This window comes from Pseudarthrobacter sulfonivorans, assembly GCF_024391045.1.
GTDB lineage: Bacteria > Actinomycetota > Actinomycetes > Actinomycetales > Micrococcaceae > Arthrobacter > Arthrobacter sulfonivorans_B.
In genome coordinates this window covers 1-56,774 of the sequence record NZ_JANFCZ010000025.1, presented here as the reverse complement: position 1 = coordinate 56,774, position 56,774 = coordinate 1, and the positions used below count along the sequence as shown (strand labels likewise).

Here is a 56,774-nt window from a genome sequence, read left to right as displayed (position 1 = left end):
CGCTTGGGCCTCAGTCGTCCACTCTCCGCAGGCTCCCGGGCCCGGGATGCGTCGCTCATGTCCTCCACGGTCCATCCGGTTACAGCCGCGTGTCGCGGCGTCGGACGTGGTCGGATCGATTGACCATGACGCCGTTCCAAACGGTACTTGGTGGTGCATCGCAAAGGCATTGAAGCAGCTCCCCAATTTCTGCTGAGCCTTTGAGTATCGAGTGAACCACTGGGCGCGTTATCCGGGCGTTACTGGATTCCTTAAACTTTCGCGCCCGCTACGCCGTGAACGGCAGCCGGGGGTCGATGTCCTGCCCGTCCCAGCTCTGCCGCACCCAGCCATGGTGGGGGTCGTCGCTGATCAGCCATTCGCGCACGGGTCCCGGTCCGGCCATCACATTGAGGTAGTACAAGTCGTAGCCGGGTGCCGCCATCGCGGGGCCGTGCCAACCGTAGGGGACCAGAACTACGTCGCCGGTGCGGACCTCGGCGGCCACATCGATGGGGCGGTCATCGGAGGCGTAGACGCGCTGGTAGCCAATGGCGTCGGCGTCCGCGGGTGCCCCGGAGCCGGCGGTCACCTGAGTCTCGAAGTAGTAGATCTCCTCAAGGCTGGTTTCGCCGTCCTTTTCCTCGTCGTGCTTGTGCGGCGGATACGAGGACCAGTTGCCCGCGGGCGTGAGGACCTCGCAGACGATAAAGCGGTCTGCCTCCAGCGCTGCCGGGGTGCCGAAGTTGTGCACCTGGCGGGAGCAGTTGCCGGCGCCGCGTAGTTCCACGGGTGTCTCGGCGGCCGTGACGAGGCGGGTGGGGTATGTGGAATGGGCCGGGGCAGTGGCGACCGCGACGCGGCCGCCATCAGCTGAGCTGATGCTTATGGTCTTGCCGATGCCCGAATAGAGGACGTCGCTGGGGCCGTGGAACACTGAGCGCCGCCCGGCAAGGGGGTAATCCACGCCGTCCACGGTGACCGTGAAGGAGCCGTTGAGCGGAACCACGATGCGTTCCTCGCCGGCCGCGGGAAGTTCGACGGCGGCGCCCGCGGCAAGGGTGGCGACCTTCAGCCCGGTGTGAGCCCAGCCGTCCACGGCGGTGGCGGAATCCGACGTTCCGAGCGAGATGTCCCAGTTGCCGTCGGCGGCGGAGCCCAGGGGGTAGACCCAGTTGGTCATGGCAGAAGTCCTTGCGTTAGCGCTGTACGAGAGTCATTTCAAAGCTGTAGGAATCGGCCCGGTACACGTGGTGGCCGGTCTCCACGCGGCGGCCGGTATCGTCCACGGCAGTGCGTTCCATGGTCACCAGCGCGGAGTTGACCTCCGCCTCGAGCAGCGGGGCCTGATAGTCGTTGGCGATCATCGCGCCGATCCGCTGGGTGGCCAGGCGGAAGTTGACGCCGCCCCGGCGCAGGATGGAGTAGAGGCCTTCGGCGGCAAGCATGGCCTCGTCCATGGTGGCGATGTCATCGCGGACCCAGTTCTCCATCAGGGCCAGCGGCTTGCCGCCCACCTTGCGCAGGCGGGTGAAGTGGTAGACCTTCGAGCCGGGCGGCAGCTGCAGGGCGGCCAGGGTAGCGGCGTCGGCTTCCATGTGGGAAAAGCTGAGCACCTCGGTGGTGGGCTTCTTTCCGTTGTTCGTGAGGTCGTCGAACAGGCTGGACAGTTCCAGCGGGCGGCGGACCTGGCTGGAAACCACCTGCGTGCCCACGCCGCGCTTACGGACCAGCAGGCCGGATCGGACCAGTTCGTCCATGGCCTTGCGCATGGTGGGCCGGGACAGGTTGAGCTGTGCCGCGAGGTCGATTTCATTGTCCAGCCGGCTCCCCGGCTCCAGGACTCCGCTGTGGATGGCAGCCTCGATGCCTTGCACCACCTGGTGGTACAGGGGCACAGGAGAGGATCGGTCGATGGTGAGACCAAGCTGATTCGCCACTGGAGGTTCCCCGCGTTCCAGGCTCAACCCGGCACCCTCCGTCAGCTGGCGGCGCCGAGTATGTCACCCTTTGTTCTTTTGATAGGACATGCTTCCTTTTGTTGATATTAGCAGGCGTCCAGTGAAGGTCAAGGGTGCGTAATCGGCTAATCGGTGGCGAGACCGCGGCGGATCAATGTCCTGACGTCAGACCAGGGATCTGGGGGCCTTTGGCTGCCGCATTTACCGCGTACGACGACGGACGGTGACCTTCCCCGGGAAGGTGACCGTCCGTCGTCGTACTTTTGAGGCTTCAGACCTTTGCGCCGCTCAGCAGTTCGTCGAGCCGTTCGTAGCCTTCGGTCATGCCGCCCTCCATGCCCGACTGTGCCATGCCGTCCCGGGCTTCCAGGCTTGGATAGACGGAGTGGCCACGCAGGCGCGTGCGCCCGTTGCCGAGGTCCTCGAACGTCATGAATTCGAGGCTGACAATGTCCGGGTATCCACCGAATTCGAACGTCTGGATGGCGAACTCGTTTTCCCGGACCGTGTGGAAGACGCCGCTGAACTCGTACGCCACGCCGTCGGGCCCGGTGTGCAGGTAGCTGTAGGTTCCGCCGGTCCGGAAGTCGTAGTGGTCGATTTCCATCTTCAGGCCGCGCGGACCGAGCCATTGGGTGATCAGGGCGGGGTCCTTGTGGGCGCGGAATACGTCCGCCACCGGGAATTCGAACTCGCGCTCGTAGTCGATAAAGGGGAGTCCCTCAGGAACGGTGAGGTTCAGTGGATTGCTCATGATGATTCCTTGGGGTGTGCGCTGCCGGTGGCGGCAGTTGAACGGAGCACGGCTTCCAGGCTGCGGAACTGCTCTTCGCGGACCAGCCGGTACTGGTCGATCCACGCTGTGAGTGCCTCCAGCCGTGCAGGATTCAGGTGTACCGGCCGGCGCTGGGCGTCACGCGTGCGGGTGACGAGCCCTGCCTGCTCGAGGACCTGGATGTGCTTCGAGACCGCCTGTTTGGTGATCGCGAAGGGTTCCGCCAATTCGTTGACCGTGGCCTGCCCCCGGCTGAGCCGGGCAATGATCTGCCGCCGCACGGGATCGGCCAGGGCCATAAAGGCCGAGTCCAGGGTGCCGTCGTCGGAGTTCATGGTGGCGGACCTTTCTGCTCAATCAACCGTACCTAATCAACAACTTCATTGATCAACTGATTGATTGATTAAAACTTACGCCCGCCCCGCCCGGCGGTCAAGAGTTTTTGTCCGCCAATCTCCGTTCGCACCTGTTTTCCAAGCATTATCTGGACCAAAACTCCGGGGGTGGGGGATGGCTAGGCTGGGGGAATGATTAACCGCTACCTGGTATCCCGTGAGAGATTTATCCCCGCAGCACCGGTGACCATCTTCGAGGTGCTGGCCACGCCGGCTCTGCATAGCGTGATCGATGGCTCCGGCACCGTGAAGGGTGCCCAGCCCCGCGGACCCGGGCGCTTGGCCCTGGGAGCCCGGTTCGGCATGGAAATGAACATGAAAGTGGACTACAAGATCCTCAACACCGTCTGCGAGTTTGAGGAAGGGCGGCGCATCGCCTGGCGCCATTTTTACGGCCACATTTGGCGCTACATCCTCGAACCGGCCGTCGACGCCGATGGTAGGGCCGGGACGCTTGTTACGGAGCAGTGGGACGCCAGGGCAGTCCGGGGCAAGTTCTTCCTCCGGCTGGCAGGCTACCTGCGACGCCATCCGGCCAGTATCGAGAAGACCCTGCTCCGGCTGGACCAGTACGCGGCGGGCACGTCCGGGCTGGCACGCTAGGACCGCCGGCGTGAACCCCGCAGGCGGCCTGGTCCCCAGCCCGCGGACCATTGAAGTCGAGAGCCTGGAGAGCTTCGACCGCTTGGTCGGCTCCGGCGCCGTGGCCATGCGCGGCTGGCACGCCCAGTCCCTGGATCTGCGGGGCCGGACGGCAGCGCTGGAAAGGCTGGACGTGGAAGGCGCAATCTTCCTCGGCTGCACCTTCAGCCAGGACGTGGAGGAAGGACTCCGCCGCCGCGGTGCGCTGATATTTCCCCGGCTGCAGGGCGTCCCGTTCGATCCGTACCGGGCAGCGCTCTACACGCCGCAGGAACTGTATGCCGGGCTGGACCACGCGCCCTACGAGGAACTGCCTGACGCCCTCGTGTACCACTGGAGCATCCGCCCGGGGCAGCGGCACCGACTGGACGCCACTCTGGCCTCGGCGCTGCACGATCACGCCATCGGCGACGCACTGGATGAGTTCATGGGCTCGGATCTCCATGCCGGCCAGACCACCGTGGGGGTAATGGGCGGGCACACGGCCCGGCGAGGCACCCCGGAATTCACCCAGGCCGCCGAGCTGGGCAGGCATCTGGCCCGGGCCGGCCGGCTGGTGGCAACGGGCGGCGGTCCCGGCGCCATGGAGGCCGCCAACCTGGGCGCTTACCTCAGCCAGCTTCCGCCGGCGGAGTTCGAGGACGTGCTGGCCGGATTTGTCAGCGTCCCCGGCTTCCGGCCTTCGGTGTCCGCGTGGGCACGCGAGGCAGCCGCCGTCGTCGAACGTTATCCGGACGGAACTCCGTCGCTGGGTGTCCCCACCTGGTTCTACGGGCATGAACCGCCCAACTACTTCGCCACGCACATCGCCAAGTACTTTGCCAATTCAATCCGCGAGGCGATCCTGCTGGAACTCTGCGACGGCGGCGTTATCTTCCTGCCGGGAGCGGCGGGGACGGTGCAGGAAATCTTCCAGGACGCCTGCGAAAATTTCTACAGCGCCCGGGAAGCCGTCACCCCCATGGTGCTGGTCGGCAGGCGGCATTGGGAGCAGGAACTGCCCGCCTGGCCAATGCTGCAGAAACTGGCCGCAGGCCGGCCCATGGCGGACCGGATTTTCCTGGTGGACAGCGTGGCTGACGCGCTCGCGGTGCTGGGGATTTAGCCCACCACGACTGCGTTAGCCCACCACGGTGCCGAAGGCGAGGCCCAGCACATAGGTCACCGCGGCGGCCCCAAGGCCAATGGCAAGCTGGCGCAGGCCGCGGCTCAGCGGCGAGGTCCCGGACAGCAGGCCAACGATTCCGCCGGTCACCAGCAGCGCCAGCCCCACGAGCACGCCGGCCACCACCAGCGCGAGCACGCCGGTCAGGCCGAACAGGAACGGCAGGATGGGAACGATGGCGCCGGAGGCGAAGAAGCAGAAGCTGGACAGCGCGGCGCCCCACGCCGTACCCACCGCTTCGTGTTCGTCCGGCGATTCGGGCAGTTCGGGCTGGAGGGACAGGCTGGGATCGCAGTCGCAGCTGAGCAGGCCCATGCGTTCGGCAACGCGGTGCTCGGCTGCTTCGCGGGACATGCCGCGCGCCAAATAGACAAGCAGCAGCTCATTGTGTTCGAGGTCCAGCTTGGGTGCCGCGGCGAGGGTGATCTGGGTGGGCCTGGTGGCTGCCAGCAGCTCGCGTTGGGAGCGCACGGAAACGAACTCACCGGCCGCCATGGACATGGCACCGGCCAGGAGTCCGGCTATGCCGCTGAGGAGCACCACACTGCTGGCGACGCCGGAGGCGGCCATGCCCACCACGAGTGAGAGGTTGCTGACCAGTCCGTCGTTGGCGCCAAAGACGGCGGCGCGGAAGGTTCCGGCGAGCCGGTTGCGGCCCCGGGTGGCCAGGCCGCGGACCACTTCCTCATGGATCTGCTCGTCTGCGGCCATGGCGTCAGTGGCGTTGGGATCCTTGGCGTACGGGGAGCGGCCTTCGGCACGCTGGGCAAGGGCCAGCACAAAGACGGAGCCGAAATGCCGGGCCAAAAAGCCGAGGAACTGGCTGCGCAGGGATGCCGGCCGTGGCTTGTGCGCTTGGTCGCCCAGGAGCTGGAGCCAGTGGGCCTCGTGCCGGCCTTCGGCTTCGGCCAGGGCCAGCAGGATGTCGCGCTCTTCACCTTCGCGGTTCTGTGCCAGATCGCGGTATACGGCGGCCTCGGCGCGTTCGTCCGCCAGGTACTGGCGCCACCGCCGGAGGTCTGCAGGGGAGGGTTTGCCGGGCTCCGGGGACGCGTCGGTGGACGGCTGTGCCTGGCTTGAATTGGCGTGGTGGGACATGGGGGCTCCTGTGGTGGATCGGGCATGGTTCGGCCCCATTGCAGAGCCAGCTTACCGCGTAAATCCGCGGATTTTCGGCTGGCTGACCTCACTGCAGAGTTTCGGTTTGCCTTAAAGTTCGCCCCTTATAGGCTGCAGCTGGGGTGGCCCTCGGAGTGGCTCCGGTGGCCCTTGACCCGGCTGGCATGCGGTGCTCTGATGAAGGTGTGTGGAGCCCGCGGGCGCCACCGGAATGAGCACGTCAGGCGAACAAACGGAGGTTGAATCATGAACACCGCCGGACACCAACCGGACATGCCGCACCTCGAGGCTGTCGAAGCGGATCCCGCGTACGACTACGCCGAGGATGTCCCCGTCAGCGAGGACGACTGGGACGCCGAGGACGAATTCCTGGACTCCGAAGAAGCGGTGGTCCCGACGCCCCCGGTGGAAGTGGACGCCGAGGAGCGCGTCGTTCCCATGGATGATGACGAATTCCGCGGAACTGAATAAGGCACTGAAGCGAACGGACGACGGCGGCACTTGCGTTTCGTTGACACGGAACCGAAAGTGCCGCCGTCGTGCGCCTAAGGTAGTTCTCTAGGATTGCTCCAGGGATGGGGCCGGACCGCCGGCCACGAAAGGTCCGCACATGAAGGCACTGCCAGTTGAGCCGAGCAACATTCCGGTGGCCATCGGGTCCCGGATTCGTGCTGCCCGGCAGTCGCAGCGGCTGACCATCGAACAGGTTGCGGACGCCACCGGCCTGACCAAAGGCTTCCTCAGCCGTGTGGAGCGGGACCTGACTTCTCCGTCCGTGGCCTCGCTGGTGACCTTGTGCCAGGTCCTGTCCATCTCCATCGGTGACCTGTTCGCCGCCCCCGAAACGCACCTGACGAAGCGGGATGAAGGCCCCCGGATCTCCCTGGGCGGCGAAGGCATAGTGGAGCGGCTGCTGACTGCCCGGTCCGAGCGGCGGATCCAAATTATCCAGGCGGTCATCAGTCCGCGCGGCCGGGGCGAAGCCGAACTGTATGCCGTGGACTGCGACGTCGATGTGCTGTATGTGATCAAGGGCCGCATCCGCCTGATCATGACGAACGAGGAGTTCGATCTGGCCACGGGAGATACGGTGACCTTCCCCGGGCGCGAACCCCACACCTGGGTCAACCCGACGGATGAGCCGGTGGAGGTCCTCTGGGTCCTGGTCCCGGCGGCGAGCCGATAGGGGTTAAGCCCGGGGGAACCCGCGGGGCCGGCGGAAGGGTTTGTAAACAGTTGATGCGCAGAGGGCAACACGGGTCTATGATGGCTGTCACAGACCAATCCCTGAAGGAGAGTCGCGCCGTGAAAGAGCTCCGCATCGAAGCCAACGGGAACCTCGGCCCTATCGATTCCGCCCGCATCCCGCGCTACGCCGGAGCCGCCACCTATGCCCGCCTGCCCCGCCTGGACCAGGTGGCCAAGGCTGACGTCACGGTGGTGGGTGTGCCCTTCGACTCGGGCGTTTCGTACCGGCCCGGCGCACGGTTTGGCGCCAACCATGTCCGCGAGGCAAGCCGCCTGCTGCGGCCCTACAACCCGGCCTGGGATGTCAGCCCGTTCGAGAACGTGCAGGTAGCTGATGCCGGCGACATGGCGGTCAACCCGTTCAACATCAACGAAGCCATCGAAACCATCCAACAGGATGCCCTGGACCTCACCGCCGGCGGCAGCAGGCTGGTCACGCTTGGCGGTGACCACACCATCGCCCTGCCCCTGCTCCGGGCGGCAGCCGAACGTGCCGGCGGTCCGGTCGCGATGCTGCACTTCGACGCCCACCTGGACACCTGGGACACCTACTTCGGCGCCGAATACACGCACGGCACCCCGTTCCGCCGGGCCGTTGAAGAGGGCATCCTGGACACCGAAGCCATCAGCCACATCGGCACACGCGGGCCGCTCTACGGCAAAAAGGATCTCGACGACGACCACCGCTTTGGGTTCGGCATTGTCACCTCGGCCGACGTCTACTACCAGGGCGTCCTGGAGACCGTGGCCAAGGTCCGCGACCGGATCGGCACCCGCCCGCTGTACATTTCCGTGGACATCGACGTCCTGGATCCCGCGCACGCCCCCGGCACCGGAACCCCCGAAGCCGGCGGCATCACCAGCCGCGAGCTCCTGGAAATCATCCGCGGGCTGCGCGGCCTGAACGTGGTGGGCGCCGACGTCGTCGAAGTGGCCCCGGCCTACGACCACGCCGAAATCACGGGGGTGGCGGCGAGCCACGCCGCCTACGAACTCATCACCCTCATGGCGGACAAGGCGGTGGACGGGGAGCGTTTCGGCGCCGCCACTGGCTACGCCGCCCAGGCCCTGGGCCAGGAAAGACGCCAACCCGCCGGTTTCACGGCCACGAAGGAGTCCTGAGCATGACCGAATCCGACGCCACCGCAGGCCAGCGCAACGGCGGGGACCTCGTCGTCGAAACCCTCGAAGCGCTTGGCGCCAAAACGGTCTTCGGCATTCCCGGCCAGCACGCACTGGGCCTGTTCGACGCCATGGGCCGCGGCAACCTGCACTTTGTCTCCTCCCGCGTAGAGAACAACTCGGCCTTCGCCGCCGACGGCTATTCCCGTGCCACGGGGGAGGTGGGCGTGCTGTTCCTCTCCACCGGACCCGGCGCGCTGACATCCCTGGCCGGGTTGCAGGAGGCCTACGCCACCGGTGTGCCCATGGTGGTGGTGGCCAGCCAGATCCCCCTCGAAGGCCTCGGTGCGCGGCGCAAAGGCATGCTCCACCAGCTCGATGACCAGAAGGCCTCGGCTGCGAACGTCACCAAGAGCCAGCGCCTCATCCAGCACGCCTCCGGTATCCCGTCGGCCATCCAGGATGCCTGGACCGAAGCGATCTCCTCGCCCCAGGGGCCGGTGTGGCTGGAGATCCCGCAGAACGTCCTCCTGGATCCCATCATGGTCCCGCCGGTGGAGGACGCCCTGGCCGAGGCCGCGGACAACCCGCCGCGGGTGGAACTGATCCGGGAGGCCGTGAGATGGCTGTCGACGGCGGAACGTCCGGCCATCATCGCCGGCGGAGGCACGCGGCGGGGCCGGGCCGAAAAATCCCTGCTGTCGATCGCGGAAAAGCTGCGGGCGCCGGTCATCTGCACGCCGGGCGGCAACGGCGCGTTCCCCTGGAACCACGAACTGTCACTGCAGTCCTGGATCGAGGACCGGTACATGACGGACGTCCTGGAGGACGCCGACGTGCTGGTGGTGATCGGCTCCTCCCTGGGCGAGGTCACGTCCAACTACTTCACCTTCGAACCCCGCGGCCGGATCATCCAGATCGACGCCGAACCGCGCGTGCTCGAGTCCAACCGCCCGGGTCTTGGCATCCGGGCCGACGCCGGCCAGGCGCTCGCCGCCCTCGATGAAGCCCTGGTGGCTTCGGCCCAAAACGGTGCGGTGCAATCAAGCCGCGGCTGGCATGGCGTGACACCTGAGGCTCTGGTCACGGAGACCCTTGCCAAAGTGCGCGCCCGGCTGGAATCGCAGGACCTGGCCAAGGAACTGAAGTTCATGGCCGACATTCGCGAGGCCGTCCCGGCGGATATGCAGACCTTCTGGGACATGACCATTTCCGCGTACTGGGGCTGGAGCTGCTGGGATGCACGGGAGGGCCAGTTCCACTCGGCCCAGGGCGCCGGCGGGCTCGGCTATGGCTTCCCGGCAGCCATCGGCGGTGCCGTCGGCCTGGAAACGCTCGGCCGGTCCGGAAGAGTGCTCGCCGTCTCCGGAGACGGCTCCGCCATGTATTCCATCTCCGAACTCGCCACCGCCCGGCAGCACAACATCCCGGTTACGTGGCTGATTGTGGACGACGGCGGCTACGGCATCCTGCGCGAATACATGGTGGGTGCCTTTGGGAAGGCCACGGCCACCGAGCTTGCCCGCCCGGACTTCGTTAAGCTCGCCGAAGCGTTCGGTGTGCCGGCGACGCGGGTGGCCCCCGGCGATGTGGGGGACGCACTCAGGGCCGGCTTCGCGGCGGACGGACCCAACGTCGTCGTCGTCGAAACCCTGCTGAAAATGTTCGCCCCCACCCACCTGGACGGCTAGCACCACGCGCGGCAGCGCACCCTCCTTTGCGGTTAGTTTCCCAAAGCAACCATTTAACGATATAGTTGCTTCAGGCAAACAACCGAGGAGATATGCACCATGGCAGTCGCGCCGGACACCGCAGCGGATCTGGTCTACCGCATTTTTGACCTGCAGAGGGTAGTCCGCTGCGTCGCCGCCGCGAGTTTCCGTGGCCAGGAGACCGGGGTGGCGCTGCAGGGGGTGCTCCGCTTCGTGGGGGAGGGGGAGTCCCGCGCCACGCACCTGGCCGAACGGCTGGGCGTCAGCGCTCCCGTCCTGAGCCGCCACATAGCGGACCTTGAGGAACAGGGCTACGTCATCCGTCGGCAGGACCCCAACGACGGCCGCGCCCAACTGGTGGCGCTGTCGCCGGCGGGTGTGGAAAAACTTGGCCAGATCGAAGAGCACCGCACGGAAACCCTGCAGCAATACCTCAGCGACTGGAGCCAGGAGGACGCCGAAGACACGGCGCGGATCCTCACCCGGCTCTCCGAGTCGCTCAAACAATCAGCCCGGGCAACGGCGGCCGGAACCATCACCACGTCGACCCTTTAGGAAACCCGTATATGTCGAGCCAACCGCCCGCCGCCCCGCCCGTGGCCATGACCCACCGGCAAATCATGGAGGCCCTCACCGGCCTCCTCGCCGCGTTTTTCACCGCCATCCTCAGCAGCACCATCGTGGCGAACGCGCTGCCCACCATCATGTCCGACCTGCACGGCACCCAGACCGACTTCGCCTGGGTCATCACAGCCGCGCTGCTGGCCAACGCCGTCACCACACCCATCTGGGGCAAACTGGCTGACCTCTTCAACAAGAAGATCCTGGTCCAGCTGAGCATCGTCATCTTCGTGGCCGGCTCGGTGATGGCCGGACTTTCCGAAACCATCCCGCTGCTCCTGACCGCCCGCGTCATCCAGGGCGTCGCCATGGGCGGCCTCACCGCTCTGGCACAGGCCATCATCGGGACCATGATCCCGCCCCGTGACCGCGGCAAGTACTCCGGCTACATGGGCGGTGTCATGGCCGTCGGAACCGCCGGCGGCCCCCTCCTCGGCGGATTCATCGTGGACAGCCCGCTCGGCTGGCGCTGGACCTTCTTCGTCTGCGTGCCGCTGGCCGTCATCGCGCTCATCCTGCTCCAGCTCACCCTGAAGATCCAGCACGTCCGGCGCCCCGCCAAGATCGACTGGCTCGGGTCCATCCTGCTCACCTCAGGCGTCAGCCTCCTGCTGATCTGGGTCTCCTTCGCCGGCAACCCCGCCTACTACGACTGGGTCTCCTGGCAGTCCGCCGCCATGGTGGGCGGTGGCCTGGTGCTGCTGGCCCTGCTGGTGCTGGTGGAATCCAAAGTGGAGCAGCCCATCATCCCGCTCAAGATCATCTCCGAACGCACCACGGCGCTGGCCATCCTCGCCTCCGTGGCTGTGGGCATTGCGATGTTCGGCTCCACTACGTTCCTGGGCCAGTACTTCCAGGTGGCACGCGGCGCCACGCCCACCGAGGCCGGGCTCCTGACCCTGCCCATGATTGCCGGCAACCTGACAGGCTCTGTCGTTTCGGGTCTGCTGATCAGCCGGACCGGCAAATGGAAGGTCTACCTGATCGGCGGTTCCGTCCTGCTGATCGGCGGCCTGGGCCTCGCGGGCACCATGGACCACACCACCGAACTGTGGCAGGCCGGGCTCTTCACCGCCGTCCTGGGCGTGGGCCTGGGCATGCTGATGCAGAACCTGGTGCTGGCGGTCCAGAACACGGTCCGCGCCTCGGACATCGGCACGGCCAGCGCGTCCGTAGCCTTCTTCCGGTCGGTGGGCGGGGCCATCGGCGTCGCCGTGCTGGGTGCCGTGCTGAGCAACCGGGTCACCCAACTCGCCACGGAGGGCCTGGCCGCGGCCGGGCTCCCCGTGACCGGCGGTTCGGCCGGTGCCTCCATGGACCTTGTGGACATGCCGGCACCTGTCCGCGAAATCATGCGTGCCGCCTACGGTGACGCCACTGCCGAGGTCTTCCTGATCTCAGCAGCTGTGGCCGTGGTTGCCCTGATCTCCGTCCTGTTCATCAAGGAACGTCCGCTGCGGCGCACCGTGGACATCCAGCCGGCGTCGGATGCTGAACGCGCGACGCCGGAACTCACCTCCGTGGGCAGCTGACCCCGGCGCCACGCCGATCTCCTGCACCCCGTGGGCCTCGCCCGCGGGGTGCAGCTGTCACTGCACCGGCACTTCCGGCAGCTGAACCGGAGCGGGCGGAAATCCGGGCGGATACGCCGATCGGATGATCTTTGGCCCAAATGTTTCCCCAAGTCAACGGATTTCGTAAAGTGGGAAGGCTAAGAATGTCAGCCCCCGCTGCTACTACTTAAACTCCAATTCACGCTCTCTTCCCTTAAGGACCCGTGGGCATGCTCCTCACCCTGATACGGCGCTACTCCAAGCCGTATACGCCGTACATCGTGGCCGTGATCTTTTTCCAGCTGGCCTCCACCATCGCTGCCCTGTACCTGCCCAGCCTCAACGCCCAGATCATCGATGAAGGCGTCTCCCGCGGCGACACTGACTTCATTTGGCGGACCGGCGCCGTGATGCTCCTCGTCGCCCTGGTCCAGGTGGGCGCGGCCATCGCCGGGGTGTACTTCGGTTCCAAGACGGCCATGGCCGTGGGGCGCGACCTCCGCCGCGGGGTGTTCCGCAAGGTCACCAGTTTCTCCGCGAAGGACGTGAACGCGTTCGGCGCCCCCACCCTCATCACCCGCGGCACCAACGATGTCCAGCAGGTTCAGATGCTGGTGCTGATGGGCCTGAACTTCATGGTGGCTACCCCCATCATGTGCATCGGCGGCATCATCATGGCCCTGCGCGAGGACCTCAGCCTGTCCTGGCTGGTCTGGGTCTCCGTGCCTGTACTGATTGTCGTGGTGGGCTACCTGGTGGTCCGGCTGATGCCACTCTTCCGAGCGATGCAAAAGAAAATCGACCGCATCAACGCCGTGCTGCGTGAACAGATCATTGGCATCAGGGTGGTCCGCGCCTTCGTCCGCGAACCCTACGAGACGGACCGGTTCGGTGTCGCCAACAAGGACCTGACGGACGTTTCCCTCAAGATCGGCGCCCTGTTTGTCCTGATGTTCCCGGCCATCGGCATGATCCTGCACCTGTCCACCGCCGCCGTGCTGTGGTTCGGCGGCCAGCGCGTGGACTCCGGCGACATGCAGGTGGGCGCCCTGACTGCCTTCCTGCAGTACCTGCTGCAGATCCTGATGGCCGTCATGATGGGCACGTTCATGGCCATGATGATCCCGCGCGCCTCCGTCTGCGCGGACCGCATTGGTGAAGTGCTCGACGTCGAACCCTCCATCCACGATCCTGAACGTCCCGAAACACCCGCCACCCTCGCCGGTGTTGTTGAATACCGGAACGTCACCTTCGCCTACCCCGGTGCCGAGTCGCCGGTGCTGAGCAACATCAGCTTCACCGCCCGGCCGGGGGAGACCGTGGCCATCATCGGTTCCACCGGTGCCGGCAAGACTTCGCTGCTCTCCCTGCTGCCACGCCTGTATGACATCGCCGAGGGGGAGGTCCTCCTGGACGGCGTCTCCGTCAGCAAGCTGGACCGGGCCGAGATCACCAAACGCGTTGCCCTGGTCCCGCAGCGGCCCTACCTTTTCTCCGGCACCATCGGGCACAACCTGCGGTTCGGCAAGACCGAAGCCACGGACCAGGAACTCTGGGACGCGCTGCACATCGCCCAGGGCGCGGACTTCGTCCGGGAGAAGAAGAACGGCCTGGATTCCCGCATCTCGCAGGGCGGCACCAACGTCTCCGGCGGCCAGCGGCAACGGCTCTGCATCGCCCGCGCCCTGGTCACCCAGCCGAAGGTGTACCTTTTTGACGACTCGTTCTCGGCCCTGGACGTGGCCACCGATGCCAGGCTCCGCGCCGCGCTGAAACGGACCACCGCCGACGCCACCGTGATCATTGTGGCCCAGCGCATCTCCACCATCACCGAGGCGGACCAGATCCTGGTCCTGGACAACGGCAGGATCGTTGACCGCGGAACGCATGAGGAACTCCTGGAAACCTCGCCCACCTATCAGGAAATTGTTGAATCCCAGCTGAGCGTGGAGGAAATGGCATGAGCGCCGCCAAGAAGGACGCAACAAGCCCGGCAACCGAAACCACCCAGCCGGACGCCGACCTGCTCGAGGACGACGACTTCTTCGAGGAGGAGTTCAAGCCCTCCGAAGCCGACGGCGACATGTTCGGCGGCATGCCGGCGAAGAAGGCCCAGCACTTCTTCCCCTCGGCCAAGCGCCTGATGGGGCTCCTGAAGCCGGAAGCCGTGGGCATCTACGCCGTGGTGGCCCTGGTGGTGGTCTCGGTGGTCCTGAACGTCATCGCCCCCAAGATCCTGGGCCAGGCCATGGACGTGATCTTCGGCGGCGTCGTGGGCAAGCAACTGCCCGCCGGGGCGAGCAAGGAACAGTTTGTTGAGGGCCTTCGCCAGCAGGGCCAGGACAACTTCGCGGACATGATCGCAAAGATGGAACTGGTGCCCGGCACCGGGATCAACTTCCAGAAACTCTCAGTGCTGATCGCCATCGTCCTGCTGATGTATTTTGTGGCCAACATCTTCCTGTGGCTGCAGGGCTACGTGCTGAACCGCATCGTCATGAAAGTGATCCGCAGGCTCCGCGACGATACCGAAAAGAAGCTGAACCGGCTCCCGCTGAACTACTTCGACACCCGCCAGCGGGGCGACGTGCTCTCCCGCGTGACGAACGACGTGGACAACGTCCAGCAGGCGCTGCAGCAGGCCTTCGCACAGCTGATCAGCTCGCTCCTGACGGTCATCGGCATTGTCATCATGATGTTCATCGTGTCCTGGCAGCTCGCCCTGATTGCCCTCATCGCGCTGCCGCTGTCCGGCGTTGCGGCCGGCCTGATCGGTTCGCGGAGCCAGAAGCTCTTCGCCGCGCAGTGGAAGAACACCGGTTCCCTGAACGGCCAGATTGAGGAGTCCTTCTCCGGCCACGATCTGGTCCGGGTGTTCGGCCGGGACGCGGACATGCTGGAACGCTTCGAAGAACGCAACGAGGCACTGTACAAGGCCAGCTTCGGGGCCCAGTTCGTTTCCGGCATGATCTTCCCGGTCATGCAGTTCGTCTCATACCTCAGCTACGTGGGCATCGCCGTGGTGGGCGGCCTCCGGGTTGCCTCCGGGTCGATGTCCCTGGGCGATGCGACGGCATTCATCCAGTACTCGCGCGAATTCACCCAGCCGCTGGGGCAGATGGCCGGCATGGCCAACATGCTGCAGTCCGGTGTGGCCTCCGCCGAGCGGGTGTTCGAATTCCTGGATGCGGACGAACAGGACGCCGAGACCGCCACGGACCACCTGCCGGCCAAAACCGACGGGCACGTGGAGTTCCAGGACGTCACGTTCAGCTACACGCCGGACAAGCCCCTGATCGAAAACCTGTCCTTCACGGCCGAGCCGGGGCACACGGTGGCCATCGTCGGCCCCACCGGCGCGGGCAAAACCACGCTCGTCAACCTCGTGATGCGCTTCTACGAGCTCAACTCCGGGGCCATCACCCTGGACGGCGTGGATGTCACCAAGCTGAGCCGCTCCGAACTGCGGTCCAAGGTGGGCATGGTGCTCCAGGATGCGTGGCTGTTCGGCGGCTCCATCTACGACAACATCCGCTACGGCAACCTGGACGCCGCCGAGGAGCAGGTCATGGCGGCCGCGAAGGCCACCTTCGTGGACCGCTTTGTCCGGGCCCTGCCCGACGGCTATGACACCGTGATCGATGAGGAGGGCAACAACGTCAGCGCCGGTGAGAAGCAGCTGATCACCATCGCCCGCGCGTTCGTGGCCAACCCGTCGCTGCTCATCCTGGATGAGGCCACCAGCTCCGTGGACACGCGTACCGAGCTGCTGGTGCAGAAGGCCATGGCGGCGCTGCGGACGGACCGTACCAGCTTTGTGATCGCCCACCGGCTTTCCACCATCCGCGATGCCGACACCATCCTGGTCATGGAGAAGGGCAAGATCGTGGAGCAGGGCAACCACAAGGCCCTGCTGGCAGCCGAAGGCGCGTACTACCGCCTGTACATGTCCCAGTTTGCCGGCTCCGACGTTGAAGAAACGGTTGTGGACGACTCGACGGCGGTCCACAGCTGAGCGCGGCGGCCACGGCCCCCGGGCCCCGGCGCATCGAGGTCCTGGTCCCGATGCGCTGGGGCGACATGGACGCCTACGGGCACATCAACAACGTCCAGATCGTTCGGATGCTGGAGGAGGCCCGGATCGCCGCATTCGGGCCGCCCCATGGCACCGGCATGCCCGGCATCGAGCCCGAAGTCGCCCTCTTCAACGCGGTCCCCGACGGCACCTTGGCGCTCGTGGTGGACCACAAAATCCGCTACGTCAAGACATTGGAGTACCGCAATGTCCCGGCCGTGGTCCACGTGTGGATCGGGGCCGTCAAGGGTGCCAGCTTCGACATTCACTACGTGGTGCAGGACCCTGTCACGCGGGAGGACTGCGTCCGGGCGTGCAGCCACCTGGCGTTTGTGGACGAAGCAACCGGCCGGATCCTGCGCCTGACGCCGGAGCAGAAAGAGCGGATGGCGCCGTTCACCTTCTGAGCTGCCCGTCCGGCGTGGCTCGTCCACTACCCGAAACTCCCGCCACCCGTTGCACGGTGGCGGTGCACACCTGAAACTGTGTATATCCACCTAAGGAGCGTTGACCATGGCCAAGAAGAACAAAAAGACCTGGAAAGAGATGTCACCGGCGGCACGCGCGGGAGTGGTGGCGGCGGGCATTGTGCAGGTGTCGCTGATGCTGGCTGCCCAGCGGGACATCAGCAGGCGGCCGGCTGCCCAGATCAACGGGCCAAAGGCGGCCTGGCGGGCCGCGGCCCTCATTAATTTCATCGGACCGATCGGATACTTCATTCTTGGGCGCAAGCGGCCCGATGCGGTCAGCTAAGGCATTCCGCCGGATCCATGAGGACACGGGGCTAGGAGCAGGCACCCAGCTTGAGCCTGTAAATTTGAACACATGACCCCGCCTCCCAAGACTGCAATGCACCGTGCCCTCGGCGTCTCCAAGGAGATCGAGGAGGCGGCGTGGTTTGTCCTCGGCCCGGGGCTGCAGGGCAAGCCCTCAGCCCTGGACGGCAAGACCCTCACGTGGACGGCAGACGCTGCGGCAGAGCTGCTGGACCGCCTGGAACGGGGAGTGGCGGACGCCAAGGCGCCCATGATGACCAATCTCCGGCAGAACCTCGAGGGCGCGTCCCGCGAGGCGAAGCAGCTCGCCGTCGAACTGCTTTTCCTGCAGTCGCTGCCGCTGGCCCACGAGGTGAAGTCGCTCAAGGTCAAGCGCGCCCGAGTGGCGGAAGCCGCGTCGTGGCTGGAGCCTGCGCTGGAGCTGCCCGAGGAACTGTACAAGGACATGACGGACCACGGTGTGATCAGGGACCGCACCGCCGAATTCAACTGGACCATCTGGGACCACCTGAAATGGCTGTGCCGCTTTGTGCAGCACGTGGACCACCAGGTTCCGGCGGCCATCACCAAGGCTCTGAAGGATCCGCTGAAGTTCCACGAACTGGCTGCGGGCGCGCCCGAGGACCAGCCTGCCATCCGCCGCAGCATTGAGTACCTGGCCTGGCCCAGCTACTTCGAACCGGTGGTGGCAGACGTTGAACGCCGCGAAATCCGGGACGCGTTCGCTTCCCTGGTGGGCGGCTCCAACGGCGACTCCGACGAGGACATCACCGCGGACATCCACCGCATCCGCCTGCACCTGGACGAACAAGCCGGGCAGCGCATCGACTGGTACGCCCGCCAGCTGGTGAGCCAGTGGCGCAAGGTCGGGGACCCCGGCCGCCGCGCCTGGCTGCTGCGCACCCACAGCGACAACGCCGAGCTCCTCGCCGCCTGGCACGAGGAGGAGAAGGTGACGCTCGACGTCGAACATCTCCGCCATCTCAACCCCGGCGTGACTGCCGGGCTGGTGCAGCACGCGGTGGACGAGGACTACAAGCACCTGGGCTACGTGGAGCGGGAGGACACCAAGACGGCCGTCTTCGCGTTCCTGACGGTCATGAAGCCGGGCGACCTTGTCCTGTACCAGAACTCGGGCACGGTGCGGCTCGGTGTGGTGCTGGGCGAACCGGAACACAACGAGGACAACCGCCAGATGCGGCGCAAGGTCCGCTGGCTCGACGACGAAGGCCACGCCACGGGCGACCTTCCCCGCCACGTTCAGCGCCAGCTGGCAACCGCCGGCATCATCGTGGACGTCACCAAGGTGGTGCAGGCGCTGCAGGCGCTCGTCCCCGGCGAAGCGGAACCGGACGACGACGACCCCGCAACAGCCGCCGTCGAAGTCGTCCCCGTGCCGGAGGGCTTCCGCCCGCTGAGCCGCGACTTCGCGGATTCGCTCCACATGGACCTCGAGCCGCTGCAGGAGATCGCGGAACTCCTGGAGGAAAACCGCCAGCTGGTTCTGTACGGCCCGCCGGGCACCGGCAAGACATACCTGGCCAAGCACCTCGCCGCGGAACTCGCGCAGGACAGCACGGACGAACGGGTGAAGCTGGTGCAGTTCCACCCGTCATACGCGTACGAGGACTTTTTCGAAGGTTACCGGCCGGACAAAACCGATGAGGGCCAGGTCTCGTTCAAGCTGGTGGCGGGGCCGCTGCGCCGGCTGGCCGAGGAAGCCGCGAAGCCGGGAAACGAAAAGAAACCCTACTTCCTGATCATCGACGAGATGAACCGCGCCAACCTGGCCAAGGTCTTTGGCGAGCTGTACTTCCTGCTGGAGTACCGCGACGACCGGATCTACCTGCAGTACAGCCCCAACGAGCCGTTCACGCTGCCGGACAACCTGTACATCATCGGCACCATGAACACTGCCGACCGGTCCATCGCCATGATGGATGCTGCCATCCGCCGCCGGTTCGCGTTCATCGAACTGCACCCGCAGACCGAACCCGTCAAGGGCTCGCTGCTGCGTTTCCTGCAGGCCCGGAAACTGGACACCACGCCGGCGCTGCTCCTGGATGCGCTCAACGCGGCCATTGACGAGTGGGACCGGGACCTGATGATTGGCCCGTCCTACTTCATGAAACCGGCAGCGCAAAGCCCGGCCGGGCTCCGCAGGATCTGGAAGTACGAGCTCATGCCGCTGCTGGAAGAGCACTACCACGGCCAGCTGACCCGGGCGCAGCTGGAGGAGCGCTTCGGGCTGGAGCCGCTGCTGGGACGCCTTGCGGCCAGTTAAGGGGCTGCAGGCCGGGTCTGCGCCGCGCAAGTCTGCTGCAGCGAAGCCACTGCCGCCCAAGCCCCCGCAGGCGCCGGCGCACGGAGGTCCCGTAAAGGGCAGCAAGCACCTGGTCCTGGACGAGCTGTCCGGCGGCGTGGTGGACCGGCTCGACGCCGCGAGTGCCACGTTCCTGAACTCGAGCGGTCTGGCCAAGGCGTCGCCGATGGGCATGGGCCTCTACCGGATCGAACCGGTGGGAAAGGTGGGGTCTGTCCGCACGGCCACCATGCAGCTGGATGTCCGGCCCAAGGACCGACTGAGGCTGAGCCGGCTGCTTTTCCTCCTCAGCTATGCCGGTAATCAGGGCTTCCGGGCCGATTCGGTGTCCGCTGTGGAGGACCGCGAATTGTGGAGCGCGCTGGCAGAATCGCTGGCGCAGTTGGCGGAGCGGGCTTTGGGCCGCGGGGTGCTGCAGGGTTACCGGACCGTGGATGAGTCCCTCCGCACGGTCAAAGGCCGCATCAGGATTTCGGACCAGATTTCCCGCCGGCCGGGCATGCTGGTGCCGCTGGAGGTGTCCTACGACGAATTCACCGAGGACATCGCCGAAAACCGGATCCTGCGCGCGGCATTGGACCGCATGGGCCAGGTCCCGCGGGTCCGGCCCGAGGTCCTCAGCCGCTTGCGCCAGCTCAAGGGAAAGCTCGACGCCGTCACCCGCCTTCCAGCCGGCGCTCCGCTGCCGCCGTGGACGCCGAACAGGATGAACGTCCGCTACCACTCGGTGCTGCGCCTCGCCGGGCTCATCCTCCGCAACGCCTCCGCGGAGGCGGGCGAGGGCAACCAGCAGACGGCATCGTTCGTGGTGGACATGGCGCAGGTGTTCGAGGACTTCGTGGGCGCGGCGCTCCGCGAAGCCATGGCGGCCTATCCGGGGGAAACCCGGCTGCAGTACAACGCATTGCTGAGCGAAGCCGTCCGGGATGCTGACAGGCTCTCCGTCCGGCCCGATGCCGTGCACGTGCTGGACGGTCGCCCCGTGGTGGTCTACAACGCCAAGTACAAAGCCGCTGCGGATCTCGGCGCCTCTCTGACGGCCGACCACTATCAGATGCTGGCCCACTGCACCGCCCTGGGTGTGCCGACGGCCTGGCTTGTCTACGCTGGGGCTGGCGAGATGAAGCTGCGGCGGATCCTCAACACGGACATCGACATAGTGGAGTTTCCGCTGGACCTGTCCCTGCCGCCGTCGGACATCCTGGCCGCGGTGGCGGAGCTGGCCAGGCAGTCCTGGGGCGAAGTAGTCCGCACCTCGCTGGGCGGCGGGTAGGCACGTCCGTCCCCGCCGCCACTGGCCTGAGACCGGCTGGACTTAGACCGGCACGCGGAAGCTGAAGGTGGTGCCCTCGCCCAGCGTGCTCTCCACGCCGATGGTTCCGCCGTGGGCCTCCACGATGGCCTTGCTGATGGACAGACCCAGCCCCACTCCGGGGATGGCGGTCCTGCGCACATTGCTGGTCCGGAAGAACTTTGCGAACACTTCGGCCAGGTCCTCGCGGCTCATGCCCATCCCGGTATCGCTGACGCGGCAGGCGAAGTGACCGTCTTCCTGCGCCAGGGACACCACCACGTTTCCGCCGTCGGGCGAGTACTTGATCGCGTTCGAGACGAGATTGTCCAGCACCTGGGAGATCCGGGGGCCGTCTACGTGGGCGTCCAGCCGGGCGGGTGCGTCGGCAGTGAGGACCACGCCGGCGCCCGCGGCCTTGGGCGTGGCTGCGGCGACGCTGGCGCGCACCAGCTCCGCCACGTCCACGGCGTGCGGGGTGACAATCATGTGGCCGTTGCGGGCGGCCAGCAGGTCCGACACCAGGGTGAGCAGCCGTTCTGAGTTGCGCCTGATGATGTTCAGCGGTTCCAGCTGGTCCTCGCGCGGTTCGTCTTCCAACAGGATTTCGACGTAGCCCAGGATGGACGTCAGGGGAGTCCGGAACTCGTGGGAAACGCTGGAGACGAAGTCGTCCTTGGCCGCCAGGGCATTCACCAGGTCGGTCACGTCGCTGAACACGATGACGGAGCCCGCGAACTGTCCGTCGGCGTCCTTCATGGCACGGGCGCTGGTGGTGATGGCGCGCTGTTCCTTGCCGGCGCCGAGCCAGACCAAGTAATCCGTGAAGGTCTCGCCCAGGACCGCGCGGCGCACCGGGCGATCCTGCACGGGGACCGGGGTGGTGCGGTCACCGGCGAAGACCAGCAGCTGCGATTCGTTCGCGTCCGGGATGTCCTTTGGGCTGGCCAGCTCGTGGTTGGCGCGCTGCTTGCGGTTCATGAGGATGTCATGCCCGCCTGCGTCGACGGCCAGGACGCCAATGTTCACGGTTTCCAGGACAGAGTTGAGCAGGGCCTCTTGCTGCTTACTGCCACGGAGGGTGGCCTGGAGTTCTTCGTCCTTCTCCTCCAGGGTCCGCTGCTGACGCATCATGCTGAGCGTCAGGACGCTAACCGAGACGCCAATTCCCAGCATCATGACGGGGATCAGCAATGACTTGGCCAGGCTTGGGCCGGAGACATCTCCCAGGACCATCAGGGGCACCCAGATGATGGCAAGCGGCCCTAGGAAGGACAGCCACAGCGAAAGCCGCGGATAGTAGCCCGAGGCGCACAGCCAGATGACCGGAAAGACGGCCAGCAGGCTGAGGCCCGTCAGGCTCTCCTGTCCGCCCTCGCGGCCCAATGCGATGGAAGCGAAGTCCAGGATGGGGATGGCCAGGAAGCTGGTGTACGGCAGCCTGTCCCAGGGGACCACGTAACACAGCGCCATCAGGGCCAGCTGCGAGACAAGGAACGCCACGAATAGCGGATTGTTCATGGTGCCGGGGAAGAACGCCCACATTAGGGAGGCCGTCAAAAGCGTGGTGACGAACAGCGGAGCCTGGCTCAGGGCCACCCTGTCGGTGAGCCGGTATTCGTGGAAAGGGCGGCGGAAAAACCTGAGTCGGCCCGTTGCCCACGTTCCGGGCTCAGTCATGAAGGGCGGCCGGAAGTGTCAGGGTTGTGAGACGCATACCAACAGGGTATCGGCAGCGGGCTATACTTCTCACGTTGTCAAGCTGGCTGAGGGGGCTTGTATGAATGAAGCACGTGTGGGTCTGGTCATCGAGGATGACCAGGATATACGGGAGTTGGTCCGCGCGGTCCTGACCCAGGCGGGGTTTGACGTGAGCGTTGCCGCCAGCGGAACTGAGGGAGTTTTGGCGGCGCGGTCGCTCAATCCTGATGTCATCACGCTGGATTTGGGCTTGCCGGATATTGACGGGTTTGAGGTCTCCCGCCAGATCCGTGAATTCTCTGACGCCTACATCGTGATGCTCACGGCACGGGCCGAAGAGCTGGACACTCTGATCGGTCTCGAGTCCGGGGCCGATGACTATCTCACCAAGCCTTTCCGCCCCCGTGAGCTTCGGGCGCGAATTGCGGCCATGATGCGCCGGCCCCGCTCCGGTCCTGACGTGGTGGAGGAGGCCTCGGCGGGGGAGCAGCCGGCCGCGGCCGGAACCGGCCACTATAACCACAACGGCCTGGACCTCACGTACGCGTCACGGTCCGTGAGCGTGGACGGCCAGGAGCTCAACCTGACCCGCACCGAGTTTGAACTGCTTTACGCGCTGCTCGAGGCGGGACGGACGGTCCGGACCAAATCTGATCTGGTGCGTCGCCTCCGGGACGAGGATTACGACGTCGGCAGTTACATCAGCGAGGCCGACGAGCGGTCCGTGGAGGTCCACATGGGAAACCTGCGGAAGAAGCTGGGCGATTCACCGCAGCAGCCGCGCTGGCTGCAGACGGTTCGCGGCGTGGGTTACCGCCTGGCGCCCGCGGAGCGCTGAGGCTGCAAGCGGTTCAGGGTCTGGCGGCAGCACACGTTGATGGGCCGGAGGTAGTCGGCGGCCAGTTGCGGCAGTGCGACGGAGGGCTCGGTGCTGGGTGTGTCCTCGCGGATGGAGCGTTCAAGGTCTATGGCCAGGCCGGCCAGCCGTTCCGCGCCCACCATCTGGCTGGAGGTCTTGAGGCTGAGGACGGCGTCCACGGCGCCTGGCAGGTCGCCTGTGGTCAGCGCCAGGCGAAGCTTGCCGATCCTCACGGGTAGATAGTCGATGAAGTTGCTCACGAAGACCTTGCAGTAGCCTTCGTCCTCAGCCAGTTCGTCGCGGAGGCGGTCAAGGACCGAAGGATCAACCAAGGGGCGCCCGGCATCGTCGGAGGGGGCCATTCCTGTCCTTTCCGCTTGCGTCGCCCACTCCATAAAACTGGGGTGGAAGCCTGGGTTGTTGTGCATCTTCAGAGTAAATCGCTTCCTTGGTCCAGCGGCCCTCCGGGATCAAGAGTGGGGGTTTTTTGGGGAGACTGCGGGTTTTGCCGGTAGACGTAATCTTTGCCGGTGCCGATCAATTCGGGCGCAGGCAAACACTCAAGAATGGCTCAAGTTCGGGCGGGGGCCGCGGGCACCGAGAAATGCCATCAGCTGGGCTTCGAGGGCCGAGCCGTCCTTCAGTTCGCACTCCCACACTGTCAGTACCTCCCAGCCGGCGGCTTCCAACTGGCGGCGTTGCTGGCCGTCACGTTCGCGGGTCCGGGTCCGCTTGGCTTCCCAGAACGTGGCGTTGGCTTTGGGGGCATGCTGGCCTGCGCGGCAGTCGTGAAAATGCCAAAAGCAACCGTTGATGAAGATGACTTTGCGCCGGCCCGCGAAGACCAGGTCCGGGTTCCCGGGCAGGCGGGCGCTGCCGGATCTGCCGTGGAGGCGGTACCGGTATCCCTTGGAATGCAGAAGGCGACGCACCAGCAACTCCGGCTTGGTGTTCTTGCCCCGGATGCGGGACATGTTCCAGCTCCGCTGTTCGGGCGTCAGCCTGTCCGACATGCTTCCAGTCTAGGAGCTCCTAGATTTCCCGTTCCGGCTGTTCGCCCAGTTCAAAATGGCGGCCGCTGACGGAGGTGGGCACAACCTCCACGTAGAAGTCCTTGAGCGTGGGCACCCAGGTTTTCAGGCCCAGCTCTTCGACGGCGGCGATTTCCGTTGAGTTACTCAGGACCCGTGCCGTTCCCCTGAGCACCACCGACCAGGCCTCATCAGAAAGGATGCCGTCTGTTTCGAGCAGCACTTTTGAGTTGATGGTGAGCTGGGCCAGCTTGTTCCCGGGCGCTGTGCGGAGATAGATCTTCCGGCCTGAGGCGAGGTAGTTGACCGGGAAGATGTCCGGCTCGCCGCCAACTGAGACCACCAGGCGGCCGTGCCGGGTGGCTTCCAGGAGTTTCCAGGACTGCTCGTCGTTGAGTTCCAGGACGGGCTCGCCGTCGGGGTGCGTGTACATCATGTACGCCATTGTTCTACGTTCGGTAGAAGAATTCTAGGTCTGGGCGTGGGAATTTTCGGCGCGGTCGACGCCGGTCCCCGTTGGCCAGCTGGGACTACTGTGACTTTCCGCTGGCCCGGCGCGGTGCTAGAACCGATGACTGGTGGCTGTGGATAACTTTGATCGCTCCGTTGTGTCCTGGGCTACCCTTAGATCATTGTTCGGAGCGAGGCGTCTTGAAACTATCGGGGGATTAGCTGCCCATGACATCGCACAAGTTCTTCACGGCCGGGCATCTGCGTGCCGCCACCATCGCGGCAGTTGCGGCGGGGGCCCTCGTGCTTTCCGGGTGTAACGCTGGCGGCGGGCCCGGAGTCACGGACACCGCGTCGACCGCGGTATCGCAGGCGCCCAGCGCCACTCCCACACCCACCCCGAGCGCCACTCCGGCTTACGTGCCGGCGTCCGCCAGCGGCCGTGCCCAGAACGTGCCGGTGCCGGTACTTCCGGAGGTGGCCAAGACGGAGACGAAGGAGGGGCTGGAAGCGTTTGCCCGGTACTGGTACGAGACTCTTAGCTACGCCTATGAGACCGGAGATACAAAGCCGCTGGAGTCGGCCTCAGGGCCGTCCTGCGGTAGCTGCGCAAAGGTAAAAACCGAAGTCACAGAGTGGCATTCGGATGGACGCTGGATGGCCGGCGGCAAGATGCACGTGGAGGGAGTCCATTCGGACTTCATTGAGACTGGCCCAGCAACGTACCAAGCCGTCGTTCAGGTGTATCAGGAAACAACTGACTACTACCTTTCGAATGCCACGCTCAAGGGAAGTGTTCCCAGGCAGCCGGCCATAGGGGACATCGTGATTGCCGGGTTCGATGCAAGTGGCTGGAGAGCTAATACTGTCGAACACTTGGTGAAGTAATGGCCGGCCATGCGCCAGCAGTAGCGAGGTTGCTTGCCGTGATGGTTGGCACGCTCCTATTGTCGTTGCCCGGGCCGGCCGCCGTGTCAGACTCCTCCGATTCACCGGCCATTGGGACCGCTTGGGCTGGCAATGGCGCTTCGGCAGTGGGTTGGTTCCATGATCCTCATAGCAACGCGTGGACCTCGGTGCCGGTGGGGCTTCCCGATGACCCATTCAAGTACAGATCGAAGCATGTGTGCAGAGTGGACTCGAATCTCGACGGATCAAACTGTGCGGGGCCTGATGTTGAATGCGCCGATGGAGATAACGGCCGGGTTGTTAACTGGTACAGATCCCTGAAGGTGCTGGATAACTACACCTTTTTCGCGGGACCGACGTGCATCTACGACGAGAAACCGGTCGATGTTCTTGACCAGATTGCCGGTCAGATCCAGCGGCAATTCGAGAGCCTGCCGATCAACGCCGGTACGGTCGTCGCGCAGCCGAGTCCGCATACCTTGCGTGGTGCCGAAACGAATTTCTACGCAGACGCGGCTGAACAGCAGTTCGACGTGACGATGTTCGGGCAGAAGGTTCATGTTGTTGCCACTCCGGTTCAGTACACCTGGAACTACGGGGACGGCACAGTCTTCGGTCCTCAACCGTCCATGGGAGGTCCGCTGCCCCAGGAACGCTGGGGCGAGAAGACCCGCACCAGCCATGTCTATGCGCAGACAGGCGACTTTCAGGTGGTCCTCACCACGTCCTTCCAAGGCACCTACTCCGTGAACGACGGACCGCCGCTGCCCATCCCCGGCCAGGGACAGTTCAGCGCACCGCCGCAAGCCATCAGCGTCTGGCGTTCGATCACTCGGAACTACGCCGACGACTGCAACGTAAACCCCCAGGGACAAGGCTGCTTCGGCGTGCCGTCACCCCAATAAACAATCCGCACGAACAATTGTGACGGCCCTCTCCACCGGAACGGATCCGGAATAGATGCAGAGGCTAAGCAGTTGGGAACAGCAGAACGAATCCCCTTCGAAAGGAACCGCCCTGTGCTGTTTTCCCCGTTGACCCTTGGTGAGCTCGAACTGTCCAACCGCCTGGTAATGGCGCCCCTGACCCGTCTCCGTGCGGGCCAGGAAGGCATCCCGGGTCCTCTGCTCGTGGAGCATTACCGTCAGCGCGCGTCCCTTGGCCTCATCATCAGCGAAGGCACCTACCCGAGCCCGGCTGGCCGCTCCTACATGGGCCAGCCCGGACTTGTAACCGAACAGCAGATCGCCGGCTGGAAGAAAGTCACCGACGCCGTTCATGCCGAAGGCGGCCGGATGTTCGCCCAGGTGATGCACGGCGGGCGGGTTTCCCACGAGGACATCACCGGCGGGCACACCATTGTGGCCCCCAGCGCCGTGGCCATCGACGGCGACGTCCGCACCCCGTCCGGCAAAAAGCCCTTCCCGGTGCCGCATGCCCTCACGGGTGACGAACTGCCCGTGGTGATGCAGGAAATCGTTGCTGCCTCCCTCAACGCCATCGACGCCGGCTTCGACGGCGTGGAGCTGCACTCAGCCAACGGCTACCTCCTCCACGAATTCCTCGCGCCAAGCTCCAACGTCCGCACGGACAGCTACGGCGGGTCGCCGGAAAACCGTGCCCGCTTCGTGATCGAGACAGTCAATGCGGTGGCGGCAGCAGTGGGGGCCCAGCGTGTCGGAATCCGCATCTCACCCGAGCACAATGTCCAAGGCGCCTTTGAAAGCGACCCCGCCGACGTCCGCGCCACCTACGAGGTACTGGTGGACAGCATTGCGCCGCTGAATCTCGCCTACCTCAGCGTCCTCCACCAGGACCCCACCAGTGCGCTGGTCCAGGACCTCCGGGCCCGTTTCAACGGCACGTTCCTGGTCAATACCGGCTTCGGCACCGTGACTACACGGGAAGAAGCGGCCGCCCTGGTGGCCGACGGCCACGCTGACGCTGTAGTGGTGGGGCGCCCCGCCATTGCAAACCCGGACCTTGCACGGCGTTGGAAGGAAAACCTGCCGTTGAACGAACCGGACCCGTCCACTTTCTACGCAGACAGCTCCGCAGGCTACACCGATTACCCCGTGCACGCGGCCTAACGGCCACTGAGCACGCATCAACACTGATTTAACAACAACGGCGGCACCCGGCTTTGGGTGCCGCCGTTGTTGGCTGCGCGGTGTGCTGTCCCGGCAGCGTGAGCCGTTAGCCATCCGACGGCCGTAGGCTCTTTTGTTGGAAGATGGCCCGCCCGGGCTCTGAAAATCCGAGCGGTGAGATCAGGATACTCCAGCGAATGGATTATTGCTAGGGATCTACATGAATGCTTCCCGGCCTGTCCCTTCCCGCATCACCAGCTTGTCGTCCTGGATGGATACGAGCAGGCTTTTGGGCTTCCCGCTGACTTTCGTGATGGCCTTGAGCCCGCGGTTGGTAACCTCGACGCCGACCTGTGCACCCTTGGCCGGCAGTTCAACGGAGGCTTCGAAGGCTTCACCAATGAGCGGGTTGGTTGAGACGCCAACATCCCGGCGTACCTCCTTGCCGTTGACCATGACGGTGATGTTGGCTTCGTCGAATCCATCCTGGAAGACGATGAGCAGTTCCCGCATGGCGGCCTCTTCCTCGAGAGTAATTCCCTGTGACTGCATATCCACTACAGCACTTCGCGGCCCGCAGCGGAATACCCGGCCGGCGGCGTCCCGCGGCCCGGATGGAGGCGGCCGGGCCCGTAAGGCAAAATGAACTGGTGACCACCCAACTTCCGCATGCCCCGTCCGCACCCGCACCCGCCAATACCTCGGACAGCGCCATCCACGCCCAGATCGCTGCAGAGCTCGGGGTGAAGACCTGGCAGGTGAAAGCCGCGGTGGAACTGCTCGACGGCGGGTCCACCGTCCCGTTCATCGCCCGGTACCGCAAGGAAGCCACCGGCACGCTCGATGACACCCAGCTGCGCGAGCTCGACGAGCGCCTGCGCTACCTCCGCGAACTCGAGGACCGCCGTCGTACTGTCCTGGAGGCGGTCGCTGCGCAGGGCCAGCTGACCGCGCAGCTGCAGACGGCGATCCTGGCCGCGGACACCAAGTCCAGGCTGGAGGACATCTACCTTCCGTTCAAGTCCAAGCGGCGCACCAAGGCGCAGATCGCGCGCGAAGCCGGGCTTGAGCCCCTCGCCGACGCCCTGCTCAAGCGGCCCGACCTTGACCCCGCACGCGAGGCCGCCAAATATCTGAACGAAGAACACTCCATCGGCGACGCGGAAGCTGCGCTCGGCGGTGCGCGTTCCATCCTGGTGGAGCGGGCGGCCCAGGATCCGGACCTTGCCGCCACCTTGCGTGAGCGGCTCTGGACGCAGGGCCGGATGGTTTCCCGGGTCAAGAAAGGCAAAGAGGCCGAAGGGCAGAAGTTCGCCGACTATTTTGAGTTCACCCAGGTCCCGTCCGGAATGCCCTCGCACCGTGTGCTCGCGTTGTTGCGCGGCGAGAAGGACGGCGTCCTGGAACTGGATCTCGCCGAAGCCGATCCGACCAACGACGACGCCCTCGCCGCCGCCCGCGCGCGCTATGAGTCTGCAGTGGCCAAGTGCCTTGGGGTCGCAAACCGCGGACGTCCCGCGGATGCCTGGCTGATGCAGACCGCGGAGATCGCCTGGCGCTCCCGGGTGCTCACCCGGCTGACGTCCGATCTCCGGAGCCGGATGTTCACCGCCGCTGAAGACGAGGCGGTTCGGGTGTTTGCCGCCAACCTGCGCGACGTCCTGCTGGCCGCGCCCGCCGGGAACCGCGCCACCTTAGGCCTGGACCCGGGGCTGCGGACCGGTGTGAAGGTGGCGGTGGTGGACGGCACCGGCAAGGTGGTGGCCACGGACACCGTGTACCCGCACGCGCCGGCCCGGAAGTGGGACGAAGCGCTGGCCACACTGGTGCGGCTCGCACAAAAACACGACGTGGAGCTGGTGGCCATTGGCAACGGCACAGCATCCCGGGAGACCGACAAGCTGGCCGCGGAACTGATCAAGCTGCTGCCCTCGGCCGGGACGAAGCCGCAGAAACTGGTGGTGTCGGAGGCGGGGGCGTCGGTGTATTCGGCGTCGGCGCTGGCGGCCGCGGAGCTTCCCGGCATGGACGTATCCCTGCGCGGCGCCGTCTCCATTGCGCGGCGCCTCCAGGATCCCCTGGCCGAACTGGTGAAGATCGATCCCAAGTCCATCGGTGTGGGCCAGTACCAGCACGACGTCACGGCCTCGAAGCTGGACCGCAGCCTGGATGCCGTGGTGGAGGACTGCGTCAACGCGGTGGGCGTGGACGTGAACACCGCTTCGCCCGCGCTCCTGAGCCGCGTGGCCGGCGTGGGGCCCCTGCTCAGCGAAAACATTGTGGCCTACCGGAACGAACACGGGCCGTTCGCCAAGCGCAGCGAACTCAAGAAGGTTCCGCGGCTGGGAGCGAAGGCTTTCGAACAGTGCACCGGCTTCCTCCGGATCACCGGGGGAGCCGAGCCCCTGGACGCATCAAGTGTGCACCCTGAGGCGTACGCGGTGGCCCGCAAGATCTTGGTGGCGGCGGGTGCAGCTCCGGTATCGTCCCTGGACCCGCAGGCCTTCGTGGACGGAACGTTCGGGCTGCCCACCGTCCAGGACATCCTGGCCGAACTGGAGAAGCCGGGCCGCGACCCGCGGCCCGCGTTCGCCGCGGCGACGTTCTCCGAGGGCATCGAAAAGATCTCCGACCTCAAACCGGGCATGGTGCTCGAGGGGACGGTGACCAACGTTGCCGCGTTCGGCGCCTTCGTAGACGTGGGAGTGCACCAGGACGGCCTGATCCACGTGTCCGCGCTCGCCGACCGGTTCATCTCGGACCCGCGTGAGGTGGTCAAGTCCGGGCAGGTTGTGCGCGTGAAAGTGCTGGAAGCGGATCCGGAGCGAAAGCGCATTTCCCTGACCTTAAGGCTCGACGACGAGTTGCCGGGTTCGGGCGGCCGGCCCGCCGCGGCACGACCCGAAGCCCGCCGCCAGGAACGGGCCAAGGCCGGAGCCAACCCATCCGGCGCCCGCGCCGCAGCACCGAAGACAGCGACGAGGACAGCTCCGAAGTCAGCCCCGAAACCGGCGCCGGTGAACACCGCTATGGCTGAGGCGTTGCGCAAGGCCGGCCTGGGCAAATAGTCCTTTCGGCGCGGCAGGATCACCCCGGACTGGCGGCTTGACGCTGGAGATTCAGGTCTGGGCTGCTGCCGGCTGCCCGCTTGCCTTCTGCCACGGCCATCGTCCGGTGATTTCCAGCTCCAGCGAGAAGCTCAGGAACGTGCGGATGAGGACGATGATCGCCAACACCCCGACGCTCTCGAACGTGGGCGTCACGGCCACCGTCCGGATGATGTCCGCTGCCACCAGGAGCTCGAGGCCCAACAGGATGGACCTCCCCAGCAATTGCCGGTAGGCACGGTAGACCGTCAGCTTCTCAGCCCCGGGCGGCAGTTTCCGCGGCTGGTAACCGCGCAGGGCCATTGGAATGGACACAACAGCGCCGATAACCATCACGGATACCCCGGCCAGGTCCATGAACTTGCCCACGGCCTCGATGATCTGCTGGAAATCCACCCTGCTCCTCATCTGTAACGTGACTGTCACCCCTTGAGGGGTGTCACCCCTCGAAGGGGCGCCTTAGGACAGCAGCCTACGGGTGGCGGACTCCGGTGCGGGCCAAGACCTCGCGGTAGCCCTCACGGAATGTTGGGTATGCGAACTGGAAACCCGTGGAGCGGAGCAGCGCGTTGCTGCACCGTTTGTTCCCGCCGCGGGCCTCGCCGGCCGGACCGGCCGGCGGCTCGGGGTAGCCCAGCTCGGTGGCCAGGAAGCGCAGGACATCCCCCAGCTCCGCGGGGTCGTTGTCCACGCCAACATAGACCGGTGCCGGGTCCGCGGCCATCGAAACCAAATGCACCATTGCCGCAGCGGCGTCGTCCCGGTGGATTCGGTTGGTGAAGCGCGGCTCGTCCGGGATGACGGCGGTGCCGCTCCGGACCTGGTCAATCAGGCGGGTCCGTCCGGGACCGTAGATCCCGCCCAGCCGCAGCACAACCGCCGCAGAACCGGTGCCGTGCAGCCGCGACACCAGGAGGTCCTCCGCCTCGCGGAGGATACGCCCCGAGAATCCGCCGGGTACCGCCGTCGTACTCTCATCAACCCGGCCGCCCGCAGCGTCCCCGTACACCGCGGTGGAGGAAACAAACAGCACCCGCCGCGGCGTCACGCCGTCGCGCTCGATCGCGTCGAGGACGTGCGCCAATCCGTCCACGTAAGCGGCCCGGTAGGCCGCTTCAGTAGGGGAATCGGCAGCAACAGCGATGACGACGGCGGTGGTGTCCGCCGGGATGACCGGCAGGTCGGTGCCGCTCAAGTCAGCCGCGACGCCTTCGATCGCCGCCGGCAGCTTTTCCGGCGAACGGCGCCAGCCCACCACCCGGTGCCCCGCGGCGGCAAAACGCAGCCCCGCCTCGGTGCCCAGGTCACCGCAACCGGCCAGGAGAATGGTCATGCGGTCAGCCGGCGAGAACGGAAGGAGCCGGAACCGGGAAGAACACGCGCGGATCCTGCAGCAGTGCCGGGTAATCGAATGCGGACCGGTCGAGCACTTCGGTGACGCTGAAGTTGCGGCCGAAGCGGCCGTCGTCGAGCGTGATGGGACGGCCCAGGACCTGGCCCACGGCGAACCTGCGGCCGTCCTCGAAGGACACGGCGATGGTGGTCTTGCCGGGCAGTGTGGCGAACGCCTGTTCCTGTGCCTGGCGCTTCCTGGTGGGCTTCTTGACCAGCTTGGGCGGCAGCCTGCGCGGCTGCTTGGAGGGCCGGCGTGATCCGTCATCAACGTAAACGGGGGAGTAGCCGTCCGCGTCCGGCCCGGTGGGGATGGCTCCGGCACGCCGGACAGGGGGCAGTGCCACGGTATGGAGCTGCTCCGGATCAACGTCGGGGTGCGGGTCGCGAAGGATCCACAGGAAGTCATCCTCGGGGTCTGCGGGCAGGAACTCGTGCCGCGGCTCGGGCCAGACATAGTCCACGTCCACGTCGGCGTCGGTGAACACCGACTTATAGAACTTCGGTTCCTTGCGGAGCAGTTTCGCGCGGTGGCTCAGGTGGAAGTCAGGGTTTCCGAGCCATTCGGGCATGGGAATCTTGGCGGCGTAATCCGGGTGCGCTGCCTGGGGTGCGAACTCTGTGATGTTGGCGCGCGTGTTGTCGGCGTGGCCGCGTTCGGTCCATTCGTCCACCATCGCCAGGCCGTACCTGGTCAGCGCCGGCACGTGGCCCATCCACATGCGGACGGCGGGGTGGGTCTGCCAGCCGTATTCGGGGATCACCAGGGCCCGCAGGACCTGCAGCGCTTCGACACGCTGCTTGCCCAGCCTGGCGGTGTCCAGTGCTGCGGCGCTCTGCCGGAAATCGGGATACGGAAGGAAGGTTTGCATTCATTCAGTCTGACGGCATGCGGCGGATGTGCCAATTGCAGTGCCGGCCGCCACACGGAGCGCCCGCACGGCGGACCCAGGGTGTTCACATAGTGGACCGATGCATACACCGAACGCCTTGACCCACTAAGATCACCGAAACGCCCCACCGTCCCGGAAGCCCCCCATGACAATTTCACCTGAAACGACCACCGGAGTATCGCCGCATTTCAAGCCCAAGTTCGGGCAAATGCTCAGCCCGGAGGCCAAGGGCATCCTGGTCCTTGATGAATTTACCCTCGACCCGGCCGAAGCGCAGAAGGAGCAACACGGCTTCCGCGCCGTCATGGCCTCCGTGGCGCTGACCCTGCGCCGGATCGTTGCGCTGCGGATTGTGATTGCCCTTGTGGCCATCGGCAACCTGCCGTTGTTCCTGCTGACGAGCGGCTGGTGGATCTACGCCGTTTCCCTCACCCTCGTGGTGGCCGTCCACTTCGCCGTTTCCTGGCTCAACAAGCACGAACCCAAGGTGCGCCAGCGCCACATGCTGGAACTCCACCTGCACCGCGAGAAGAGCGCTAACTACCGCAAAGTCCGCGACGCCGTGAAGTACATGATCGACACCCCCAGCCGCATGAACGAGCACCTCTACCTCGAACTGCTTGCCGCTAAGCGCGTGGCCCTGAACGTGGCCCACGGCACGGTGGCGCTGCTGGACACCAGCGACGCCAAAGCCTGGAAAGTGCGGATCGTCCGGGAACTCCCGGCCGCTGCTTAAGTGCTGAGCACCAGCCAGAAACTGAATAAAGAACGACGCCGGAGCTCCCCTGGGGGTGGGGAGCTCCGGCGTCGTTCTTATTATGCTTTGCCGTCGCCCTTTAGGGGACAGCGGCAGCAGTGCGGCACGTTCCCGGGAAAGGGGAAATGGGGATCCCGGGAACCGTGAACGCTAGGCGGGGAGCTGGATGACTTGTCCGGCGAACACGAGGTTCGGATCCGCAATGGTGTCCAGGTTGGCGTCAGCAAGCTTCTGCCAGCCGCCGTTGATGCCGAGTTTGGCGGCGACGGTGCTGAGGGTATCGCCGGCCTCCAGGGTGTAGGTTTCACCGCTCAGCGCCGGAGGTGCGGAGTGCTGCGGTGCCGACACGGAGTCGCCTGGAGAGCGAACATCGCCCTGCGTGACCGGTGCCTGGGTTACTGGTGCCTTGGTGACCGGGGCGCTCTGGGGCGCAACCGCCGTCGCGCCCCCTCCGCCGCTCAGGCCAAGCTTCGCGGCGCAGGCAGGCCAGGCGCCCCAGCCCTGCGAGGCCTGGACCTGCTCGGCCACGGCGATCTGCTGTTCCCGGCTGGCTGTGGCCGCGGACCCGGTACCACCGTGAGCGGCCCACGTGCTGTCGCTGAACTGCAGTCCGCCGGAATAGCCGTTGCCCGTGTTCGTAGCCCAGTTCCCGCCGCTCTCACACTGGGCGAGTGCATCCCAGGTTCCGCCGTTGGTGGCCGCGTTGGCCCCGGTGGCGGACAGTGCAATCCCTGCCGCTGAGATGGCGGCTACAGCTGCTCCACGGCGCGCGGCAGTACGGATAGTGGTGTTTTTCATGTGATGCTCCTGAAGGCCACCGGCGCTCGGTCCGTCCCCGGAGGTTATCGCGCCACTGCCCGCCCCTGACAAATAGAGGTCATTTTTCGGTGTCTGCCGGCCGGGCAGTTCTGGTGGAGGCAGCACCGGGCATTCATTTCACCCGCAGGTCGGGCTTGCATTTCACGCTAAGACATCTCGCGGCCGTTATCAAACCGAGATGGTTTTTTGGAGGTCCGTTGGTGGTCCGTTCGCGATCAGTGGGCGGCCTGTTGGTGCAGCGCCGCGGCGAGGTAGGGGGCGGTGCGGCCCAGGACAGAACGCGCGACGGCGGCGGCGGTCCCGGCGGCCATGATCCGTCCGCCCGCATCGCCGCCGGAGGGGCCAAGGTCGATGACCCAGTCGGCGCCGGCCACCACATCCATGTCGTGTTCCACCACCACCACGGTGTTCCCGCTGTCCACCAGGCCATGAAGCTGTGTCATCAGCAGTTGAACATCGGCGGGGTGCAGTCCGGTGGTCGGCTCGTCCAGGAGATAGAGAGTATGGCCTCGGCGGCCCCGCTGGAGTTCGGTGGCGAGCTTGATGCGCTGGGCCTCCCCGCCGGAGAGTTCCGTGGCAGGCTGGCCCAGCCGCAGGTAGCCCAGGCCCACATCACGGAGGCTCTTCAGGCTGCGCGCCGCCGCGGGAATGTCGGCAAGGAACCCGGCAGCGGCGTCAACGGTCAGGCGCAGGACCTCGGCCACGTTCTTGCCACGGTAGGTCACCTCCAGGGTCTCCGGGTTGTAGCGTGAACCGCCGCACTCGGGGCAGGGACCGTAGCTGCCCGGCAGGAAGAGCAGTTCCACCGCGACGAAGCCCTCACCCTGGCACGTCTCGCAGCGGCCGCCGGCCACATTGAAGGAGAAGCGCCCGGCGCCGAAGCCGCGAGCCCGGGCCTGGTCCGTGGCGGCGAACACCTTGCGGACGGCGTCAAACAGGCCGGTGTAGGTGGCCAGGTTGGAGCGCGGTGTCCGTCCGATGGGCTTCTGGTCCACCGTCACCAGCCTGTCGATACGGTCCGTGCCGCTGACCGCCCCCACCGTCAGCGGCGCGGCGGGCTCTGCCTCATCCGGCTGGGCCGCTTCCGCTGGATGGTTCTGCAGGCCGGAACCCACAACGTTGGCAAGGACCCGGCTCACCAGGGTTGATTTGCCCGAGCCGGACACCCCCGTGACTGCCGTGAGGACGCCCAAAGGGAAGCGGGCATCAAGGTCCTTGAGGTTGTGCTGGCTGATTCCGGTCAGTTCCAGCCAGCCGTCCGGTTCACGGGCACCGGCCGCTGCCGTCCGCAACGCGGCGCCGGCCGCTGCGGTCCGCAACGCACCGCCGTCGGATGCGTCGCCGTCGGACGCACCCTCACCGTCCGTGCCGGTCGCGCCGTCGGACGTGCCGCCGTCGAACAGGAACGGCCGGGTGACCGAGTCCGTAACGGCAGCGAGCCCGGCAACCGGCCCGCTGTAGAGAACCTCGCCGCCGCCTTCCCCGGCACGCGGCCCCACGTCCACCAGCCAGTCGGCGCGGCGGACAACGTCCATGTTGTGCTCCACCACGAAGACGGAATTGCCCGACTCCTTGAGCTGGTCAAGAACGGCCAGGAGCGGCTCGGCGTCCGCCGGGTGCAGGCCTGCGGAGGGTTCGTCCAGAACGTAGATCACGCCGAACAGGCCGGACCGGAGCTGGGTGGCGATCCTCAGCCGCTGCATTTCACCGGGGGAGAGGGTGGGGGTGGCGCGGCCCAGGGAAAGGTATCCGAGGCCCAGGTCCAGCAGCACGGTGACGCGGTGCAGGAGGTCGGCGGTGATGGCGACGGCCACCTCGTTCTCCTCCCCGGAGGACTGGCGCCGCGACGCTGTTCCGGCGTCCTTGAGGCCGGCGGTGGGGCGGATGATCTCGGCAAGTTCCGCCATCGGTGCGGCGTTCAGTTCGGCGATGTTCCGGCCGGCGAAGGACACGTCGAGAGCCTCAGGCCGGAGCCCGGTTCCGCCGCAGCGGGGGCACGGCCCGGATTCCATGAACCTCAGGACACGCTCGCGCATGGCCGCGCTCTGGGAGTCCGCCAGGGTATGCAGGACGTAGCTTCTGGCGCTCCAGAAACGCCCCTTGTACGGCTTCTCCACCCGGTCCCGTTCGGGTATGACTTCGACCACGGGCTGCTCCTCGGTGAACAGGATCCAGTCACGCTGCTTCTTGGGCAACTTCCGCCAGGGGACGTCCACGTCATACCCGAGGTGGGTGAGGATGTCCCGGAGGTTTTTGCCCTGCCAGGCTCCCGGCCACGCGGCGATGGCACCTTCACGGATGGTCAGGCCGGTGTCCGGCACCAGGGAATTCTCGCTGACGGTGTGGGTAACGCCCAGCCCGTGGCATTCCTGGCAGGCGCCCGCCGCCGTGTTGGGTGAAAAGGCGTCGGAATCAAGCGGGGCGGCCCCGGCCGGATAGGTTCCCGCACGGGAGAACAGCATGCGCAGCGAATTGGAGAGCGTGGTCACCGTTCCCACGGTGGAACGGCTGCTCGGTGCGCCGCGGCGCTGTTGAAGTGCGACGGCGGGTGGCAGCCCCGAGATCATCTCCACCTTGGGGTTGTGCCCCTGTTGGATGAGGCGGCGTGCGTAGGGGGCCACGGATTCGAAGTACCGTCGCTGGGCTTCGGCGTAGATGGTCCCGAAGGCCAGGGACGACTTTCCTGAGCCGGAGACGCCCGTGAAGGCCACGATGGAGTCGCGCGGCACGTCCACGTCCACGTTCCGCAGGTTGTTCTCGCGGGCTCCCCGGACCCGGACAAAACCGTCGGCAAGGTGGCCTGAAGTGGGAAGGGTACGATCGTCAGCCTGCACAGGTGTCCGCATTGATCCGACTCTAGCCGTGACGCGGCCCCCGGACGATATCCTGAGCCGATGGACAATAACCCGGACACTGCCACCGATACGCTGCCGGAAACGGACCTGCCGGAGGCCGAAGCAGCGCCGCAGCTTCTCCCGCTCGCGGAACTGCACCTGCACATTGAGGGCACGCTGCAGCCCGAACTGATCTTTGAACTGGCCGAACGCAACGGGCTGGCCCTGCCGTACTCCGGCCTCGAGGAGTTGCAGGCACTGTACGAATTCAGCGACCTGCAATCCTTCCTCAACCTGTACTACGCCAACATGGCGGTGCTGCAGACCGAGCAGGACTTTGCCGACATGACCCGCGCCTACCTGGCCCGGGCCGCCGCAGCCGGGGTCCGGCACGCCGAGATCATGATGGACCCGCAGGCCCACATTTCCCGCGGCGTCAGCCTGGAAACCTGTGTCAACGGCGTGGCCTCGGCCCTGGCCACATCGGTGGAGGACTACGGAATTTCCACCCTGTTGATCGCCGCGTTCCTGCGCGACCTGTCCGAGGAGTCGGCGCTGGAGGTCTTTGAGGGCCTGCTGGCCATGAACGCGCCCATCGCGGCCATCGGCCTGGACTCAGCAGAAGTGGGCAACCCGCCGGCGAAGTTTGAGCGGTTGTTCGCGAAGGCGCGCGAAGCGGGCCTGCGGCTGACCGCGCACGCAGGCGAGGAGGGACCGCCGTCGTACATCATCGAAGCGCTGGATGTCCTCGGAGTGGAGCGGATTGACCACGGCATCCGCTGCATGGAGGACCCGGACCTGGTGGAACGCCTCGTGGACGAGCGGACTCCGTTGACGGTCTGCCCGCTGTCCAACGTCCGGCTCCGTGCGGTGGACACTTTGGCTGATCACCCGTTGCCGGCGATGCTTGCCGCGGGGCTCAACGTTTCGGTCAATTCGGACGATCCTGCCTACTTCGGCGGCTACGTGGATGACAACTTCGCACAGCTGCAGGCAGTGTTTGAGCTGTCGGATTTCGACCGATCCCGGCTCGCGGCCAATTCCATCCACTCATCGTTTGCTTCCGAGGAGCGGAAAGCTGAGCTTCTTGACGAGTTGAACCGCGGCTAGCTCCGCCCCGGGGGGGGGTCGCTAAACTGGGACTCGCGCGTGTCTGGGAAGTGACCGGCGGTTCCCCGAAAGGCGCTCCAGGGTTGAGAAAACAGCCCGCTAGCCGATACTCCTGCCTCAGTTCCGCTGTAATCGACGTCATAGTCGGTCACGACACGCAGAGTTAACCATTTCAAGTCGTGCGATTTAATACCGTCTTGGCAAGATGCCTAGAGACAGATCGCTTCACTAAGGGGAATCATGGCCACGTCCACCGTAGAAAACACCTACCTTCGACTCAAGACCGTGCTGGATGTCCTGACAGAGGGCACGTGGACCGGCGAAGCACGCAACGCCGGGGAAGTCCTGGCGGAAGCCACAGCACGCGTGCCCTTCACCGATCACGAGGCGGTGCTGCTCAGCGGTGGCATCCCGCGCGGCCACAAGACCCTCACCTCGGCCACCGCCAAGCTGGTCAGGGCCGGCTGGCTGGTCAAGGGCCGTTCCGGCTGGACCATCACCGAGGACGGCATGCGCGCCACCGTTGCGTTCCCGACCGGCGAGGCCTTTGCGGCAGCGCTCGACGCCGGCACTCCGGTCCCTGCCGACACTCCGCTTCCCGCGGCCCCGGCAGTGCAGAAGGCACCCGCCAAGGTAGCGGCCGCCGCCAAGACCGCCGGCGCGAAGGCCGTTGCCGCTGACGCCCCTGCGAAGAAGGCGCCCGCAAAGAAGGCCCCGGCCAAGAAGGCTGCCGAGGCTGTGGGCAAGGCCGCGAAGCTGATCGAGGAAGCCGTGGAGCCGGTGGTCAAGGCTGTCCGGACCCGGAAGGCACCCGCCACGAAGGCCAAAGCCGCGGCCGAGCCGCTGGAAGGCCCGGATGAGGAAACCTTCCCGCAGCCTGAAGCCGTGGCCGTGGCCGGTGACTTCAACACCCTCCTGGGTGCTCCGGAGAACTGGGCGCCGCAGTATGACGAGTCTCAGATGGACTTCGACTTCAGCTCGCAGCTGTGGACGAAGAGCACCGAACTGCCTGCCGGCTACTACACGTTCAAGATTGCGCTGAACCGTTCGTGGGCCGAAAACTACGGCGCCTTCGGTGCCTTCGATGGTGCCAACCACGAGCTGCATCACGATGGCGGCACCGTCACCATCCGCTACAACCACCGCACGCGGGACATCACCATCAACAGCTGACCTCTCCAAAGTTTCCGTCCACGTTACGGGCGTTATGGGGTGAAAAGGCGCCTTTATCTGGACAAAAACTCCTGAGTGAAGCAATGTGGGAACCGGCCGTACTGGCTGGTTCCCACATCTGTTTCCGAATACAAGGAGATGCAAAAGTGACCCTTCCCTCAGGCCTGACACCGGGCGTTTGGACCCTCGACATGTCACACAGCGAGATCGGCTTCACAGTCCGCCACGCAGGCATCAGCAAGGTCCGCGGCCGCTTCACCGATGCTTCGGCGGAGGCCCGCGTTGGCGATTCCCTGGCCGAGGCCTCGCTTCACGCCACAGTCAAAACCGCAAGCTTCGAATCCGGCGACGCCAACCGCGACGGGCACGTCAAGGGCCCTGATTTCTTCGACGTGGAGCAATACCCGGAGATGACCTTCCGTGCCACGTCAGTGGAAGGCGACGGCGAGGATTACACCCTCACCGGCGATCTCACCATCCGCGGCGTCAGCAAGCCGGTGGAACTGGAAGTCGAATTCACCGGGGTCGCTGTTGACCCGTTCGGTGCAACCCGCGCCGGTTTCTCCGCTGAGACCGACATCAGCCGCAAGGAATTCGGCCTGACCTGGAACGCCGCGCTGGAGGCCGGCGGCCTGCTGGTCAGCGACAAGGTCAAGATCAACGTCGAAGCAGCGCTGGTCAAGCAGGCCTGAGTGCCATGAGCAGTGGAAGCCCCTCAGGGGGCGATATCCGGCTCTCTGCCCGCGTCTTCGGCGTGGTGCAGGGGGTCGGATTCCGTTTCTGGACCATGGGCAAAGCCGATGAGCTGGCGCTCACGGGAGTGGTGAAGAACCTCGCCGACGGGTCTGTGTCCGTGGTTGCCGAAGGGCCGCAGGAACAGGTGCGCCAGCTGCTGGACTGGCTGAGGTCGGAGAACGCGCCAGGGCGGGTGGAACGGGTGGAAGAGGCCATCACCGACGCCGACGGGTCTTTTCGCGATTTCAGGGCCCGCTGACTCGTTCCTTCGGCCCCGGCGGGTAGGCGTGCCGCCGCCCCATCAGGATCAGCACAAACGCGATGGTGGCAGGAATGGCCGCCGCGACAGGGACCAACGCAGGTCCGGCCCAGGTCAAAGCGGCGGCCCCGAACATGGCGCCGATGGTGATGCCCACCTGGATGGTCAGCACGGTCAGGCCGTTGGCGGCATCCCGGTACTCGCCGCCGGCCCGAAGGATGGCGGACTGGTTGTAGATTCCCATGGCGCCGATGCCTGTGCCCCACACGAACATCAGGACCAAGGCAGCCGGCAGCGCCAGGTCTGCGCCGGACATACCGGCAAGCGTCACGCCGGGCAGGGCGGTCCCCACCAACGGCAGAAGCAGCAGCGACAGCACCACGCCGGCGACGGTGATGAGGTGCCACCGCCGCGGCTTTGAATCCACGGTGATGCCGGCGATCCAGATTCCCACCAGGCCGGCAACGCCCAGGATGCTGATGGACAGCGGGATGCTGAAATCGGGGAGCCGGACCTCGCGCAGGAACGGGGCAATGTAGGTGAACAGGGCGAAGTGGGCCATCAGCATCAGCGGCCAGCCGATGGCCACGATCTTGACGCCGGGCTGGCCGATCGCTTTCCGGAGCGACGGGTGCGGAGCGTCCGGAAGGCGCCGCACCGGGGGAAGCAGCCAGACCGCGAGGAGGGCCAGCACCACACCGGAGCCGGCCAGCACCAGGAACGCCGACCGCCAGCCGAGAAGGTTGCCCAGCGCCGTGCCGACCGGCGCTCCGATGGCCAGGCCCAGGCTGTTGCCGCTGAAGACGATGGCCAGGGCTTTGCCCACCAGATGCGCCGGAACAATCCGGGCCACGAAAGGGGCCATCGCGGACCAGAGCAGGCCGTGGGCGATGCCGCCCACAACCCGTGAACCCATTGCGGCCCCGAAGTCGGTGACCACCGCCACCAGAGCGTTGCTCGCGGCGAAGGCCAGGATCAGTGCGATGAGCAGGAAGTGCCGCGGAATACGCGCCAGGGCCATGGACAGCGGGATGACGGTGACCACAATGATGGCCGCGTAACCTGCGGTCAGGTAGCCGGCCGTTGCCTCCGAAACCTTGAAGTCAGCGCTGATCCGGGGCAGCAGGCCTGACGGCAGGAGCTCGGTGGTAATGGCTGTGAAGCCGATGGCAGCGAGGACGATCAGGGCGCCGACAGGCAGCTTGTTGGTCTGGGATGTCACCTATTGAACTTACCCTGCCGGCCGTCAGCACACGGGCGGCTACCGGGGCGTTGCCGGTGGCTTGGCCGCACTTTTGCCGGGGCTCAGGCCAAGGAACGCACCGAGTTCCTCGAGCGCCGCAGGTTTGGACGGCATGTAGTTGGTGAGCTCGGGCGAGCGGACGATCACTGCCCGCCATTGCCCCCGGGACACAGCTACGTTGATTCGGTTCCGGTTGAGCAGGAACTCGGCCCCCCGCGGGGCCTCAGCCACCGCGGAGCATGCCATGGAAACCACAACTACTGGGGCCTGCTGGCCCTGGAACTTGTCCACCGTGCCCACCCTGACACCGGCCAGGTCCGCCACCTGCAGTTCCTGCCGGATCAGCTGGACCTGCGCGTTGTAGGCCGCCACCACCAGGATGTCCTCGGCGGTCAGTGGCCGGGCGGGCTGGTCGCCGCCGGGAATCCATTTCAGCCCGATGTGCCGCTGCGCCTGCCGGACAACCTCGGCTGCTTCCTCCACGGAAGACGTGGTGTTGCCGGTGTGCGGCACGAAGACGGTCTCGACTCCAGCAGGCAGCCCCGCCAGGCTCCGCAGTGAGGCAGCGGGCGCCGACTCGAGCTTGCCGTCATAGCTGAGCACGGACACGGCACGGCACAGCTCGGGGTGCATCCGCCAGCTGTCGGCCAGGAAATAACCCAGGTTTTCCGGGAGGGTGGCGTGTCCGGCGGCGAGCCAGCCCAGCGCCGACTCATCCACGGGCTCAGGGTGCGCGCCCTGGCTGACCTGGGGCAGCTGCTGGGGATCGCCCAGGAGCAGCAGTCGTTTGGCCGCGCGGGCCACTGCCAGGGTGTTGGCCAGTGAGAACTGCCCCGCCTCGTCAATCACCAACAGGTCCAGCGATCCTGCAGGGACCGACTTTCCGGTCATCGTCCAGGCGGTGCCGCCCACCAGTGCACCGCCGGGGGAGGCCAGCAGGGCTGCGACGTCGTCGTCCTTCTTCCGGTGCCACGGCACGGCATGGGCGCCGACCACCTTCTTGGCCACCCGGGAGGGATCCACTCCGGCCGATTCGATGGCAGTGCGAAGCATGTTTTCCACGACGGCATGCGACTGGCCCACCACACCGATTTTCCAGCCGCGCGAGACCAGGCCGGCAATGACATGGGAACCCACGTAGGTTTTCCCGGTCCCGGGAGGGCCCTGCACGGCAAGGTACGAATGATCGAGGTCCAGCAGCGAGGCGGTGATGGCGCCGGCGTAATCCGCCGCGCCGGAGCCGGCTGTTTCGGGGCTGCCGCCTCCCGCCGGGGCGGGGCCGGAGAGTGAGCGGAAGCGCGGCGGGAGTTTGCGGAGGATGTCGACGCCGGGATGGCGGGGGAGGCAGGGAACAGCGGCACCCACCCGCTCGGCAAGTTCCGCCAGCGCGGCTTCGATGCTGGCTGTGCGGACCGGCTGGTCCTCGGTGAGGGCCACCGGCATGTGGGGGTACGCGGGGACTTTGCCGGTTTCCTTCTCCTCGATGGTGATGATGCTCTGACCGGGGATCCGGGGGTGGTCCTCCACCGCCGTCACCAGGGTGCCGAAGGTGAAGCCCCGGCCGGTGGTTCCGGACGACTCCTGCAGGCCGTCCGGGAGCGGGGAGTCATAAAGCCGGCACCAGGTGCTGCCCGGTTTGAAGTCGGAGCCTTCGCTCATGGTTCCGGTCAGCCTGAGCGTGCGGGTCCGCATCCGGACAGTGGGTTTGGCCAGCGCCCAGTCCGCCACTACCTCCGCGGTGTCCACTACAAATACGTTCCGGTGATCGGACCAGCGGTCAATTTCGGCTTCCGTGCGGTCGAAGTGTTCCCACCAGAACTGCTTCCGTTCCCGTCGGTGGTACCCGGTGGCCGCAGCCACCATGGCAATGGCCCGTTCGTCGGGGGTCCAGGGCCTGGTGTCGGGGAGCGTGGCCAGGTACTTCTGGAGCCTGAGCTCGCCGGGGGTGGGCTGCGCTTCGTGAACCTCGGGACCCTGCGGAAGGTCAGGTTGGAGCCGGAGCGGTGTGCCGCCGTCGTCCATTTTCCCCGTTCCCGGGCCCACGCCCGCAGGGTGGCGGCGAGGGGAAACGGAGTCACGCAGTCCCAGCAGCCAGTCCCGCAGCCGGAGGGTGGAGAGGCAGTCGTACTCGTTGTAATCGGAAATTGAGGCGAGGATTGTGGCCGCCTCGGCGGTGTCGCCACCGTCCCGGGCCGCGCAGTAGGCGGCATAGGCCACCACCGAGGCGCCGGCGTCCTTCACGTCGCCGGAGCGCAGGTTCTCTCCCATATACAGCGGCTCGAGTTTCTTGATGGAGTAGGACGGCTCGGAGATCCTGAGCGAATGCCGGGCCGTTGCGTAGAGATCCACCAGCACCCCCTCACGGAGCCAGTTGTCCACGATGTCCTCGCCGGCCAGATGCCGCACCGACAGGTTCCGCAGCGCCGATTTCTCATACGCGGCGTAGTGGTAGACGTGCATGTCGGGGTACCGCCCGCGGCGTTCTTCCACATAGGCCAGGAACTCCAGGAAGGCCTGCCGCTCCTGGTTGCGGGAATGCGCCCAGAACGGCCGGAACACCGGCTTGCCGGCACCCTTCGGCCCGACACGTGAGCTGTCCTCCGACATATCGGCCGGATCCACGGGTGCCTCGACCACGCCGAACAGGTACTCCAGGCCCCACTGGCTGGTGGCCGGGTCCTGCCAGAGCGGATCGCCTTCGAAGTCGAAGAAGATATCGCCGGGGCTGGGCGCCGGAATGGTGCCCAGGGCGTTCTCCGGCAGGACCTTGAAGGTGACCGTGTGGTCCTCGCCGTCCTTGGTGAACGTGCGGGACCCGTCGGGCAGGTCCCGGCCCAGCTGCATCCGGGCCTGGTCGCGGAGCCTGACCACCGAGCCCGAGGCCCTACCCGGCGGGAGGTCGGCCAGCGCATCGATGGTGGTGATGCCTTCGGCCATGAGCTTCTTGCGCCGGAGGGTGCTCATGCCGCCCACCATCAGGAGATCGCGGTGAGCCTGGACCTGCTCGGCGCAGTAGTTGCAGCGGCCGCAGTGCGTGACGCCCGGTTGCTGCCACTGCACCGCCGAATCCTGCGCCCGGTGGGCGGCGGTCAGATCGCGGAAGCGGTCGCGGCGCTCGCGGAACACGGGCAGCAGGTCCGGCAGGGAGTGGTGGCTGCGGACGTAGTCACCGTCGACCACTGCGCCCAGGACCAGGGTGACCCGGGGCGACGGGTCCAGGCCCATGCCGATAAGTTGATCGCCGTAGGCCGCCAGTTGCAGCAGCGCGCCCACCTTGGCATGCCGGGCAAGCTTGGTGTCCCACACCTCGTAGCGGCCAAGGCTGCCGGTGCCGGCGGCCTCATTTACGATGAAGTCGGCGTAGCCCAGGAACTCGCCGTCGAAGAAGGTGGCCTGGAAGACCACGTCCGCTCCGGCCCGGAGCGCCAGTTCGGTCTCGGCGTGCTTGGCGAGCAGGTCCCCGCGGGTGTTGTCCCCTCGCTCGAGGGAATACACCCCCGCACCACGGCCGGCCTCCCACAGGCCGTACTTCGCGACCAACCCGGCCAGGACTTTCGCCTCGTGCCGGTCACCGAGCGTCCCGGCCCGGCGCTGCATCTCGTCGTCGGGAAATTCGGCTTTGGGGGAGCGGCCCAGCTTCTCATCCAGGACGCGCAGTGTGCGGTACTCACACTCGCTGGCGGCCACCAGATCGCTGGCGGAAAACACCAGGTCCGGAGCGCCAGTCTCAGTGGCCGGATCGAGCAGAAACACGGGGCCTCCCCATTGATTTCCCTGGCCGGAGGAGGCTTCCCCCGGCCACGCTTTGAATCTATCAACAGGGACTGACAACCCGGGGTCACTCCATGCTGCTCCAGGGCGTCCCGGAGGGCATTAAGTGACCCTGCGTTGCATTAAGCCGTGCCTGATAAGCCGTGCCCGTTAGGAGTTCGCGGCCCGCACCTGGGCTTTGTCGTGCTCGGCGTGGGCGCTGCGGATGAGGTCCATGAACTCGGTTTCGTTGCGGACCAGCCGCTTGTACTTCTCCGGAAGCTTGCGGATCTGGTCTTCCTCCCACACCATCTTGGCGAAAATCTTGTCCCGCTCGGCCATGTCCGTCTCGTAGTTCAGGTCCAGGTACTCAACAGCGTGCCGCCTGGCGCCGGACACTGCGTTCTTGGCCTTGCCTTTGGGGCTGAAGATGGAGGCCAGGATGGTAACCACCAGGACTCCCAGGATCACCGTCAGGGAGACTCCGGTGCTGACTTCGACCACCTTGACGGGCTCGCCGTCGTTGATGAACGGCAAGTTGTTCTCGTGCAGTGCATGGAGGATGAGCTTCACGCCGATGAAGCCCAGGATCGCCGCGAGCCCGTAGGCGAGGAAGATGAGCCGGTCCAGCAGCCCGTCAATCAGGAAGAACAGCTGGCGCAGGCCCATCAGTGAGAACGCGGTGGCAGTGAAGACGATGAAGACGTTTTGCGTGAGCCCGAAGATCGCAGGGATGGAGTCCAGCGCAAACAGGAGGTCGGTGCCGCCAATCGCCACCATCACCAGGAGCATCGGGGTCAGGACCCGCTTGCCGTTTTCGACGGTGAACAGCTTGTCGCCGTCATAGTGCTGCGACGCCGGGAGGAAACGTTTGGCGAGCCGAACCACCAGGCCTTCGCTGTCGTCCTCGTGGTCATCGGGCTTGAGCAGGTTGCCTGCCGTGACCAGCAGGATGAGCCCGAAGATGTAGAACACCCACGCGAAACTGTTGATCAGTGCGGCGCCGAGGAAGATAAAGGCGGTGCGGGCCATCAGGGAGAAGACGATGCCGAACAGCAGCACCTTCTGCTGGTCCGCGCGGGGGACTTTGAAGCTGGACATGATGATCAGGAACACAAAGAGGTTGTCCACGGACAGGGCCTTCTCCGTGACATAGCCCGCAAAGTATTCGGTGCCCATGGTGGTGCCGCCAAACAGCAGCACACCAAGGCCAAAGATCAGCGCGATGCTCACGTAGACGGCGGACCAGATGGACGATTCCTTCAGTGAAGGAGTGTGCGCCTTCCGGACATGGAAGAAGTAATCGAAGGCCAGCAGGCCAGCGATTCCCGCGATGGTCAGGGTCCAGACAAGGGGGGAAACTGCCACGGTGGGGGCCTTTCGTCGTGGGTCTTCCTCCAGAGTACCTAAGCCGGTTTCAGGAGCTTCCGCTTCACGACGGCCTCCCGGGAGAGGGTTTTGTAGCCTTCCCGCTCAAACAGGACGGTGATCACATCGTCCTCATAGCGCATCACCAGCCCGGGACCCCACTTCTTGTGGGTCACTGGCGATTGGACCGGAAACGGGACGTTGTCCGCAGCAGCCGCGGCGCCGTCGTCGTGGTTTCCGGCGCGTGGCGGCGGTACGGCGTGCGGCCGGGCTTCCGCGCAGGAATCACAGTTGCCGCACGGCTCCGGGAGGTCTTCCCCGAAATACCCCAGCAGGAACTGGCGCCGGCAGCCGTCCGTTTCGGCATAGCCGCGCATCATCTGGAGGCGGGATTCGTCCACGCGCTGCCGGGCCTCGGCCAGGTCCACCGCGCGCTGCACCAGTGCCGCCGGCTTGGCTGTTGAGATGAGCCGGACGCCGCGCTTTCCGGAGCTCACCGCACCGGCGTCCTGCAACTGGTTCAGCAGGCCGGTCATGTGGCGCGGCTTGAAGCCGGTGAGTTCGGCCAAGGACGACGGGAAGACGGGTCCGTCCGACGCTCGGAGGGCCTTAAGCACAGCCAGCAGCGACTCCGGGTCCGGGTGGTGGGTACCGAAGAACTTCCGCAGCCCCAGGTCCTCGGCCCGGTAGTGCAGAATGGCCGACGCCGGCTGACCGTCCCGCCCGGACCGGCCCACCTCCTGGTAGTAGGCATCCAGAGAGGCGGGAATGTCGGCGTGGATCACAAAGCGGATGTTGGGTTTGTCGATCCCCATCCCGAACGCCGTGGTCGCCACCACCACATCCAGCTGGTCGCCCATAAAAAGTTCGAGGACCCGTTCGCGATCCGCGGCGGAACGGCCCGCGTGGTACGCCTCGGCACGAAGCCCCTGCGCGGCGAGTTTGGCGGCGTACTTCTCGGTGTCCTTGCGCGTGGCGGCGTAGAGCAGGCCGTGTTGGCGCGCACCGGTGCCCGCGCTGTTTCCGTTGACGAAGTCAACCACCTGCTGCACCACGGCCCGGCGCTTTTCCTTCTCCTCATGATGCCTGACCACGTCCAACATGATGTTGGGCCGGTCAAAGCCATGAACGAGGACCAGCGGATCCTTCATGCCCAGCCGTTCCGTGATCTCTTCCCGCACCGGAGGGGAGGCCGTGGCGGTCAGCGCTGCCACGGGCGGGTTGCCCAGCTGCTCCCTGACCGTGCCCAGGGTGAGGTAATCGGGGCGGAAATCGTGTCCCCAGGAGGAGACACAGTGGGCTTCATCCACCACAAGGAGAGCCGGGCGGACAGCGGCCAGGCGCTCCACGGTTTTCTTCTTGGCCAGCTGCTCCGGCGCCAGGAAGAGGAAAGCGGCCGCCCCCGACTCCACTTTTGCCCAGGCGTCCTCCACGTCCGCATCGCTGTGGGCGGAGTTGATGGCGACGGCGGCGCCCTCGCCCAGTGCCTCGGTGAGGCCTGTGATCTGGTCCTCCTGGAGGGCGATCAGTGGTGAAACCACGACGGCGGGGTGCCCCGTCTCCCGGTGCAGGTGGACGGCAGCCACCTGGTAGATCGCGGACTTGCCGTAGCCGGTGGGCATCACCGTGAGGACGTCACGGCCGTCAGCCAGGGCTGCCATGCCGGCGAGTTGGCCGTCGCGGAGTTTCGGGAGGGAGAAAGCGGAGGAGGCAAGCGCGCTCAGCGCAGGTTTCTCGGGCATTAAGGCAGCTCCGGGTGGTGGGTCCTGCGGCCGCTTGCTTCAGCCGTGGTGACCAGCCTACGCGAGGCGGGCTCCCGCCGTCGTCCTCGGTCTCAAAGCTCGCACCTTCCCTGGGCGCTGCCGGACCGCTTTTCCTTGACTTCCGGAGTCCCCTGAACAAGTGTGGAAGGACCCGTACCATTCTGAATATTTTCGTGTTGACGGTGTCAGTCTGAAGAAGGAGAGTGCAGCGTGGCGCGCAAAAATCCCAAGGTTGAAGAGGTCAACGAGGCCGGCATCGAGGTCACCGGCCACCCCAAGTCCTGGGCCGCCGGCGTCCCCGGCGTCTACCACTCCATGGAGCCCGCCATCGCGCACATGGGCGCGGGCCGGGCCGGGAAGACCCTGCTGGCGATGAACCAGAAGGACGGCTTCGACTGCATGAGCTGCGCGTGGCCCGACCCGGACCACCGCAAGACGTTTGAGTTCTGCGAAAACGGCGCCAAGGCGGTCACCTGGGAGGCCACGCCCGTCCTGGTGGGCCCCGAATTCTGGACTGAACACCCGGTGAGCGAACTCCGGCAACGCTCCGAGTACTGGCTCGGAATGCAGGGACGCCTCACCACTCCGGTCTACAAAGCCGCGGGTGAGGACCACTACCGGCCCGTCAGCTGGGACCGGGCCTTTTCCATCGTCGCGGACAAGCTGAAGTCCCTGCCCAGCCCGGACCAGGCCACCTTCTACACCAGCGGCCGGACCTCCAACGAGGCCGCTTTCCTGTACCAGCTGTTTGTCCGGGCGTACGGCACCAACAACCTGCCGGACTGCTCCAACATGTGCCATGAGTCCTCGGGCTGGGCCATGGGCCAGACCATCGGCATCGGCAAGGCCACCGTCGCCTACGACGACTATGCCAAGGCAGACCTGATCATTGTGATGGGACAAAACCCGGGCACCAACCACCCACGGATGCTGACCGCTCTGGAAGAGGCCAAGGAGGCCGGCGGCCACATTGTGGCCATAAACCCGCTGCCGGAGGCCGGGCTCCGCCGCTACAAGAATCCGCAGAAGGTCAAAGGCATCATCGGCCACGGAACCCAGATTGCGGACCAGTTCCTGCAGATCCGGCTTGGCGGCGACATGGCCCTCATGCAGGCCGTTTCCAAGCGCGTGCTCGACGCCGAAGCCAGGAACCCCGGCACGGTGCTGGACCATGCGTTCCTGGCGGAGCACTGCCACGGGCTGGAGGAGCTGAAGGCGCACCTCGCCGGGCTGGACGAGGCAGCGGTCCTGGCGGCCACCGGATTGCGGACCGAGGAAATCGATGAACTGGCGGACCGCTACCTGAGGGCCCAGAGAGTGATCATCACCTGGGCCATGGGCATCACCCAGCACAAAAAAGGCGTGGCCACCATCAAGGAGATCATCAACCTCCTGCTCCTGCGCGGCAATATCGGCAAACCGGGCGCGGGCGCCTCACCCATCCGCGGACACAGCAACGTCCAGGGCGACCGGACCATGGGCATCTGGGAGCAGATGCCGCCGTCGTTCCTGGACGCACTGGGCAAGGAATTCAGCTTCGATCCGCCCCGTGAACACGGTGCGGACTCCGTGGAAACCATCAGGAAGATGCGCGACGGCGCGATCAAGGTTTTTGTGGGCATGGGCGGCAACTTCGTGGCCGCCATTTCGGACACCCAGGCCGCCATCGCGGCGATGGAAAACACGGAGCTGTCAGTCCAGATTTCCACCAAACTCAACCGTTCGCACACCGTCACCGGGGCCGAAGCGCTGATTCTGCCCACCTTGGGCCGCACCGAGGTGGACCTGCAGGAGTCCGGGCCGCAGTTTGTGTCCGTGGAGGACACCGTCAGCGCAGTCCACGGCTCCCACGGCGCCGTCCCGCCGGTAGCATCCGGGCTGCTGTCCGAGGTGGCCATCCTCAGCCGGCTTGCCAGGAAGGTGGTGGGTGACAGGGTCAACGCCGACTGGGCCGGGTTCGAGCAAAATTATGACCTGATCCGCGATCATATCTCCCGGGTGGTCCCCGGCTGCGAGGACTACAACGCGAAGATCCGGCAGAAGGGCGGCTTTGTGCTGCCGAACGGCCCCCGGGACTCGCGCAAGTTCGACACCCCCCTGGGCAAGGCGATGCTCACGGTCAACCAGCTCGAACATGTGGAACGGCCGGACGGCACGCTGATCCTGCAGAGCATGCGGTCCCACGACCAGTTCAACACCACCATCTACAGCAACAACGACCGTTACCGCGGCATCAAAAAGGGCCGCGAAGTGGTGTTTGTGAGCCCGGAGGACCTGGCCGCCCTGGGCCTCAGCGACGGGCAGCACGTGGACATCCACGGCGTGTACCAGGACAACGTGGAGCGCGTGCTGCACAACTACCGGGTGGTGTCGTACCCCACCGCGCCCGGCTGCGCGGCCGCGTACTATCCGGAGGCCAACGTCCTTGTTCCGCTGGACAGCGTGGCCGAAGGCAGCCAGACACCCGTGTCCAAGGCCGTGATCGTTCGGCTGGAGCCCGCCAAGGCACACGCGCCGGCGGGGGTGGCTGCCGGCTGACTACCGGGCGCCGGGCCGCCGCAGGCTATTGGGCGCTGTGCGTCCAGCCTTTCGCGCCCGGCTCCGGGTGGGGGTTTCCCTGCTGCCGGGCGTCCTCGCACAGGCTGAACGCGACGTCGGCCGCTTTGGTGATGGACGCCGTCGAGGCTGTCTTGGAACCGGCGCTTCCCGTGCCGGCCTCGAGTGCCGCGGCGTAGCCCACCAGGAACGCGGTGATCGGGGCTGCGGCGTGCGTCACGGAGTCCGCGGATTTCCGGGCCAGTTCAAGGATCAGCTCCTGGTCCAGCTTCAGGTCCAGGATCTGCAGGGCCTGGGTCAGTTTGTGGGTCCACTGATCCAGAATCCGGGCTTCGTCGTCGTTCGTGGCCATGGTTTCTCCTTCGTAGGGTGCGGGTGCGGGTGCGGGTGCGGGTTTGGGTTCGTGGAAGCTGGAAACCGCGGCCGTCAGGTGTCGATGCTGGACATGTTGGGGTAACGGGCGCCCGCGGTGGCCCCGGCAGGCGCCAGCTCATCCAGCTGCTGACGGTCCTCTGCGGTGAGCTCGACGCCCACCGCCCCCAGGTTCTCGGCGAGCCGTTCGCGCTTCTTGGTGCCGGGGATCGGCACGATGTGCGGGCCCTGGGCCAGCAGCCAGGCGAGCGCAAGCTGGCCGGGGGTGCATTGTTTCTGATCGGCCAGCTCCTTCACCCGGTCCACGAGCTGGAGGTTGCGGGCAAGGTTTTCACCTTGGAAGCGGGGTGAATTCCGGCGGAAGTCGTCGGGGGCGAAGTCCTCAGCAGAACGGATCTGGCCGGTCAGGAAGCCCCGGCCCAGCGGGCTGTAGGGCACAAACCCGATCCCCAGTTCCTCCAGCACGGGGAAGACTTTGGTCTCGGGTTCGCGCTCCCACAGCGAGTACTCGGTCTGCAGCGCGGTGATCGGGTGCACGGCGTGTGCCCGCCGGATGGTCTCCGCCGACGCCTCGGACAGACCCAGATGGCGGACCTTGCCCGCTTCGACCAGCCCGGCCATGGCCCCCACGGTGTCCTCGATGGGGACGGTTTTATCCACGCGGTGCTGGTAGTAGAGGTCGATGTGGTCCACGCCCAGGCGCTGGAGGCTGGCATCGCAGGCGGCCCGGACGTAGTCGGGGTGCCCGTTGATGCCCACCCAGGAGCCGTCCTCACGGCGTTCATTGCCGAACTTCGTGGCCAGGACCACGTCGTCCCGGCGTCCTGCGATGGCACGCCCCACAAGCAACTCGTTGGTGAAGGGCCCGTACATGTCCGCGGTGTCCAGCAGGCTTCCGCCGGCATCGAGGAAGGCGTGGATGGTGGCGGCCGATTCCTGCTCGTCACCGGTCCCGTAGAACTCACTCATGCCCATGCAGCCAAGGCCCAGGGCGGAAACGGTGAGGGATCCGATCGTGCGGTTTTCCATGCGGTTCTCCTTTGCGGCGGAACTGGCTCAACGGCCTGCCTTTCCGCAAGCCGGATGGTGCACCGTAGGCCACTATAGGCGCGTTGTGCCGGGGGTCACAACAGGTTTGCGGAGCGGCGTTAGGGTGGACGAAAGACCGTAACGAAGGAGAATCCCCTTGAATGAGATCACCATCAGCAACAACCCGGACCGCGAACGGTATGAGGTCCTGGACGCCGGGAAAGTGATCGGGAAGGCCTGGTACAAGGCGTACGACGACGGCGGCCCGGCGGAGCGGATTTTCTACCACACGGTGATCAACGAGGACTACGCCGGGCAGGGATTGGCGGGCCGGCTCGCCAAGGTGGCGCTGGATGAGACGGTTGCCGCGGGGCTGGGCATCGTCCCGGTCTGCCCGTTCATCAAGAGCTACATCAACAGGCACCCGGAATATGACGGGAGTGCCGTGCCCATCACGCCCGCGCACCTGCAGTTCCTGGACAAAGCCCTGGCGGCGCGGGCCTGACGTTCTGTCTGGTTGGGACGGGCGGGGTCCGTCACCAAATCGCGGATCCAGCGGCCGGTAGAGCAGACTGTTTCCGTGAGCAACCAACCCCGGACCCGCCTGGCGGTCGCCGGCCTGAGCCTGGGCACGGCGCTGAACCCCTTGAATTCGTCCATGATCGCCGTCGCCCTGGTGGTGCTGCGCGCGGACTTCGGGCTCGACGTCGCCACGGTGACCTGGGTGATCACCTCCTTCTACCTCAGCTCTGCCGCGGGTCAGCCGCTGATGGGCAAGCTTGCGGACAGATTCGGGCCGCGCAGGATGTTTACCCTCGGCATGGCACTGGTGGCTGTGACCTGTGCCCTCGCGCCCTTTTCGCCCAATTTCGCCCTGCTGTGTGTGGCGCGGGCCGTGATGGCGCTGGGTACCGCCGCGGCATACCCCAGCGCGGTGGTGATGGTGGGCGCCATCGTCCATCAACGGGGCACCGCCCGGCAGGCCAGTGCCGGATCGTCCCGGCCCCTGGGCTATATCCAGATGGCCAACACCTCTGCCGCTGCCGTGGGTCCGGTCATTGGCGGGCTGCTGGTGGGCTTCGTCGGCTGGGAGGCGTTGTTCCTCATCAACGTTCCGCTGGCGCTGGCGGCACTGCTGATCGTACGCCGGGCGGCGCCTGCCGACGCGGCGAGGGAAAGTGGAAGCTTCGCGGCCCTGGTACGGGATTCGGACATCCCGGGCATCCTGGGCTTCGTCGGCTCCCTGCTGCTGGTGATGATGGCCCTGCTGGACGCGGTGCCGGGTTACCGGTGGCTGCTGCTGGGTGCAGGGACCGTGACCGCGGCCCTGTTTGCCTGGCGTGAGCTGCGGTTCAGCCCGCCGTTCCTGGACCTGCGACTCCTCGGCAGGAACCGGCCCCTGATGCTGGTGTACGTCGGGTTCGCCCTGTTCAACAGCGTCTACTACTTTGCCTTCTTCGGCCTGCCCCAGCTGCTCCAGGAGTCGGGCGGCTACGAACCGGGCCTGGTGGGGCTGCTGATGCTGCCGCTGGCCGCGGCCTCGGTCGTGGCCACGCCCTGGGCGGTCCGGGCGATGGGGAAGTTCGGCGTGCGGCGGGTGCTGATTGCCGGCGTCGTGCTTCTCGCTGCGGTGGCCGCCCTCATGTGGCTCCTCACGCACTCACTTGCCATCCCGCTTGTCCTGGTCCTCACCGCGCTCATGGGCGTTCCATTCGGGACGGTGAGCATTGCCTCGAACCAGGGCATGTTCGTTTCCACCCGGCCGCAGGAACGCGGAGTTGCTGCCGGAATCTTCCAGACGTGCCGTTACCTGGGTGCCATCACGGCCACTGTCCTGATCGGCGTCTTTGCGGCCGGCGGCGTGGACCAGGAGAGCTGGGGGCTGATGACGGTGACCATGCTGGTCCTCACGGCCGCGGCCTTCGGCGTGACGTTGATGTGGCGCGAACGGAAAGAATAGCCGGTCCGCGGATTCGCAGCAGTCACCGCTTATGATGGCCGCATGTCATCCTACGAAGTCAGCCGCAGCGCTTTCATTCCAGCCTCGCCGGAAGAGATCTTCCCGCTGGTCAACAGCTTTCTTGAGTGGACAAAGTGGTCGCCTTGGGAGAACGTCGATCCGGAAATGGAGCGTTCGTACTCAGGCAACGACGCCGGCGTCGGATCCCGTTACGCGTGGAGCGGAAACCGCAAAGCCGGCAGTGGAAACATGGAGATCGTCGAGTCCGACTTTCCCGGGACCATCAAGATACGCCTTGAATTCACCAAGCCGTTCAAAGCCGTGAACCCCACGACGTTCACGTTTGAATCGGCCGACGGCGGCACCCGGGTCACATGGCGGATGACCGGCGAGAACAAGGGGCTGGCCAAGGTCTTTGCCTTGGTGATGAACATGGACAAGATGGTGGGCGCCGATTTTGAGCGCGGGCTGGCCGCTCTGTCCACGGCCGTCATGGCCAACAAGGCCTGACGCGGGGGCTGGTTTCCGGTTCTAGCTGTCGAGGATCTGTTCACGGAGGATATCGGCATGCCCGCAGTGCTGGGCCAGTTCGCGCAGCACGTGCAGGTAGACCCAGTGCAGGGGGAGCGGGCCGCGGCGGTTTCCAAGGAGCATGTCGTCGAGCGCCAAGGACGATGTAGCCTGCCGCGCCGCCTCGTACGCCTCCCGGTGTGCCTGTTGGACACTGGCGATGGTGTCCTCGTCCGTGAGGATAAACGATTCATCAGGCCCTGCCGGGATGCCGATCTCGGCGCGTGACCGGCAGGTGACGGCTTCGTCGAACCATACTTTCTCCACGAAGGTCGCGTGCTTCACCAGGCCGAGCAGGGTTGTGCGGGACGACACCAGGGACCGGCGCGCCTGCTCCTCTGTCAACCCGTTCAGGCAGTTGTTGAGCATGGTCCGGTGGTCCTGGAGGAATGCCTCGAACTGGGCGCGCGCAGGCTGGTGGATGGCGTTCTCGGCGAAGGCGGAGTGGGGCGCAGGCATCCACGCAGTATCGCAAGGTCCGAGCGCGGAGGCAACGGCCGTCGTCGGGCGCGTACCCCATGGTGATCGGTGCGCTGCGCGCCTAGGGTGGAGCCATGTCTAATTCTTTTGCGTCCTTTGTGGAGACCTTCAAGAACGTCGGCGTTGCCAAGGCATACGGCGAACCGGTCAGCGTGGGCGGGGAAGAAATTGTCCCCGTGGCCCTGGTGTCGTTCGGGTTCGGCGGCGGGGGCGAGGCCGGGGACGGCGCCTCCGGCGGTGGCGGCGGCGGGATGGTGCTGCCCCTGGGCGTGTACGGGAACGACGGCGGCCGCGCCGGGTTCCGGCCCAACACCGTGGTCACCCTGGTGTGCCTGGTTCCGCTGATCGCCGTCCTCGGCGCGGCCGTCCGGGGCGCCCTCCGCGCGGCGAGGTCCTAGCTTTGCCCGGACCCGCGTCTAGGGCCGCCGGTTCCGTGCCTGGCGCGCCAGACGGTAGAAGGCATAAACGAATACGGTTTCAATCAGCAGCATCAAACCCAGCAGGAGCCACTGGCCCTGGGCGATGAAGACCACCGCCCCGGTGACCACCAGTGTTGTTCCGAGCCCCAGCGCATACAGGGCAAACCCGAGGGCAACCCTTGCGCTGCGAACGCCCGTCCGGAAGCCGAACCCCACCGGCTCCCCGCCGGGGTAGCCCGGCACGCGGTCGGGGGCCGCGGGCCTCAGCCTGTCGAACTCTTCCCAGGGGTCAGCTTCCGGATTGGTCATAGGTCCATTATCCCGCCGGTCACGCCGGCCGTGCCTGCCGGAGTCCTGCTTGCCTAGGCGCCGGCGGGGGCGAGGACGA

Annotated in this window: 52 protein-coding genes; 29 read left to right on the top strand and 23 right to left on the bottom strand. The window is 66.0% G+C overall.

The window, feature by feature from the left end; all coding sequences use genetic code 11:
• Positions 1–268 precede the first annotated feature (268 nt).
• From iolB to NQJ30_RS15470, 4 genes are all read right to left on the bottom strand, one after another.
• Positions 269–1,162, bottom strand: coding sequence for a 5-deoxy-glucuronate isomerase (gene iolB / locus NQJ30_RS15485; RefSeq protein WP_255770893.1), 894 nt, complete (start codon positions 1,160–1,162; stop codon positions 269–271).
• 16 nt (positions 1,163–1,178) lie between these two features.
• Entirely contained in the window at positions 1,179–1,919 is a 741-nt protein-coding gene (locus NQJ30_RS15480; protein WP_255770892.1) for a GntR family transcriptional regulator, read from the bottom strand.
• Positions 1,920–2,211: 292 nt separating this feature from the next.
• Positions 2,212–2,694 carry an SRPBCC family protein gene (locus NQJ30_RS15475; RefSeq protein ID WP_255770891.1) on the bottom strand — a complete coding sequence of 161 codons (483 nt, stop codon included), beginning with the start codon at positions 2,692–2,694 and terminating at the stop codon, positions 2,212–2,214.
• The gene (locus tag NQJ30_RS15470; protein ID WP_255770890.1) at positions 2,691–3,050 is read right to left on the bottom strand and encodes an ArsR/SmtB family transcription factor; all 360 of its coding nucleotides are present in this window, start codon (positions 3,048–3,050) and stop codon (positions 2,691–2,693) included. Before NQJ30_RS15470 ends, NQJ30_RS15475 begins: the two co-directional genes overlap by 4 nt.
• Positions 3,051–3,242: 192 nt before the next feature.
• On the opposite strand from NQJ30_RS15470, the gene NQJ30_RS15465 reads away from it, so the two are divergent.
• A complete protein-coding gene (locus NQJ30_RS15465; RefSeq protein WP_255770889.1) occupies positions 3,243–3,713 on the top strand; it encodes a polyketide cyclase / dehydrase and lipid transport in 471 nt (156 codons plus the stop codon).
• A 10-nt stretch (positions 3,714–3,723) separates the two neighbouring features.
• Positions 3,724–4,857 carry an LOG family protein gene (locus NQJ30_RS15460; protein ID WP_255770888.1) on the top strand — a complete coding sequence of 378 codons (1,134 nt, stop codon included), beginning with the start codon at positions 3,724–3,726 and terminating at the stop codon, positions 4,855–4,857.
• 15 nt (positions 4,858–4,872) lie between these two features.
• On the opposite strand, the gene NQJ30_RS15455 is transcribed toward NQJ30_RS15460, so the two are convergent.
• Entirely contained in the window at positions 4,873–6,015 is a 1,143-nt protein-coding gene (locus NQJ30_RS15455) for a VIT1/CCC1 transporter family protein (protein ID WP_255770887.1), read from the bottom strand.
• A 267-nt stretch (positions 6,016–6,282) separates the two neighbouring features.
• Between NQJ30_RS15455 and NQJ30_RS15450 the strand changes: the two genes are divergently transcribed.
• The 12 genes from NQJ30_RS15450 to NQJ30_RS15395 all read left to right on the top strand — a co-directional run bounded on the left by NQJ30_RS15450 (position 6,283) and on the right by NQJ30_RS15395 (position 20,739).
• Complete coding sequence (locus tag NQJ30_RS15450; protein WP_255770885.1) at positions 6,283–6,507, top strand: hypothetical protein; 225 nt, start codon at positions 6,283–6,285, stop codon at positions 6,505–6,507.
• Between the two features lie 139 nt (positions 6,508–6,646).
• A complete protein-coding gene (locus tag NQJ30_RS15445; protein ID WP_255770884.1) occupies positions 6,647–7,222 on the top strand; it encodes a helix-turn-helix domain-containing protein in 576 nt (191 codons plus the stop codon).
• Positions 7,223–7,341: 119 nt separating this feature from the next.
• Entirely contained in the window at positions 7,342–8,406 is a 1,065-nt protein-coding gene (gene speB / locus NQJ30_RS15440) for an agmatinase (RefSeq protein WP_255770882.1), read from the top strand.
• A 2-nt stretch (positions 8,407–8,408) separates the two neighbouring features.
• Positions 8,409–10,097 (top strand): thiamine pyrophosphate-binding protein, encoded by a 1,689-nt coding sequence (locus NQJ30_RS15435; RefSeq protein WP_255770881.1) that lies wholly within the window; start codon positions 8,409–8,411, stop codon positions 10,095–10,097.
• Between the two features lie 99 nt (positions 10,098–10,196).
• Positions 10,197–10,673 (top strand): MarR family winged helix-turn-helix transcriptional regulator, encoded by a 477-nt coding sequence (locus tag NQJ30_RS15430; RefSeq protein WP_255770880.1) that lies wholly within the window; start codon positions 10,197–10,199, stop codon positions 10,671–10,673.
• Between the two features lie 11 nt (positions 10,674–10,684).
• Entirely contained in the window at positions 10,685–12,271 is a 1,587-nt protein-coding gene (locus tag NQJ30_RS15425; protein WP_308215257.1) for an MFS transporter, read from the top strand.
• 251 nt (positions 12,272–12,522) lie between these two features.
• On the top strand, positions 12,523–14,256 hold the full coding sequence (locus tag NQJ30_RS15420) for an ABC transporter ATP-binding protein (protein WP_255770878.1): 1,734 nt from the start codon (positions 12,523–12,525) through the stop codon (positions 14,254–14,256).
• Positions 14,253–16,307 carry an ABC transporter ATP-binding protein gene (locus NQJ30_RS15415; protein WP_304664174.1) on the top strand — a complete coding sequence of 685 codons (2,055 nt, stop codon included), beginning with the start codon at positions 14,253–14,255 and terminating at the stop codon, positions 16,305–16,307. Before NQJ30_RS15420 ends, NQJ30_RS15415 begins: the two co-directional genes overlap by 4 nt.
• Positions 16,308–16,357: 50 nt before the next feature.
• Positions 16,358–16,774, top strand: coding sequence for an acyl-CoA thioesterase (locus tag NQJ30_RS15410; RefSeq protein ID WP_255770877.1), 417 nt, complete (start codon positions 16,358–16,360; stop codon positions 16,772–16,774).
• Between the two features lie 106 nt (positions 16,775–16,880).
• The gene (locus NQJ30_RS15405; RefSeq protein ID WP_255770876.1) at positions 16,881–17,120 is read left to right on the top strand and encodes a PLDc N-terminal domain-containing protein; all 240 of its coding nucleotides are present in this window, start codon (positions 16,881–16,883) and stop codon (positions 17,118–17,120) included.
• A gap of 72 nt (positions 17,121–17,192) precedes the next feature.
• Positions 17,193–19,427, top strand: coding sequence for an McrB family protein (locus NQJ30_RS15400; RefSeq protein ID WP_255770874.1), 2,235 nt, complete (start codon positions 17,193–17,195; stop codon positions 19,425–19,427).
• A gap of 115 nt (positions 19,428–19,542) precedes the next feature.
• On the top strand, positions 19,543–20,739 hold the full coding sequence (locus tag NQJ30_RS15395; protein WP_308215258.1) for a 5-methylcytosine restriction system specificity protein McrC: 1,197 nt from the start codon (positions 19,543–19,545) through the stop codon (positions 20,737–20,739).
• Between the two features lie 42 nt (positions 20,740–20,781).
• On the opposite strand, the gene NQJ30_RS15390 is transcribed toward NQJ30_RS15395, so the two are convergent.
• The gene (locus tag NQJ30_RS15390) at positions 20,782–22,437 is read right to left on the bottom strand and encodes a sensor histidine kinase (protein WP_255770872.1); all 1,656 of its coding nucleotides are present in this window, start codon (positions 22,435–22,437) and stop codon (positions 20,782–20,784) included.
• 100 nt (positions 22,438–22,537) lie between these two features.
• Here NQJ30_RS15390 and NQJ30_RS15385 point away from each other — a divergent pair, with 100 nt between their 5' ends.
• On the top strand, positions 22,538–23,296 hold the full coding sequence (locus tag NQJ30_RS15385) for a response regulator transcription factor (protein ID WP_255770870.1): 759 nt from the start codon (positions 22,538–22,540) through the stop codon (positions 23,294–23,296).
• Here NQJ30_RS15385 and NQJ30_RS15380 read toward each other — a convergent pair.
• The 3 genes from NQJ30_RS15380 to NQJ30_RS15370 form a co-directional block, all read right to left on the bottom strand.
• A complete protein-coding gene (locus NQJ30_RS15380) occupies positions 23,269–23,679 on the bottom strand; it encodes an Hpt domain-containing protein (protein WP_255770868.1) in 411 nt (136 codons plus the stop codon). The genes NQJ30_RS15385 and NQJ30_RS15380 overlap by 28 nt on opposite strands.
• A gap of 198 nt (positions 23,680–23,877) precedes the next feature.
• Positions 23,878–24,330 carry a very short patch repair endonuclease gene (locus NQJ30_RS15375; RefSeq protein WP_255770866.1) on the bottom strand — a complete coding sequence of 151 codons (453 nt, stop codon included), beginning with the start codon at positions 24,328–24,330 and terminating at the stop codon, positions 23,878–23,880.
• Positions 24,331–24,349: 19 nt separating this feature from the next.
• A complete protein-coding gene (locus NQJ30_RS15370; protein WP_255770865.1) occupies positions 24,350–24,784 on the bottom strand; it encodes a pyridoxamine 5'-phosphate oxidase family protein in 435 nt (144 codons plus the stop codon).
• Between the two features lie 242 nt (positions 24,785–25,026).
• On the opposite strand from NQJ30_RS15370, the gene NQJ30_RS15365 reads away from it, so the two are divergent.
• The 3 genes from NQJ30_RS15365 to NQJ30_RS15355 all read left to right on the top strand — a co-directional run bounded on the left by NQJ30_RS15365 (position 25,027) and on the right by NQJ30_RS15355 (position 27,797).
• On the top strand, positions 25,027–25,686 hold the full coding sequence (locus NQJ30_RS15365; protein WP_255770864.1) for a DUF6318 family protein: 660 nt from the start codon (positions 25,027–25,029) through the stop codon (positions 25,684–25,686).
• 245 nt (positions 25,687–25,931) lie between these two features.
• Positions 25,932–26,612, top strand: coding sequence for a PKD domain-containing protein (locus NQJ30_RS15360; protein ID WP_255770863.1), 681 nt, complete (start codon positions 25,932–25,934; stop codon positions 26,610–26,612).
• Between the two features lie 114 nt (positions 26,613–26,726).
• Positions 26,727–27,797 (top strand): alkene reductase, encoded by a 1,071-nt coding sequence (locus NQJ30_RS15355; RefSeq protein ID WP_255770862.1) that lies wholly within the window; start codon positions 26,727–26,729, stop codon positions 27,795–27,797.
• A gap of 216 nt (positions 27,798–28,013) precedes the next feature.
• On the opposite strand, the gene NQJ30_RS15350 is transcribed toward NQJ30_RS15355, so the two are convergent.
• A complete protein-coding gene (locus NQJ30_RS15350) occupies positions 28,014–28,310 on the bottom strand; it encodes a hypothetical protein (protein ID WP_255770902.1) in 297 nt (98 codons plus the stop codon).
• Positions 28,311–28,411: 101 nt separating this feature from the next.
• Here NQJ30_RS15350 and NQJ30_RS15345 point away from each other — a divergent pair, with 101 nt between their 5' ends.
• Complete coding sequence (locus tag NQJ30_RS15345) at positions 28,412–30,865, top strand: Tex family protein (RefSeq protein ID WP_255770901.1); 2,454 nt, start codon at positions 28,412–28,414, stop codon at positions 30,863–30,865.
• A 51-nt stretch (positions 30,866–30,916) separates the two neighbouring features.
• Here NQJ30_RS15345 and NQJ30_RS15340 read toward each other — a convergent pair whose 3' ends face one another.
• The 3 genes from NQJ30_RS15340 to NQJ30_RS15330 all read right to left on the bottom strand — a co-directional run bounded on the left by NQJ30_RS15340 (position 30,917) and on the right by NQJ30_RS15330 (position 33,168).
• Positions 30,917–31,300: a DUF1622 domain-containing protein gene (locus NQJ30_RS15340; protein ID WP_255770861.1), complete on the bottom strand. Its 384-nt coding sequence runs from the start codon at positions 31,298–31,300 to the stop codon at positions 30,917–30,919.
• A gap of 76 nt (positions 31,301–31,376) precedes the next feature.
• The gene (locus NQJ30_RS15335) at positions 31,377–32,237 is read right to left on the bottom strand and encodes an SDR family oxidoreductase (protein ID WP_255770860.1); all 861 of its coding nucleotides are present in this window, start codon (positions 32,235–32,237) and stop codon (positions 31,377–31,379) included.
• 4 nt (positions 32,238–32,241) lie between these two features.
• Positions 32,242–33,168, bottom strand: a complete 927-nt coding sequence (locus NQJ30_RS15330; RefSeq protein ID WP_255770859.1) for an MSMEG_6728 family protein — start codon at positions 33,166–33,168, stop codon at positions 32,242–32,244.
• 166 nt (positions 33,169–33,334) lie between these two features.
• On the opposite strand from NQJ30_RS15330, the gene NQJ30_RS15325 reads away from it, so the two are divergent.
• Positions 33,335–33,925, top strand: a complete 591-nt coding sequence (locus NQJ30_RS15325) for a hypothetical protein (RefSeq protein ID WP_255770858.1) — start codon at positions 33,335–33,337, stop codon at positions 33,923–33,925.
• 171 nt (positions 33,926–34,096) lie between these two features.
• Here NQJ30_RS15325 and NQJ30_RS15320 read toward each other — a convergent pair whose 3' ends face one another.
• Positions 34,097–34,744 carry a transglycosylase family protein gene (locus NQJ30_RS15320; protein WP_255770857.1) on the bottom strand — a complete coding sequence of 216 codons (648 nt, stop codon included), beginning with the start codon at positions 34,742–34,744 and terminating at the stop codon, positions 34,097–34,099.
• 236 nt (positions 34,745–34,980) lie between these two features.
• The gene (locus tag NQJ30_RS15315; RefSeq protein WP_255770856.1) at positions 34,981–37,611 is read right to left on the bottom strand and encodes an excinuclease ABC subunit UvrA; all 2,631 of its coding nucleotides are present in this window, start codon (positions 37,609–37,611) and stop codon (positions 34,981–34,983) included.
• Between the two features lie 48 nt (positions 37,612–37,659).
• Here NQJ30_RS15315 and NQJ30_RS15310 point away from each other — a divergent pair, with 48 nt between their 5' ends.
• From NQJ30_RS15310 to NQJ30_RS15295, 4 genes are all read left to right on the top strand, one after another.
• Positions 37,660–38,709, top strand: coding sequence for an adenosine deaminase (locus NQJ30_RS15310; protein WP_255770855.1), 1,050 nt, complete (start codon positions 37,660–37,662; stop codon positions 38,707–38,709).
• 240 nt (positions 38,710–38,949) lie between these two features.
• On the top strand, positions 38,950–39,882 hold the full coding sequence (locus NQJ30_RS15305; protein WP_255770854.1) for a pullulanase X25 domain-containing protein: 933 nt from the start codon (positions 38,950–38,952) through the stop codon (positions 39,880–39,882).
• 146 nt (positions 39,883–40,028) lie between these two features.
• The gene (locus NQJ30_RS15300) at positions 40,029–40,574 is read left to right on the top strand and encodes a YceI family protein (protein WP_255770853.1); all 546 of its coding nucleotides are present in this window, start codon (positions 40,029–40,031) and stop codon (positions 40,572–40,574) included.
• Positions 40,575–40,579: 5 nt separating this feature from the next.
• Positions 40,580–40,876, top strand: a complete 297-nt coding sequence (locus tag NQJ30_RS15295) for an acylphosphatase (RefSeq protein ID WP_255770852.1) — start codon at positions 40,580–40,582, stop codon at positions 40,874–40,876.
• Here NQJ30_RS15295 and NQJ30_RS15290 read toward each other — a convergent pair.
• The 4 genes from NQJ30_RS15290 to NQJ30_RS15275 all read right to left on the bottom strand — a co-directional run bounded on the left by NQJ30_RS15290 (position 40,863) and on the right by NQJ30_RS15275 (position 48,979).
• Positions 40,863–42,098 carry an MFS transporter gene (locus NQJ30_RS15290; RefSeq protein ID WP_255770851.1) on the bottom strand — a complete coding sequence of 412 codons (1,236 nt, stop codon included), beginning with the start codon at positions 42,096–42,098 and terminating at the stop codon, positions 40,863–40,865. The two genes, NQJ30_RS15295 and NQJ30_RS15290, sit on opposite strands and share 14 nt — an antisense overlap.
• A 39-nt stretch (positions 42,099–42,137) precedes the next feature.
• Positions 42,138–45,872, bottom strand: a complete 3,735-nt coding sequence (locus NQJ30_RS15285) for a TM0106 family RecB-like putative nuclease (RefSeq protein ID WP_255770850.1) — start codon at positions 45,870–45,872, stop codon at positions 42,138–42,140.
• A 168-nt stretch (positions 45,873–46,040) separates the two neighbouring features.
• Entirely contained in the window at positions 46,041–47,237 is a 1,197-nt protein-coding gene (locus NQJ30_RS15280; RefSeq protein ID WP_255770849.1) for a TerC family protein, read from the bottom strand.
• Positions 47,238–47,275: 38 nt separating this feature from the next.
• Positions 47,276–48,979 carry a RecQ family ATP-dependent DNA helicase gene (locus NQJ30_RS15275; protein WP_255770847.1) on the bottom strand — a complete coding sequence of 568 codons (1,704 nt, stop codon included), beginning with the start codon at positions 48,977–48,979 and terminating at the stop codon, positions 47,276–47,278.
• A gap of 231 nt (positions 48,980–49,210) precedes the next feature.
• Here NQJ30_RS15275 and NQJ30_RS15270 point away from each other — a divergent pair, with 231 nt between their 5' ends.
• Complete coding sequence (locus tag NQJ30_RS15270) at positions 49,211–51,538, top strand: FdhF/YdeP family oxidoreductase (protein ID WP_255770845.1); 2,328 nt, start codon at positions 49,211–49,213, stop codon at positions 51,536–51,538.
• A 25-nt stretch (positions 51,539–51,563) separates the two neighbouring features.
• Here the strand turns inward: NQJ30_RS15270 and NQJ30_RS15265 are convergent, their stop codons facing one another.
• Positions 51,564–51,908, bottom strand: coding sequence for a DUF6457 domain-containing protein (locus NQJ30_RS15265; protein ID WP_255770844.1), 345 nt, complete (start codon positions 51,906–51,908; stop codon positions 51,564–51,566).
• A 74-nt stretch (positions 51,909–51,982) separates the two neighbouring features.
• Positions 51,983–52,957, bottom strand: a complete 975-nt coding sequence (locus NQJ30_RS15260) for an aldo/keto reductase (RefSeq protein WP_255770843.1) — start codon at positions 52,955–52,957, stop codon at positions 51,983–51,985.
• Between the two features lie 157 nt (positions 52,958–53,114).
• On the opposite strand from NQJ30_RS15260, the gene NQJ30_RS15255 reads away from it, so the two are divergent.
• The 3 genes from NQJ30_RS15255 (at position 53,115) to NQJ30_RS15245 (ending at position 55,427) form a co-directional block, all read left to right on the top strand.
• Positions 53,115–53,462, top strand: a complete 348-nt coding sequence (locus NQJ30_RS15255; RefSeq protein WP_255770842.1) for a GNAT family N-acetyltransferase — start codon at positions 53,115–53,117, stop codon at positions 53,460–53,462.
• 75 nt (positions 53,463–53,537) lie between these two features.
• Entirely contained in the window at positions 53,538–54,917 is a 1,380-nt protein-coding gene (locus NQJ30_RS15250; protein WP_255770841.1) for an MFS transporter, read from the top strand.
• 42 nt (positions 54,918–54,959) lie between these two features.
• A complete protein-coding gene (locus NQJ30_RS15245) occupies positions 54,960–55,427 on the top strand; it encodes an SRPBCC family protein (RefSeq protein ID WP_255770840.1) in 468 nt (155 codons plus the stop codon).
• Between the two features lie 21 nt (positions 55,428–55,448).
• Here the strand turns inward: NQJ30_RS15245 and NQJ30_RS15240 are convergent, their stop codons facing one another.
• Positions 55,449–55,946, bottom strand: a complete 498-nt coding sequence (locus NQJ30_RS15240; RefSeq protein WP_255770839.1) for a DinB family protein — start codon at positions 55,944–55,946, stop codon at positions 55,449–55,451.
• A gap of 95 nt (positions 55,947–56,041) precedes the next feature.
• Between NQJ30_RS15240 and NQJ30_RS15235 the strand changes: the two genes are divergently transcribed.
• Positions 56,042–56,365: a hypothetical protein gene (locus tag NQJ30_RS15235; protein WP_255770838.1), complete on the top strand. Its 324-nt coding sequence runs from the start codon at positions 56,042–56,044 to the stop codon at positions 56,363–56,365.
• An 18-nt stretch (positions 56,366–56,383) separates the two neighbouring features.
• On the opposite strand, the gene NQJ30_RS15230 is transcribed toward NQJ30_RS15235, so the two are convergent.
• A complete protein-coding gene (locus tag NQJ30_RS15230; RefSeq protein WP_255770837.1) occupies positions 56,384–56,695 on the bottom strand; it encodes a hypothetical protein in 312 nt (103 codons plus the stop codon).
• Between the last annotated feature and the right edge of the window lie 79 nt (positions 56,696–56,774).

What these genes read in the sequence shown, in the direction of transcription:
- NQJ30_RS15435 (WP_255770881.1), top strand. Translation starts at nt 8,409, where the DNA reads ATGACCGAATCCGACGCCACCGCAGGCCAGCGCAACGGCGGGGACCTC.
- NQJ30_RS15325 (WP_255770858.1), top strand. Translation starts at nt 33,335, where the DNA reads ATGACAATTTCACCTGAAACGACCACCGGAGTATCGCCGCATTTCAAG.
- NQJ30_RS15465 (WP_255770889.1), top strand. Translation starts at nt 3,243, where the DNA reads ATGATTAACCGCTACCTGGTATCCCGTGAGAGATTTATCCCCGCAGCA.
- NQJ30_RS15370 (WP_255770865.1), bottom strand. Translation starts at nt 24,784, where the DNA reads ATGATGTACACGCACCCCGACGGCGAGCCCGTCCTGGAACTCAACGAC.
- NQJ30_RS15400 (WP_255770874.1), top strand. Translation starts at nt 17,193, where the DNA reads ATGACCCCGCCTCCCAAGACTGCAATGCACCGTGCCCTCGGCGTCTCC.
- NQJ30_RS15365 (WP_255770864.1), top strand. Translation starts at nt 25,027, where the DNA reads ATGACATCGCACAAGTTCTTCACGGCCGGGCATCTGCGTGCCGCCACC.
- NQJ30_RS15450 (WP_255770885.1), top strand. Translation starts at nt 6,283, where the DNA reads ATGAACACCGCCGGACACCAACCGGACATGCCGCACCTCGAGGCTGTC.
- NQJ30_RS15335 (WP_255770860.1), bottom strand. Translation starts at nt 32,237, where the DNA reads ATGACCATTCTCCTGGCCGGTTGCGGTGACCTGGGCACCGAGGCGGGG.
- NQJ30_RS15375 (WP_255770866.1), bottom strand. Translation starts at nt 24,330, where the DNA reads ATGTCGGACAGGCTGACGCCCGAACAGCGGAGCTGGAACATGTCCCGC.
- NQJ30_RS15330 (WP_255770859.1), bottom strand. Translation starts at nt 33,168, where the DNA reads ATGCAAACCTTCCTTCCGTATCCCGATTTCCGGCAGAGCGCCGCAGCA.
- NQJ30_RS15350 (WP_255770902.1), bottom strand. Translation starts at nt 28,310, where the DNA reads ATGCGGGAACTGCTCATCGTCTTCCAGGATGGATTCGACGAAGCCAAC.
- NQJ30_RS15410 (WP_255770877.1), top strand. Translation starts at nt 16,358, where the DNA reads ATGCGCTGGGGCGACATGGACGCCTACGGGCACATCAACAACGTCCAG.
- NQJ30_RS15265 (WP_255770844.1), bottom strand. Translation starts at nt 51,908, where the DNA reads ATGGCCACGAACGACGACGAAGCCCGGATTCTGGATCAGTGGACCCAC.
- NQJ30_RS15230 (WP_255770837.1), bottom strand. Translation starts at nt 56,695, where the DNA reads ATGACCAATCCGGAAGCTGACCCCTGGGAAGAGTTCGACAGGCTGAGG.
- NQJ30_RS15320 (WP_255770857.1), bottom strand. Translation starts at nt 34,744, where the DNA reads ATGAAAAACACCACTATCCGTACTGCCGCGCGCCGTGGAGCAGCTGTA.
- iolB (WP_255770893.1), bottom strand. Translation starts at nt 1,162, where the DNA reads ATGACCAACTGGGTCTACCCCCTGGGCTCCGCCGCCGACGGCAACTGG.
- NQJ30_RS15260 (WP_255770843.1), bottom strand. Translation starts at nt 52,957, where the DNA reads ATGGAAAACCGCACGATCGGATCCCTCACCGTTTCCGCCCTGGGCCTT.
- NQJ30_RS15295 (WP_255770852.1), top strand. Translation starts at nt 40,580, where the DNA reads ATGAGCAGTGGAAGCCCCTCAGGGGGCGATATCCGGCTCTCTGCCCGC.
- NQJ30_RS15345 (WP_255770901.1), top strand. Translation starts at nt 28,412, where the DNA reads ATGGAGGCGGCCGGGCCCGTAAGGCAAAATGAACTGGTGACCACCCAA.
- NQJ30_RS15455 (WP_255770887.1), bottom strand. Translation starts at nt 6,015, where the DNA reads ATGTCCCACCACGCCAATTCAAGCCAGGCACAGCCGTCCACCGACGCG.
- NQJ30_RS15470 (WP_255770890.1), bottom strand. Translation starts at nt 3,050, where the DNA reads ATGAACTCCGACGACGGCACCCTGGACTCGGCCTTTATGGCCCTGGCC.
- NQJ30_RS15245 (WP_255770840.1), top strand. Translation starts at nt 54,960, where the DNA reads ATGTCATCCTACGAAGTCAGCCGCAGCGCTTTCATTCCAGCCTCGCCG.
- NQJ30_RS15315 (WP_255770856.1), bottom strand. Translation starts at nt 37,611, where the DNA reads ATGCGGACACCTGTGCAGGCTGACGATCGTACCCTTCCCACTTCAGGC.
- NQJ30_RS15235 (WP_255770838.1), top strand. Translation starts at nt 56,042, where the DNA reads ATGTCTAATTCTTTTGCGTCCTTTGTGGAGACCTTCAAGAACGTCGGC.
- NQJ30_RS15415 (WP_304664174.1), top strand. Translation starts at nt 14,253, where the DNA reads ATGAGCGCCGCCAAGAAGGACGCAACAAGCCCGGCAACCGAAACCACC.
- NQJ30_RS15310 (WP_255770855.1), top strand. Translation starts at nt 37,660, where the DNA reads ATGGACAATAACCCGGACACTGCCACCGATACGCTGCCGGAAACGGAC.
- NQJ30_RS15420 (WP_255770878.1), top strand. Translation starts at nt 12,523, where the DNA reads ATGCTCCTCACCCTGATACGGCGCTACTCCAAGCCGTATACGCCGTAC.
- NQJ30_RS15475 (WP_255770891.1), bottom strand. Translation starts at nt 2,694, where the DNA reads ATGAGCAATCCACTGAACCTCACCGTTCCTGAGGGACTCCCCTTTATC.
- NQJ30_RS15240 (WP_255770839.1), bottom strand. Translation starts at nt 55,946, where the DNA reads ATGCCTGCGCCCCACTCCGCCTTCGCCGAGAACGCCATCCACCAGCCT.
- NQJ30_RS15385 (WP_255770870.1), top strand. Translation starts at nt 22,538, where the DNA reads ATGAATGAAGCACGTGTGGGTCTGGTCATCGAGGATGACCAGGATATA.
- NQJ30_RS15405 (WP_255770876.1), top strand. Translation starts at nt 16,881, where the DNA reads ATGGCCAAGAAGAACAAAAAGACCTGGAAAGAGATGTCACCGGCGGCA.
- NQJ30_RS15305 (WP_255770854.1), top strand. Translation starts at nt 38,950, where the DNA reads ATGGCCACGTCCACCGTAGAAAACACCTACCTTCGACTCAAGACCGTG.
- NQJ30_RS15390 (WP_255770872.1), bottom strand. Translation starts at nt 22,437, where the DNA reads ATGACTGAGCCCGGAACGTGGGCAACGGGCCGACTCAGGTTTTTCCGC.
- NQJ30_RS15445 (WP_255770884.1), top strand. Translation starts at nt 6,647, where the DNA reads ATGAAGGCACTGCCAGTTGAGCCGAGCAACATTCCGGTGGCCATCGGG.
- NQJ30_RS15380 (WP_255770868.1), bottom strand. Translation starts at nt 23,679, where the DNA reads ATGGCCCCCTCCGACGATGCCGGGCGCCCCTTGGTTGATCCTTCGGTC.
- NQJ30_RS15430 (WP_255770880.1), top strand. Translation starts at nt 10,197, where the DNA reads ATGGCAGTCGCGCCGGACACCGCAGCGGATCTGGTCTACCGCATTTTT.
- NQJ30_RS15275 (WP_255770847.1), bottom strand. Translation starts at nt 48,979, where the DNA reads ATGCCCGAGAAACCTGCGCTGAGCGCGCTTGCCTCCTCCGCTTTCTCC.
- NQJ30_RS15425 (WP_308215257.1), top strand. Translation starts at nt 10,685, where the DNA reads ATGTCGAGCCAACCGCCCGCCGCCCCGCCCGTGGCCATGACCCACCGG.